The 56,182-nt window shown below is 62.0% G+C and carries 53 protein-coding genes (1 of these 53 cut by a window edge); 23 read left to right on the top strand and 30 right to left on the bottom strand.

Features of this window, described 5'->3' with window-relative positions:
* The 6 genes from M5B42_RS26695 to rplU all read right to left on the bottom strand — a co-directional run.
* A protein-coding gene (locus M5B42_RS26695) for a CreA family protein (protein WP_177096025.1) crosses the window boundary here: on the bottom strand, positions 1–339 show its 5' portion. 123 nt of this gene lie to the left of the window's left edge; only the first 339 of its 462 coding nucleotides appear in the window; the start codon lies at positions 337–339; its stop codon lies beyond the left edge, outside the window.
* Positions 340–358: 19 nt separating this feature from the next.
* A complete protein-coding gene (gene proB, locus M5B42_RS26690) occupies positions 359–1,477 on the bottom strand; it encodes a glutamate 5-kinase (RefSeq protein ID WP_103498812.1) in 1,119 nt (372 codons plus the stop codon).
* A gap of 6 nt (positions 1,478–1,483) precedes the next feature.
* Positions 1,484–1,723, bottom strand: a complete 240-nt coding sequence (locus M5B42_RS26685) for a hypothetical protein (RefSeq protein ID WP_248747487.1) — start codon at positions 1,721–1,723, stop codon at positions 1,484–1,486.
* A complete protein-coding gene (cgtA, locus tag M5B42_RS26680; protein WP_248747486.1) occupies positions 1,683–2,906 on the bottom strand; it encodes an Obg family GTPase CgtA in 1,224 nt (407 codons plus the stop codon). Before cgtA ends, M5B42_RS26685 begins: the two co-directional genes overlap by 41 nt.
* A 341-nt stretch (positions 2,907–3,247) precedes the next feature.
* Positions 3,248–3,505 carry a 50S ribosomal protein L27 gene (rpmA, locus tag M5B42_RS26675; protein ID WP_100941438.1) on the bottom strand — a complete coding sequence of 86 codons (258 nt, stop codon included), beginning with the start codon at positions 3,503–3,505 and terminating at the stop codon, positions 3,248–3,250.
* Positions 3,506–3,540: 35 nt separating this feature from the next.
* Complete coding sequence (gene rplU, locus M5B42_RS26670; RefSeq protein ID WP_003176051.1) at positions 3,541–3,855, bottom strand: 50S ribosomal protein L21; 315 nt, start codon at positions 3,853–3,855, stop codon at positions 3,541–3,543.
* Positions 3,856–4,096: 241 nt separating this feature from the next.
* Between rplU and M5B42_RS26665 the strand changes: the two genes are divergently transcribed.
* The 3 genes from M5B42_RS26665 (at position 4,097) to M5B42_RS26655 (ending at position 6,114) form a co-directional block, all read left to right on the top strand.
* The gene (locus M5B42_RS26665; RefSeq protein WP_100941439.1) at positions 4,097–5,065 is read left to right on the top strand and encodes a polyprenyl synthetase family protein; all 969 of its coding nucleotides are present in this window, start codon (positions 4,097–4,099) and stop codon (positions 5,063–5,065) included.
* 182 nt (positions 5,066–5,247) lie between these two features.
* Positions 5,248–5,589, top strand: a complete 342-nt coding sequence (locus M5B42_RS26660; protein WP_103497047.1) for a zinc ribbon domain-containing protein YjdM — start codon at positions 5,248–5,250, stop codon at positions 5,587–5,589.
* A gap of 267 nt (positions 5,590–5,856) precedes the next feature.
* Positions 5,857–6,114 carry a hypothetical protein gene (locus tag M5B42_RS26655; RefSeq protein ID WP_103497048.1) on the top strand — a complete coding sequence of 86 codons (258 nt, stop codon included), beginning with the start codon at positions 5,857–5,859 and terminating at the stop codon, positions 6,112–6,114.
* A 129-nt stretch (positions 6,115–6,243) separates the two neighbouring features.
* On the opposite strand, the gene M5B42_RS26650 is transcribed toward M5B42_RS26655, so the two are convergent.
* Both M5B42_RS26650 and M5B42_RS26645 read right to left on the bottom strand, forming a co-directional pair.
* Positions 6,244–6,861, bottom strand: a complete 618-nt coding sequence (locus M5B42_RS26650) for an FKBP-type peptidyl-prolyl cis-trans isomerase (RefSeq protein WP_103497049.1) — start codon at positions 6,859–6,861, stop codon at positions 6,244–6,246.
* A 109-nt stretch (positions 6,862–6,970) separates the two neighbouring features.
* A complete protein-coding gene (locus M5B42_RS26645; RefSeq protein WP_103497050.1) occupies positions 6,971–7,459 on the bottom strand; it encodes a TIGR00645 family protein in 489 nt (162 codons plus the stop codon).
* 169 nt (positions 7,460–7,628) lie between these two features.
* Between M5B42_RS26645 and M5B42_RS26640 the strand changes: the two genes are divergently transcribed.
* Entirely contained in the window at positions 7,629–9,455 is a 1,827-nt protein-coding gene (locus M5B42_RS26640; RefSeq protein WP_248747485.1) for a hypothetical protein, read from the top strand.
* 14 nt (positions 9,456–9,469) lie between these two features.
* Here M5B42_RS26640 and M5B42_RS26635 read toward each other — a convergent pair whose 3' ends face one another.
* Positions 9,470–9,790, bottom strand: a complete 321-nt coding sequence (locus tag M5B42_RS26635; protein ID WP_103497052.1) for a hypothetical protein — start codon at positions 9,788–9,790, stop codon at positions 9,470–9,472.
* 303 nt (positions 9,791–10,093) lie between these two features.
* A complete protein-coding gene (locus tag M5B42_RS26630; protein WP_248747484.1) occupies positions 10,094–12,532 on the bottom strand; it encodes an ATP-binding protein in 2,439 nt (812 codons plus the stop codon).
* A gap of 274 nt (positions 12,533–12,806) precedes the next feature.
* On the opposite strand from M5B42_RS26630, the gene M5B42_RS26625 reads away from it, so the two are divergent.
* Together M5B42_RS26625 and M5B42_RS26620 are read left to right on the top strand one after the other, a co-directional pair.
* Positions 12,807–13,295: a DUF3015 domain-containing protein gene (locus tag M5B42_RS26625; protein WP_100941447.1), complete on the top strand. Its 489-nt coding sequence runs from the start codon at positions 12,807–12,809 to the stop codon at positions 13,293–13,295.
* A gap of 75 nt (positions 13,296–13,370) precedes the next feature.
* Entirely contained in the window at positions 13,371–15,224 is a 1,854-nt protein-coding gene (locus tag M5B42_RS26620) for a DUF4105 domain-containing protein (RefSeq protein WP_248747483.1), read from the top strand.
* Positions 15,225–15,237: 13 nt separating this feature from the next.
* Here the strand turns inward: M5B42_RS26620 and M5B42_RS26615 are convergent, their stop codons facing one another.
* The gene (locus M5B42_RS26615) at positions 15,238–15,609 is read right to left on the bottom strand and encodes a hypothetical protein (protein ID WP_248747482.1); all 372 of its coding nucleotides are present in this window, start codon (positions 15,607–15,609) and stop codon (positions 15,238–15,240) included.
* Between the two features lie 303 nt (positions 15,610–15,912).
* On the opposite strand from M5B42_RS26615, the gene M5B42_RS26610 reads away from it, so the two are divergent.
* Positions 15,913–16,407, top strand: coding sequence for a GreA/GreB family elongation factor (locus M5B42_RS26610; RefSeq protein ID WP_248747481.1), 495 nt, complete (start codon positions 15,913–15,915; stop codon positions 16,405–16,407).
* Between the two features lie 60 nt (positions 16,408–16,467).
* Here M5B42_RS26610 and ettA read toward each other — a convergent pair whose 3' ends face one another.
* Entirely contained in the window at positions 16,468–18,132 is a 1,665-nt protein-coding gene (gene ettA, locus M5B42_RS26605; RefSeq protein WP_100941451.1) for an energy-dependent translational throttle protein EttA, read from the bottom strand.
* 294 nt (positions 18,133–18,426) lie between these two features.
* Here ettA and M5B42_RS26600 point away from each other — a divergent pair, with 294 nt between their 5' ends.
* From M5B42_RS26600 to M5B42_RS26575, 6 genes are all read left to right on the top strand, one after another.
* Positions 18,427–22,278, top strand: a complete 3,852-nt coding sequence (locus M5B42_RS26600; RefSeq protein WP_248747480.1) for a bifunctional diguanylate cyclase/phosphodiesterase — start codon at positions 18,427–18,429, stop codon at positions 22,276–22,278.
* A 97-nt stretch (positions 22,279–22,375) separates the two neighbouring features.
* A complete protein-coding gene (gene glyA / locus M5B42_RS26595) occupies positions 22,376–23,629 on the top strand; it encodes a serine hydroxymethyltransferase (RefSeq protein ID WP_103497057.1) in 1,254 nt (417 codons plus the stop codon).
* A gap of 232 nt (positions 23,630–23,861) precedes the next feature.
* A complete protein-coding gene (locus tag M5B42_RS26590) occupies positions 23,862–24,101 on the top strand; it encodes a hypothetical protein (RefSeq protein WP_178130025.1) in 240 nt (79 codons plus the stop codon).
* A gap of 405 nt (positions 24,102–24,506) precedes the next feature.
* A complete protein-coding gene (locus M5B42_RS26585) occupies positions 24,507–25,820 on the top strand; it encodes a C4-dicarboxylate transporter DctA (RefSeq protein WP_248747479.1) in 1,314 nt (437 codons plus the stop codon).
* 98 nt (positions 25,821–25,918) lie between these two features.
* Complete coding sequence (locus M5B42_RS26580) at positions 25,919–26,629, top strand: FCD domain-containing protein (protein ID WP_248747478.1); 711 nt, start codon at positions 25,919–25,921, stop codon at positions 26,627–26,629.
* 25 nt (positions 26,630–26,654) lie between these two features.
* A complete protein-coding gene (locus M5B42_RS26575; protein ID WP_248747477.1) occupies positions 26,655–27,323 on the top strand; it encodes a GntR family transcriptional regulator in 669 nt (222 codons plus the stop codon).
* A 260-nt stretch (positions 27,324–27,583) separates the two neighbouring features.
* On the opposite strand, the gene yjiA is transcribed toward M5B42_RS26575, so the two are convergent.
* From yjiA to M5B42_RS26560, 3 genes are all read right to left on the bottom strand, one after another.
* Positions 27,584–28,570, bottom strand: a complete 987-nt coding sequence (yjiA, locus tag M5B42_RS26570; RefSeq protein WP_248747476.1) for a GTPase — start codon at positions 28,568–28,570, stop codon at positions 27,584–27,586.
* A 137-nt stretch (positions 28,571–28,707) separates the two neighbouring features.
* Positions 28,708–28,905, bottom strand: coding sequence for a YbdD/YjiX family protein (locus M5B42_RS26565; protein WP_017123431.1), 198 nt, complete (start codon positions 28,903–28,905; stop codon positions 28,708–28,710).
* Between the two features lie 15 nt (positions 28,906–28,920).
* Positions 28,921–30,987 (bottom strand): carbon starvation CstA family protein, encoded by a 2,067-nt coding sequence (locus M5B42_RS26560; RefSeq protein WP_177099320.1) that lies wholly within the window; start codon positions 30,985–30,987, stop codon positions 28,921–28,923.
* A 233-nt stretch (positions 30,988–31,220) separates the two neighbouring features.
* On the opposite strand from M5B42_RS26560, the gene M5B42_RS26555 reads away from it, so the two are divergent.
* Positions 31,221–31,589: a PilZ domain-containing protein gene (locus M5B42_RS26555; RefSeq protein ID WP_152741773.1), complete on the top strand. Its 369-nt coding sequence runs from the start codon at positions 31,221–31,223 to the stop codon at positions 31,587–31,589.
* A gap of 92 nt (positions 31,590–31,681) precedes the next feature.
* On the opposite strand, the gene M5B42_RS26550 is transcribed toward M5B42_RS26555, so the two are convergent.
* The 4 genes from M5B42_RS26550 to katB form a co-directional block, all read right to left on the bottom strand.
* On the bottom strand, positions 31,682–32,407 hold the full coding sequence (locus M5B42_RS26550) for a hypothetical protein (RefSeq protein WP_177099318.1): 726 nt from the start codon (positions 32,405–32,407) through the stop codon (positions 31,682–31,684).
* A gap of 46 nt (positions 32,408–32,453) precedes the next feature.
* On the bottom strand, positions 32,454–33,821 hold the full coding sequence (gene radA, locus M5B42_RS26545) for a DNA repair protein RadA (RefSeq protein ID WP_100941462.1): 1,368 nt from the start codon (positions 33,819–33,821) through the stop codon (positions 32,454–32,456).
* Between the two features lie 45 nt (positions 33,822–33,866).
* Positions 33,867–34,418, bottom strand: a complete 552-nt coding sequence (locus M5B42_RS26540; RefSeq protein WP_248747475.1) for an ankyrin repeat domain-containing protein — start codon at positions 34,416–34,418, stop codon at positions 33,867–33,869.
* A gap of 215 nt (positions 34,419–34,633) precedes the next feature.
* A complete protein-coding gene (gene katB / locus M5B42_RS26535; protein ID WP_248747474.1) occupies positions 34,634–36,175 on the bottom strand; it encodes a catalase KatB in 1,542 nt (513 codons plus the stop codon).
* Between the two features lie 285 nt (positions 36,176–36,460).
* Between katB and mscL the strand changes: the two genes are divergently transcribed.
* Complete coding sequence (gene mscL, locus M5B42_RS26530; RefSeq protein WP_177099314.1) at positions 36,461–36,874, top strand: large-conductance mechanosensitive channel protein MscL; 414 nt, start codon at positions 36,461–36,463, stop codon at positions 36,872–36,874.
* A gap of 21 nt (positions 36,875–36,895) precedes the next feature.
* Here mscL and M5B42_RS26525 read toward each other — a convergent pair whose 3' ends face one another.
* Complete coding sequence (locus M5B42_RS26525) at positions 36,896–37,672, bottom strand: ferredoxin--NADP reductase (protein ID WP_152741768.1); 777 nt, start codon at positions 37,670–37,672, stop codon at positions 36,896–36,898.
* Between the two features lie 418 nt (positions 37,673–38,090).
* Here M5B42_RS26525 and M5B42_RS26520 point away from each other — a divergent pair, with 418 nt between their 5' ends.
* Together M5B42_RS26520 and M5B42_RS26515 are read left to right on the top strand one after the other, a co-directional pair.
* Positions 38,091–38,804 carry a LuxR family transcriptional regulator gene (locus M5B42_RS26520; protein ID WP_103498102.1) on the top strand — a complete coding sequence of 238 codons (714 nt, stop codon included), beginning with the start codon at positions 38,091–38,093 and terminating at the stop codon, positions 38,802–38,804.
* 147 nt (positions 38,805–38,951) lie between these two features.
* Positions 38,952–40,076: a methyltransferase gene (locus tag M5B42_RS26515; RefSeq protein ID WP_248747473.1), complete on the top strand. Its 1,125-nt coding sequence runs from the start codon at positions 38,952–38,954 to the stop codon at positions 40,074–40,076.
* A 133-nt stretch (positions 40,077–40,209) separates the two neighbouring features.
* On the opposite strand, the gene M5B42_RS26510 is transcribed toward M5B42_RS26515, so the two are convergent.
* The 3 genes from M5B42_RS26510 to M5B42_RS26500 form a co-directional block, all read right to left on the bottom strand.
* Positions 40,210–40,377: a DUF2474 domain-containing protein gene (locus tag M5B42_RS26510; RefSeq protein WP_103498104.1), complete on the bottom strand. Its 168-nt coding sequence runs from the start codon at positions 40,375–40,377 to the stop codon at positions 40,210–40,212.
* 89 nt (positions 40,378–40,466) lie between these two features.
* Complete coding sequence (gene cydB / locus M5B42_RS26505) at positions 40,467–41,474, bottom strand: cytochrome d ubiquinol oxidase subunit II (RefSeq protein ID WP_100941470.1); 1,008 nt, start codon at positions 41,472–41,474, stop codon at positions 40,467–40,469.
* A 3-nt stretch (positions 41,475–41,477) separates the two neighbouring features.
* Complete coding sequence (locus M5B42_RS26500; protein WP_247263170.1) at positions 41,478–42,911, bottom strand: cytochrome ubiquinol oxidase subunit I; 1,434 nt, start codon at positions 42,909–42,911, stop codon at positions 41,478–41,480.
* Between the two features lie 210 nt (positions 42,912–43,121).
* Between M5B42_RS26500 and M5B42_RS26495 the strand changes: the two genes are divergently transcribed.
* Positions 43,122–44,384, top strand: coding sequence for an MFS transporter (locus M5B42_RS26495; RefSeq protein WP_152741764.1), 1,263 nt, complete (start codon positions 43,122–43,124; stop codon positions 44,382–44,384).
* Here M5B42_RS26495 and M5B42_RS26490 read toward each other — a convergent pair.
* Positions 44,381–44,833, bottom strand: coding sequence for a DUF4879 domain-containing protein (locus M5B42_RS26490; protein ID WP_103495862.1), 453 nt, complete (start codon positions 44,831–44,833; stop codon positions 44,381–44,383). The two genes, M5B42_RS26495 and M5B42_RS26490, sit on opposite strands and share 4 nt — an antisense overlap.
* Before the next feature lie 249 nt (positions 44,834–45,082).
* Between M5B42_RS26490 and M5B42_RS26485 the strand changes: the two genes are divergently transcribed.
* Entirely contained in the window at positions 45,083–46,378 is a 1,296-nt protein-coding gene (locus M5B42_RS26485; RefSeq protein ID WP_248747472.1) for an NCS2 family permease, read from the top strand.
* On the top strand, positions 46,375–47,454 hold the full coding sequence (trmA, locus tag M5B42_RS26480) for a tRNA (uridine(54)-C5)-methyltransferase TrmA (protein WP_248747471.1): 1,080 nt from the start codon (positions 46,375–46,377) through the stop codon (positions 47,452–47,454). The genes M5B42_RS26485 and trmA overlap by 4 nt, the downstream gene beginning before the upstream one ends.
* A gap of 73 nt (positions 47,455–47,527) precedes the next feature.
* On the opposite strand, the gene M5B42_RS26475 is transcribed toward trmA, so the two are convergent.
* The 3 genes from M5B42_RS26475 to M5B42_RS26465 all read right to left on the bottom strand — a co-directional run bounded on the left by M5B42_RS26475 (position 47,528) and on the right by M5B42_RS26465 (position 50,582).
* On the bottom strand, positions 47,528–48,367 hold the full coding sequence (locus M5B42_RS26475) for an amidohydrolase family protein (RefSeq protein ID WP_248747470.1): 840 nt from the start codon (positions 48,365–48,367) through the stop codon (positions 47,528–47,530).
* Between the two features lie 158 nt (positions 48,368–48,525).
* Positions 48,526–49,809 (bottom strand): MFS transporter, encoded by a 1,284-nt coding sequence (locus tag M5B42_RS26470; RefSeq protein ID WP_177099298.1) that lies wholly within the window; start codon positions 49,807–49,809, stop codon positions 48,526–48,528.
* A 41-nt stretch (positions 49,810–49,850) separates the two neighbouring features.
* Positions 49,851–50,582, bottom strand: coding sequence for a GntR family transcriptional regulator (locus tag M5B42_RS26465; RefSeq protein WP_103495857.1), 732 nt, complete (start codon positions 50,580–50,582; stop codon positions 49,851–49,853).
* A gap of 156 nt (positions 50,583–50,738) precedes the next feature.
* Here M5B42_RS26465 and M5B42_RS26460 point away from each other — a divergent pair, with 156 nt between their 5' ends.
* On the top strand, positions 50,739–51,632 hold the full coding sequence (locus tag M5B42_RS26460) for a neutral zinc metallopeptidase (RefSeq protein WP_248747469.1): 894 nt from the start codon (positions 50,739–50,741) through the stop codon (positions 51,630–51,632).
* Entirely contained in the window at positions 51,633–52,619 is a 987-nt protein-coding gene (locus M5B42_RS26455; RefSeq protein ID WP_248747468.1) for an alpha/beta hydrolase, read from the top strand.
* Positions 52,620–52,777: 158 nt separating this feature from the next.
* Here M5B42_RS26455 and M5B42_RS26450 read toward each other — a convergent pair whose 3' ends face one another.
* The 3 genes from M5B42_RS26450 to M5B42_RS26440 form a co-directional block, all read right to left on the bottom strand.
* Complete coding sequence (locus M5B42_RS26450) at positions 52,778–53,371, bottom strand: HAD family hydrolase (RefSeq protein ID WP_248747467.1); 594 nt, start codon at positions 53,369–53,371, stop codon at positions 52,778–52,780.
* Positions 53,368–54,237, bottom strand: coding sequence for an acyl-CoA thioesterase II (tesB, locus tag M5B42_RS26445; RefSeq protein WP_103495853.1), 870 nt, complete (start codon positions 54,235–54,237; stop codon positions 53,368–53,370). The genes M5B42_RS26450 and tesB overlap by 4 nt, the downstream gene beginning before the upstream one ends.
* Positions 54,238–54,384: 147 nt before the next feature.
* Positions 54,385–54,954 (bottom strand): GNAT family N-acetyltransferase, encoded by a 570-nt coding sequence (locus tag M5B42_RS26440; protein WP_103495852.1) that lies wholly within the window; start codon positions 54,952–54,954, stop codon positions 54,385–54,387.
* A 93-nt stretch (positions 54,955–55,047) separates the two neighbouring features.
* On the opposite strand from M5B42_RS26440, the gene M5B42_RS26435 reads away from it, so the two are divergent.
* Positions 55,048–55,968, top strand: a complete 921-nt coding sequence (locus tag M5B42_RS26435) for a histone deacetylase (protein WP_248747466.1) — start codon at positions 55,048–55,050, stop codon at positions 55,966–55,968.
* Positions 55,969–56,182: the final 214 nt, after the last annotated feature.

Raw genomic sequence — 56,182 nt, 5'->3', positions numbered from 1 at the left:
CACCTGCATGGTCTTGAACACCAGCGAGGTGCGCTCCTTGAACACCTCCTCGCCATCCTTCAACTCACCACTGAAACGAATCGGCCCGACCTGACGACAGGCCAACGATGCCTCGGCACGATCCTCGGCCAACCCCAAACCACCTTTCAAGCCGCCGGTCTTGGCCCGGGACAGGTAGCAGGTCACGCCCTCGACCTTGGGATCATCAAACGCCTCGACCACGATACGATCGTTCGGCCCGACAAACTTGAAGACCGTCGACACCTGACCAATCTCTTCCGCCGACGCCAGCAATGGCATCGCCAGCAGCAATCCCAACAATCCCTTTGCGATACCCATAGCCCTCTCCCTCAATCCATCACACCAGAATCAGGTTATCGCGGTGAACCAGTTCAGGCTCCGCCATATACCCCAGCACACCGACAATCGCATCCGACGGCTGGCCGATAATTTTCTGCGCCTCAAGCGCACTGTAGTTCGCCAGCCCACGAGCGATCTCACGACCGTCCGACGCCACGCACACCACCATCTCACCACGCCGGAAGCTGCCCTGGACCAGCTTCACGCCCACCGGCAGCAAACTCTTGTGATCCCGCGCCAACGCATTCACCGCGCCGTCATCGAGCACCAGCGTGCCACGGGTCTGCAGATGCCCGGCCAACCACTGCTTGCGCGCCGCCAGCATGCCACGCTCAGGCGACAGCAAGGTGCCGATGCGCTCGCCCGCCTTCAGGCGATCCAGCACCCGCTCCAGGCGCCCGCCGACAATGATCGTGTGCGCCCCGGAACGCGCCGCCAACCGCGCCGCGCGCAGCTTGGTCTGCATACCGCCACGCCCCAGCGCACCGCCAGTACCACCCGCCACCGCATCCAAGGCCGGATCATCGGCTCGGGCTTCATAAATCAACTGGGCATCGGGATTGTTGCGCGGATCAGCGTCGAACATGCCATCGCGATCCGTGAGAATCACCAGCAGGTCCGCCTCCACCAGGTTGGCCACCAGCGCCGCCAGGGTGTCGTTGTCGCCAAAACGGATTTCATCGGTGACCACGGTGTCGTTCTCATTGATCACCGGGATGACCTTGAGCTCCACCAGCGCCCGCAAGGTGCTGCGCGCATTGAGGTAGCGCTTGCGGTCGGACAGATCGTCATGGGTCAGCAGGATCTGCGCGGTATGCCGGCCATGCTCGGCAAAGCTCGATTCCCAGGCCTGCACCAGGCCCATCTGACCAATGGCGGCGGCGGCCTGCAACTCGTGCATGGCCGTCGGTCGCACCGTCCAACCCAGACGACTCATACCCGCCGCCACCGCACCGGAAGACACCAGCACCAGCTCGACGCCCGCCTCATGCAACGCCACCATCTGCTCGACCCAGACCCCCATTGCGGCGCGATCCAGACCCTTGCCGTCCGCCGTCAGCAGTGCGCTGCCGATCTTCACGACCCAACGCTGCGCACCTGTCACCTTGCTCCGCATCATCTTTCAACCTTGGCTTGCGGGCAGCACGACCGAGCACTGCCCATGCGATTGTTCAGGGTAGCCGGTTCCCAGAAACCAGAACGCCGCTCGAATGAGCGGCGCCAGGTGGAACAGGCTGATGACGATGATAACACCGCCACCCGTCAGATAGACCGCCCGCTCACCCTCGAGCAGCGGCCAATCCGCACAACATGCGGCAACATCAGTCGCGCACGTAGATGATTTCCGGGCCATCTTCGTCATCGACATCTTCTTCGTCCCAGTCATCGTCGCCGATGTCGTGGACGCTCTTGACGCCGCTGCGGCGCAGGGCACGCTGGTCATCCAGGGCCTGCAACTGGGCACGCGCCTCATCTTCGATGCGCTGATCGAGATCACGCAGCTCGTCGGCATAGGCCGGGTCATTGGCCAGACGATCGAGACGATCTTCCAGGTAGCGCATGATGTCGCGGGTCAGGCGCTCGGTCCCTTCCTTGGCAATCGCCGAGATCACATAGACCGGACCGGTCCATTGCAGACGCTCGACCACTTCCTTGACCCGCTCCTCATGCTCTTCCTCGAGGATCTGGTCGCACTTGTTCAGCACCAGCCAGCGATCACGCTCAGCCAGGGACGGGCTGAACTTGGTCAGCTCGTTGACGATCACTTCCGCGGCATCCGGCGCACTGCTGTCATCCAGCGGCGCCATGTCGACGAGGTGCAGCAGCAAACGCGTGCGCGCCAAGTGCTTGAGGAAGCGAATCCCCAGGCCGGCACCGGCCGAAGCACCTTCGATCAACCCCGGAATGTCAGCAATGACAAAGCTCTTCCAGCGGTCGACGCTGACCACGCCCAGGTTCGGCACCAGGGTGGTGAACGGATAATCCGCCACCTTCGGCTTGGCGGCCGAGACCGAACGGATAAAGGTACTTTTACCGGCGTTCGGCAAGCCCAGCAGGCCGACATCCGCCAACACCTTCATTTCCAGCTTGAGGTCGCGCTGCTCGCCCGGCTTGCCCGGCGTAGTCTGGCGCGGCGCACGGTTGGTGCTGGATTTGAAACGACTGTTGCCCAGGCCGTGCCAGCCGCCATGAACCACCAGCAGACGCTGACCAGCCTTGACCAGGTCACCGATGACTTCCTGGGTGGCGGAATCGATCACCGTGGTGCCGACCGGCACGCGCAACTCCAGATCCTCGCCCTTCTTGCCGGTGCAGTCGGTGCTGCCGCCATTGGAACCGCGCTCGGCATCGAAGTGCCGGGTATAGCGATAATCCACCAGGGTATTGAGGTTTTCGTCGGCAACCATATAGATCGAGCCGCCGTCACCACCGTCACCGCCGTTGGGACCGCCGTTTTCGATGAATTTTTCCCGACGGAAACTCATGCAACCGTTGCCGCCGTCGCCAGCTTTTACGCGAATCGATACTTCATCAACGAACTTCATAACACACGCCTCTCGCCACCAGGACGAGCCGAAAAAATCACAAATACAAGTATAAGACCCTTGCAAAGATGAGCGCGGCGACTCAGGTTTTGCCCGAAACCTGCCTGCGCAACGATCATGCTGCGTTAAAAATAGCCTCGGAATGCTCATTTAGCGGACTAAAATGCGCTTCCTCGGCTGTTTTTACCTTGCCTGATCGCCGCTCGGCGAGCTTTCGAACAAACCCGCTCAACGACTGAAAAATCCAGCGCCGACAGCCCATACAAACAGCTTTGCAAGAGACTCACCCCACAAACGAAAAAGCCCCGTCGCAAGACGGGGCTTCTCCAGCATTCTCGCGATTAAGCCGCGATGATGCTCACGTAACGGCGGTTGAACGCGCCTTTTACTTCAAACTTGATCACGCCTTCGACTTTAGCGAAGAGAGTGTGATCTTTACCCATGCCAACGCCGTAACCGGCGTGGAATTGGGTGCCGCGCTGACGCACGATGATGTTGCCCGCTTTGATAGCCTGGCCGCCATACATCTTCACGCCAAGGCGTTTGGCTTCTGAGTCGCGACCGTTACGGGTACTACCACCAGCTTTTTTGTGTGCCATGAGTTCAATTCTCCAAAAAGGGGATTAGGCTGAAATTAAGCCTGAATACCGGTGATTTTGATCTCGGTGTACCACTGACGGTGGCCCATACGCTTCATGTGGTGCTTACGACGACGGAACTTGATGATGCGGACTTTATCGTGACGACCTTGGGAGATCACTTCAGCCACAACGGTAGCGCCCGCAACAACTGGAGCGCCGATGTTCACGTCATCGCCATTGGCGACCAACAGAACGCGATCAAAGGTAACGGATTCGCCGGTGGCGATTTCCAGTTTCTCGATCTTCAGGTATTCACCTGGAGCGACTTTGTACTGCTTGCCGCCGGTAACGATTACTGCGTAAGACATGGTATTTCTCCGATAATCCTGCTCACCCAGCGCTTTATAGGTAAAGGTATTGGCTGGCATGGCTGCATGGGGCTGGAACGGCCCAGATGCAATTGCGTAAGGCAGGTGCTGCCCAGGAAGTTCAGGGTGCGCGATTGTACGCAAGCCATCTGGCCATTGCAAGCCCGTAGACCGCGTACCTTGACAGCACAGACCCCCCGCCCTAGCATGCCGCGCAACCCTTCTGGAGCGACTCCCGCTGATGCAACCCCAAGCTTTCTACCGCGCGGTGGCGGACGATTTTAGCGCCGTCGACGGCATCATCAAGAAGCAGTTGACTTCCCGGGTGCCGCTGGTCTCGAAAATCGGCGATTACATCACCTCGGCCGGGGGCAAACGCCTGCGTCCTTTATTGGTGTTGCTGTGTGGCAAGGCCCTGGGCCGCGAAGGCGACGACCTGCGCCTGCTCGCCGCCACCATCGAGTTCCTGCATACCGCCACCCTGCTGCACGACGACGTGGTCGACATGTCCGGCATGCGCCGTGGCCGCTCCACCGCCAATGCCATGTGGGGCAACGCCCCGAGTGTGCTGGTGGGCGACTTCCTGTACTCGCGCTCCTTCGAAATGATGGTCGAGCTGGGCTCGATGCCGGTGATGAAGATTCTTTCACAGGCCACCCGCATCATCGCCGAAGGCGAAGTGTTGCAGCTGTCCAAGGTCCGCGACGCCAGCACCACTGAAGAAACCTATATGGAAGTCATCCGCGGCAAGACCGCGATGCTCTTCGAAGCCTCGACCCACAGCGCCGCGGCCCTGTGCCAGGCCACGCCGGAGCAGACCGAAGCGCTGCGCACCTTTGGCGACCACCTGGGTGTTGCGTTCCAGTTGGTGGACGACCTGCTGGACTACAAAGGCGATGCCGAGACCCTGGGCAAGAACGTCGGCGACGACCTGGCCGAAGGCAAGCCGACCCTGCCGTTGATCTACACCATGCGCGAAGGCACGCCGGAACAGGCGGCCCTGGTGCGCCAGGCAATCCAGAAAGGCGGCATCGAAGACCTGGAAAGCATTCGCGAAGCCGTACAGGCCTCCGGCTCCCTGGACTACACCGCGCAACTGGCCCGCGACTACGTGGCACGGGCGATTGCCTGCCTGGAAGCGCTGCCGGCGAGCGAATACCGCGATGCCCTGGTGGAACTGAGCGAGTTTGCGGTCGCCCGTACTCACTGATCCCCCCCCCTGCAAGCACCGCCTGTGGGAGCGGAGCTTGCCCGCGAAGACGCCAGTAAGGCCACCAAAAGCTTCGCGGGCAAGCTCCGCTCCCACAGTTTCCAGTCACCGCTGCTACACCTCCACCGATAAAAACCCTATATAATGTGCGCTTTTCGCCTTCCCGAAACCGAGGAACCTTAGTGAGCACGTTGCCACCCTGCCCGAAATGCAATTCCGAATTCACCTACGAAGACGGCACCCAACTGGTCTGCCCCGAATGCGCCCATGAGTGGTCTGCCGGCGGCGAAGCCGAAGCCACCAGCGACGACACCGTGAAAAAGGACTCCGTGGGCAACGTCCTGCAAGACGGCGACACCATCACCGTGATCAAGGACCTGAAGGTCAAGGGCACCTCCCTGGTGGTCAAGGTCGGCACCAAGGTCAAGAACATCCGCCTGTGCGATGGCGACCACGACATCGACTGCAAGATCGACGGCATCGGCCCGATGAAACTCAAGTCCGAGTTCGTCCGGAAGGTCTGAAGCCCCCCTCCTCTGTAGGAGCCGGCTTGCCGGCGATAGCGGCCGACCAGGCGATGCAAGGCTTGCGGCCCCATCGCCGGCAAGCCGGCTCCTACAAAGGTCCGCGCCAACCCTGGCTGCCGGGACCAGGATTACGCCAGCCGCCATCCCCGCCTTCGTTGACCTCAGACAAATCCCCCTACAGAAAATCCAACTATCGGCCAATAGGCACTTGCTATTCCTTGAATAAGAATTATTCTCATTGAAACCCATCAAGGAGATGAGACCATGACTTATTTGATCGATGCCTGGCTGGACCGCCCACACCCTTACCTGCGCATCCTGCATCGGGAAACGGGGGAAGTCTGTGCGGTACTGGAAGAAGAAGCCTTGAACGAGCTGCAGGACCAGGGCGACCTGGACGTCAGCGGCTTGAGTTCCAGCGAGCCGCTGGTGCTCAAGGAACTGGTGCGTAACCTGTTTCTGTTCTGCTATGCGCGGGCGTTGCGCCCGAGTGGGGAGCCGGATGCCAAGATCCAGTTATGACGCGCCTATCCCTGCCGACACCGTACTGTAGGAGCGTGGCTTGCCCGCGAAGCTTTTGGCAATATTGACGGCCTCTTCGCGGGCAAGCCCTGCTCCTACAGTACAGCGGTGACAGCAGTCGCGCGGTACTTACAGAACGTCGAGCAGCTCGACATCGAACACCAGTACGCTGTGCGGCGGAATGCCACCGACGCCCTGGGCGCCATAAGCCAGCTCGCTCGGCACGTACAGACGCCATTTGCTACCGGCATTCATCAGTTGCAGTGCCTCGGTCCAGCCGGCGATCACGCCACCGACCGGGAATTCGGCTGGCTGGCCGCGCTCGTAGGAGCTGTCGAACACGGTGCCGTCGATCAGGGTGCCGTGGTAGTGAGTACGCACGGTGTCCTCACGGGATGGCTTGGCGCCCTCGCCCTGGGTCAGCACTTCGAACTGCAGGCCGGAAGCCAGGGTGGTGATGCCTTCGCGCTTGGCGTTTTCCGCCAGGAATTCCAGACCGGCACCCGCCGCGGCTTCAGCCTTGGCAGCGGCTTCGGCCTGCATGACTTCGCGGATCACTTTGAAGCTGGCGGACAGCTCTTCCTGGCCCACGCGGCTTGGCTGGCCGTGGAAAGCGTCGGTCAGGCCGGTCAGGATCGCATCGAGACTTACGCCCGGCGGCGGGTTATCACGCAGTTGGTCACCCAACTGACGGCCGATACCGTAGCTGACGCGGGTTTCGTCGGTGGACAGATTTACTTCGGACATAACACTGCTCCGCTGTGGGCTGCGACGGGAAACACCTGTCGAACAAGGTATTGCCCCACGCACCCGGAACCAAAAAGGGCCAGCAGACTAGCACACAAGCACAGCGGGGTCAGTGCTTGGTCAGCTTGTCCAGGTAGCCCATGGCAAAGGCCGACACGACAAAGGTCATGTGGATGATCACATACCATTGCAGGTGCACCGGGTCGACGTTCTTGGCATCCATGAACACCCGCAGCAGGTGAATCGAGGAAATCGCCACGATCGACGCCGCCACCTTCATCTTCAACGACGTGGAGTCCATCTTGCCCAACCAACTGAGCTTTTCCTTGCCCTCATCGATGTCCATCTGCGACACGAAGTTCTCGTAGCCGGAAATCATCACCATCACCAGCAGGCCACCCACCAGCGCCATGTCGATCAGCGACAGCAGCACCAGGATCAGGTCGGCCTCGGCCATGGCAAAGACGTTGGGGATGACGTGAAACACTTCCTGGAAGAACTTCAGCGCCAGGGCCAGCAGGCCCAGGGACAGTCCGAGGTAAATCGGTGCCAGCAGCCAGCGCGAGGCATACATCGTATTTTCGATAAAACGTTCCATGGATCTCATACCAACTGAAAATGGCCGCGAGTATACCAGCGCCAAAACCCGAGGGAAAAAGCCCTCCACAGGCGCTCGTTCAACATCGGGACAGCTGCGCCAGGGCGATTTTCTGCTAGTGTCGGCATCAATGACATCGCGTGTGCACTGTGTACAGGAAAACTGAACAATGGATTTGCGACTTCCCCTGGCTTGCCTCGGGCTATCGGTGGCTCTGCTGATGAGCGGCTGCTCCCCCAAAGACAAGCCACACCAAGCCAGCCTCGAGGAAAGGACCGCACAGTTCGAAAAAACCCTCGACACCCTGCAAGACCCCAAGCTCAAGGATGCCGTGGCCGACCTCGGCGGCTCCCTGCTGTTGCTCGAACGGGCCCGCCTGCGCCTGCGGGACAAGCCCATCGAAACCGAATACAGCGACGATGCCCTGGCGTTGCTCAAGCACTACCCCAGCCCCCAGGCCCTGGCCGACACCTATATCAACGGCCTCTTCGTGTTGCGCAAAACCGCCAGTTCCGACTACCTGACCGACCTGCAGCCGATCTTTCCGTTCAGCTTCAACTACCCCACCGAATTCCCGTTTCCCCATGCACTGGAATGGCAGTCGGTGACCCTGAGCAACAAACAGGTGATCCCCTTCCAGCCTGAATGGTCGGAAACCGATCCCGGGATACAGCTGAGCCCCTCCAGCTCGAACATGACCAACCCCGACGACCTGACGATCACCTATCCGTATGTCGAAGGCCAGGAAGTCGATCCGAAAAAACAGCCGCAACCCCTGACCCTGCACGGCAAGGTCGAAGTGATCGCCCCAAGCAAGGTAGTGACCTTCAACCTGACCCGCCAGGACGTCGGCAAACTGCAAAGCCGCGACAACGTCAGCCTCACCCTGGTATCGCTGGACAAGAACAATGCCGAAATCGAACTGAGCGGTAACGCCGTGCAGGCGCCCCAGGTCGGCGACACCCCGCTCAACCCACTGATCGTCCAGGCCATGGACAACACCGGGCAATTTCTCTCCCGTGCCGGCGCCATCAACGAAAACACCGCGCAGATTGCCTTCTACCAGCAGCAACTGGACGAAATGCTCAAACAGAAGAGCTGGAGCGACACCTTCGAGAAAAAACTCGACAGCGAGCAAAAGGCCTTCGAGGCGAAGCAGACCAGCCACTACACCCGGGTCTACTTCAACGGCATGATCGACAAGCTGGAAATCAGCGTGATGGACTTTTCCGGGGCGACGGTCGACCGCAAGGAGCTGGACCTGCCGGTACGCCAGTTCGACAACACCACCAGCAAGGATATCCAGCCGTTGCCCATGCCGGTGGTGGTCTACGACGACAAGGCGTCGAGCTATCTCAAGGACGCCAACCTGGACGCCGAGAAGCTGAAAAAAAGCGTGATCATCAGTCAGTCGGTGGACGATGCCAGCGCGGCGAACATCGAGTTCGACCACCCCAAGACCTTCAACGACGAGTTGCTTGGCACGCCCACCGCCCCCGGCGGCAGTCCGGTGACCTTCTTCACCGAAGACGAACAAGGCAAGCGCGGCGAGCCCCTGGAGTTGCCTAACGAGGCCTTCGAGGTCAATCCGCTGGACGGTACCATCACCTACGACCTGAACCTGTTCCCGGAAACGCCGGCCTATGCCGTCGGCTCGATGCCGTTGTTCCTGGCCGATATCCAGAAAAACACCCTCGACGCCCACCAGTTGCCAGCCGGCCTGGAGCTCAAGGGCAACGCCCTGATCGTCGACCAGAAGCGCTTCCCTGCCGAGTCCTGGCGCTTCTACGCCAAGGACGACAGCGGCAACTACCTCAAGGAAATCCTCGCCACCAGCCATAGCGACAAGGCTGATTCGCCGCCGGTCTATGACGTCCACTACTTCTACGGGCAGCCGACCCAGCTGGAAAGCTACCAGCGCACGGCCTTGAACACCGTCGAGTACGGTTTCGAGGTCAAGCTCGACAAGGCCCAGGTTTCAGGCCCCGCCGAATGATCGTGGGCTGGCGCCTAGTGTTCCAGGCCCCGGCCTCGCGTGCCGTTGATCTCCCGTAGCTGGGCCTGCAAATGCAGGCTCCAGATCTGCGGATCCTCGGCCAGCTGATAGCCATGCAAGGTCAGGCTTTCGACAATCGACTCAAGGATGGATTCGGCCACGACCGGGCCATGGAACGGACCCTGGGCCTTGATGGCCGAGGGTTGTTCGCCGGCCATTCCGGCGGCGAACAGGAGGGTCCACATTCCGTTATCGCCGGCAATCGGGCGAATACTGCATTCGATACGGGTCACGAGACCCAGGCATTGGCGGGTGAGACAAAGGTTGCGCGGCATGGCGGCGACCCTCGGTAGATCCTGTCTTCAGCCTCCGGGGGGAGGTTGCATCGGTCCAGTGACTACAGTGGAGGTCCTTGCCCAGAGAATAGAATAAAACTACAGGCAGCAAGGATTTGCAGGACCAACGGGCGTCAGGTTGGCATGCGCCAAAGCCTTGACTCCTTTCCCGCACACACTTAATTGCACGCTGCTTAATTCTTGAGAACACAACGGAACCTGTGGGAGCAGAGCTTGCTCGCGAAGCTTTTGGCGGCCTCAAGGACGCCTTCGCCGGCAAGCCCTGCTCCTGCAGGGCCGTAATCAGGACGCCTTGACCTCAGCCAATGCCTGCTCGGCGGCTTCCTTCTCGGCCTCCTTGAGGTCCTCTTCGCTGATCATCTCGGCGATCACCCGCAGACGCTCCACCACCCGCGCATTGATGCTGCCTTCCGGGAACTGGCCATCGGCATCCGGCTCACCGGCCGGCTCGCCCACCAGCAGGCTCAGGGCCTCATCGGCCTGGCGCACGGCATACACGTGGAACTGCCCGGCCCGCACCGCCTGCAGTACGCGCTCATCGAGCATCAAGGTGGCAACGTTCGCATGGGGAATGATTGCCCCCTGCTCACCGGTCAGGCCACGGGCCTCGCAGAGCCGGAAGAAGCCTTCGATCTTCTCGTTGACCCCGCCCACCGCCTGCACTTCACCGAACTGGTTGATCGACCCGGTGATGGCAAAACACTGTTTGAGTGGGGTTTTCGACAAGGCCGAAATCAACGTGCAGGCTTCGCCCAAGGACGCGCTGTCGCCATCGACATAACCGTAGGACTGCTCCAGGGCAATGCTCGCGGAAATCGCCAGCGGGAATTCCTGGGCATAACGGCTGCCCAGGTAACCGGTGAGGATCATCACGCCCTTGGAGTGGATCGGCTGGCCGAGGTTGACCTCACGCTCGATGTCGACGATTCCGCTACCACCCGGATACACCGTGGCGGAAATCCGCGCCGGCACGCCGAAGGCCGAGTCACCGACTTCCAGCACCGTCAGCCCGTTGCACTTGCCCACGGCCGCGCCCGCGGTGTCGATCAGGATGATCCCCGCCAGCATATCGTCGAGGATCCGCGCCGAGACCCGCCCGGTGCGGGTGGCCTTGGCCTTGAGCGCCCGCTCGATGTGGCCGGCGTCGGTCATCTCGTCATTGGCCAGGTGGCGAATGAAATCCGCCTCGCTGACCAGTTGGAACAGATCGCCGATCCGCGCCGACAAACGCCCCTGGTGCTCGGCCAGACGCGCGCTGTAGGTCGCCAGGCGCGCCACCGCGTCAGCGGTCAGCGGGGCCATGCCCTCTTCCGAAGTGCGGGTCTTGAGCAACTGGGCGAACTGCTCCAGGCTCTCGTCGACCATGGGAATGTCTTCGTCGAAGTCCACCAGCACGCGGAACATCTCCTGGAAATCCGGATCCAGGTCCTGCAGCGTGTAGTACAACTGGCGGGCACCGATGATGATGACCTTGACCTGCAACGGAATCACCTGTGGCGTCAGCGTCACGGTGGCCAGGCGCCCCAGTTCACCGAGCGGCGACTCCATCTTCAACTTGCGCGACTGCAGGGCGCGCTTGAGCGCGTCCCAGACAAAGGGCTCGCTGAGCATCTTCTCGGCTTCGAGAATCAGGAAGCCGCCGTTGGCCCGATGCAAGGCACCCGGACGCAACTGCCGATAGGTGGTGTAGAGCGCGCCCTGATCGGTGCTGTATTCGATACGACCGAACAGGTTGTCGTAGGTCGGGTGCGGTTCGAACACCACCGGCGCACCGCCATTGAAGGGTTGCCCCACCACCAGGCTCGGCGCGTACTGTTCCTCAAGCAGCTTGCGGGCCACGGCATCGGTCTTGCTGTCGTCGACCAACTGCTCGACCACGGTTTTCAACAGGTAAACCTGCATGGCTTGCAGGTAACCGCAAACCGCCGCGTTCTCCGCGTATTTTTCCGACAACGGCGCCAGCAAAGGCTGCAGGGCCAGGGTGATGGTTTCTTCGTTCAACTGGCGCAGCTGATTGCTCGATTCGCGCTTCCATTGCGGCAGGCTGGCGAGCTCCTCGTTGAGGCGCTCCTCAAGATCCGCGATATCAGTATGGAAACGTTCACGCTCGGCTTCCGGCAACTGGGCGAATTCCGCCTCGTCCAGGGCCTTGCCTTCGCTCATGGGGGTAAAGGCGATATTGGTGCTGTCGCGATACAGCGCAACTTCCTTCTCCAGCGCCAGGCGCTCGATCACATCCAGGGCGCGGTCGTAACGCTGGTTGAAGGCGCGGTCGATGGCGCTCTTCTTCTGCTGGTAGGACGGGTGCTCGAACACCGCAGGAAAGGTCGCCAGCAGGTTGTCGATCAGGCCGTTGATATCGGCGATGAACGCGCCCGCCTCGCCCGCTGGCAGCTCCAGCGCCCGTGGCTCGCGAGGTTCGTCGAAATTATTGACATAGACCCAGTCGGACGGGGTCTGTAGGCGTTTTCCTTCAGCTTTCAGATAGCGTTTGACGAACGAAAAACGCCCGGTACCGGGTTCGCCCATGACAAACACGTTGTAACCGGGGCGTGGCATCGCCACGCCGAACTGCAAGGCTTCAACGGCACGTTCCTGGCCAAGCACACCGCGAAAAGGCTCCAGATCATTGGTGGTAGAGAAGCTGAACTGTTCAGCGGAAAAAGGACGGGTCAGCGCTTCAGGCGCTAGTCGCAAGCTGGCAGCAACAGAATCAGGCATCGGGCTTCCTTACATCAGGCGGGGCAGATGAAAGCATTCTGGCGCTCGCCATGCCTGACTGGCAAGGCGAGCGATGACTGAATCGCTACGGCGTGGCAAAAGTCCTCAGACAGGGACTACAAACTCTTTCCCGCATTCACATCAGGAAAAAACAATGGAACCCTTGGAACCTGCCTAAACTCCAACGTGCGAGGCTGGATTGATAACCAGCCTACTGGCCCTGAACCAGGCCAGATCCCCTCGTCATTGGCACGCACATAAAGAGAACAAAGCTATGAAACGGATTCTTCTGGGTACTCTCTTCACGGTTGTCTCCCTCAATGCCATGGCCCAGGCGCCAGGTGGGCCGGATTGCGGCTGGGGTAACATGCTATTCAAGGGCCAGCGCGGCACTCCCGCCCACATTCTGGCGTCCACCACCAACGGCACCTCCGGCAACGCCACCTTCGGCATGACCTCCGGCACCAATGGCTGCTCCACCCGTGACTCACTGACCTATGGCGGCCGCTCCTGGATCGCCATGAACGGCATGATGAACGAACTTTCCGAAGACATGGCCAAGGGCCAGGGCGAAGCCCTGACCACCTACGCCGTGGTCCTTGGCGTGGCCCCGGAAGACCGTGAGCATTTCGCGGCCGTCACCCACGAGCACTTCCAGCAGATCTTCAGCAAGGCTGACGTGACCGCCGACGATGTGCACACCAACACCCTCGCGGTCCTCAAAGGCGATCCGCGCCTGGCCAAGTACGCGACCCAGGCTTAAGCTCGACCCGCCCGCTCCTTTCGGAGCGGGTTTTTGTGTGCGTTGCCTCTTTTCGTCTGACAACAGTTGCCCACCATGCTCAAACGCCTTGCCTACCTGGCGCTCTGTGCCTGCGCCCCGCTGTACGCCGCACCGCACCTCGACACCCAGCGTTTGCAGCAGTTGGCCCATGACCCGTTCTGGATTTCCCTCGGCCATTACGAGACGGCCAAGCTCGGCGGCTGGCGCAGTTATGTCAGCGACAAAAAATATTTCCTCGCGGCCGACGGTGCCCATCACCCGGACGCGGAACTGCAAGCTACCCTCGACGCCCTCTATGCCCCGGCCAGCCTCGGCAACCAGCATCCCCAGTGTGTCTATCCGGCCCGCACGCGCTGGCTCAAGGCGCAACTGCAGCTGACCGACCTGCCCGCCCCCGATTGCACGGAATTCAACCAGTGGTTCAAGGATGTCGCGCCCCACAGCATGGTGATGATCTTCCCGGCGGCCTACCTGAACAGCCCGTCGTCGATGTTCGGCCACACTTTGCTGCGCATCGACCCGGCCGGTGTGCAGCGCGACCAGACCGCCCTGCTCAGCTACGCGATCAACTTCGGCGCCTATATCGAAGGTTCCGACAACAGCATCCTCTATGCCTGGAAAGGCCTGGCGGGGGGTTATCCGGGCCTGTTCGCCATGGTGCCCTACCAGGAAAAGCTCTCCGAATACCGCAGCCTGGAGAACCGCGACCTGTGGGAATACCGGCTGAACCTGACGCCCGAAGAGACCCAGCGCATGGTCGAGCATGTCTGGGAGTTGAAGCAGATCCAGTTCGACTACTTCTTCTTCGATGAAAACTGCTCCTACCGCCTGCTGGAACTGTTGCAGGTGGCGCGTCCGAGCCTGCACCTGACCGCACAGTTTCCGCTGACCGCGATTCCCACCGACACCGTCAAGGCGGTCAAGGACGCGGGACTGGTGGACAGGATCGACTACCGGCCATCCCGCGAGCGCGAACTGCTGGAGCGGGCCAAACCGCTGGATCCCGAGGAACAGCAGTGGGTGCTGAAAGTCAGTGCCGACGCGCAGCAACTGCAATCGGCCGGCTTCAAGCAATTGGCCAAGGCTCGCCAGGCGCTGATCATCGACGCCGCCTATAGACTCGAACGCTACCGGGCCAATGGCCAGGAACGTGATCCGGTACAAGCCCAGCGCAGCTTCGAGCTGCTGCGGGCGATCAACCAGAACCCGCCGCCGGAGCTGCAGATCGAGCGTCCGGGCCTGCCGGAAAACGGCCATGAGTCCCGCACCTGGCAGGCTGGGGTCGGCACCCGGGGCAGCCGGACATTCGGCGAATATGGCTTGCGCATGGCCTATCACGACCTCAACGACAATGCCGAGAGTTTTCCCCTCGGCGCACAGATAGAAATCCTGCAGATGAAACTGCGCCAGTACGAAGGCAATCACTGGCAGTTGCAGCAACTGGACCTGGCGACCATTCGCTCGCTGACGCCGCGCAATGCGCTGTTGCAGCCGTGGTCGTGGCAAGTCACCGGCGGCCTGGAACGGGTGCCGGGGCGGCATGACGACCAGACCCTGGTCAGCCATGTGAACGGCGGCGCGGGCGGCACCTGGCAGTTGGGCGACGATGTGCTGGGGTTTGCCCTGGGCACTGTGAGGGTCGAACACAACGCGGACTTCGCGGCGGTTGTTTCGCCGGCGGCGGGGTTCGACACCGGCCTGTTGTGGAAAAACCCGCTGGGCAACCTGAGCCTGGAGGCCAAGGGCGACTACTTCATCAATGGCGAAGTGCGTCGCAGCCTGAGCCTCAACCAACAATGGGCGCTGTCGCGCAACCTGGGCCTGCGCTTAAGCGCCCAGCGCGAGTTCAGCAAGCTGGCCACGCCGGAGAACGAGGTGATGCTGGAGGTGAAGTGGTATCACTATTGAGCGGCGGCGGGAGCTATTCGCATTGAACGTTCGGTCGCCCGGACTGCACCGCCGGCAGGTCGGACTTGCGCTCCAGCAACTCGGCGTGCAAACGCAGGCAACGCTCATAATCGCGCCTGGCCATATTGTCGATGGTGATATTACCCACCTCCTCCGGCGCCATCCGCTCGCCGAAGCGGATATCCACCACCGGTGTCTCGGGCTTCAACTGAAACAGGCTGGGTGACTTCCCGTCAGACATCTCCACCTGAGTGGCCGCCGGCAACTGGTCCGGCGTCACACCGTAGCGGCCCAACAGGGAGCTCTCGGGCAATGGCTCACCCACGGCGAAACAGGCGGACAAGGTCAGGCCGACACCCACGCCATGGGTTTTGAAACAACTCATACACAACACTCGCTTTCTTTGACTGCACTCGCCCCACGCCTCCACGCGGGGCCGAAACACCTGACGCAGAGCGCCCGGCGTCGTATTACCCTACAATCCAAAAGAACGACCGGCGTCGTAAAAATTTACCACCCAGCCTCACAAACCGCTCATTGCGCCTGTTTCAGGCCTGAATCTGCGAACGTCGAGCTCTGCTCGGAAAGCCGACACGGTGCAGATCCAACCACCACAGGTCGCTTACGGATATACCGGCAAACCCAAACCCTGCGAGCATGGTCGGATACCCATGAACGGGAGATTGCCATGAGCCGCGCCTTCGTCAACGAAGACAGCGCCGCCGCCCAGGCCGAGCAGCCGGTGGAGCGCCAGGTCAGTACCCAGCCCAATTACGTCACCCCACAGGGCCTGGCGCAATTGCACGCCCGCGTGGCGGCGCTGCAAGCCGAATACAGCCAGCAAAGCGCCCTGGACGAGGCCGCCGACAAACAGCGCCAGGCCGATATCGAGCGCGACCTGCGTTACTTCAACCAACGCCTCTCCAGTGCCCAGCTCGCCACGCCGGCGACCTCCACCGAGGTGGTGCAGATCGGCAGTCGCGTGACCTTCGCCAATGAACAGGACGAAGAGCAGCAGGTGCAACTGGTCGGCGAGGACGAGGCGGATGCCGCTCGCGGTTTGATCAATTGGGGCTCGCCCCTGGGTCGGGCGTTGCTGGGTGCGCGCCTGGGGGATGAAGTGCTATGGAAACGACCGGCGGGGGATCAGTCGATCGAGATCGTGAGGATCGAACCGGCTTAGCGGCGCGCAATAAAAAAAAACGGAGCCCCGAGGGGCTCCGCTTTTCAACCACCGACCCGATCAGGCCAGTTTCTTGTGCCGTACACGGTGCGGCTGGGCCGCCGCATCGCCGAGGCGCTTCTTGCGATCGGCTTCGTACTCGGTGTAGTTGCCTTCGAAGAACACCGCCTGCGAATCGTCTTCATAGGCCAGGATGTGCGTCGCCACCCGGTCCAGGAACCACCGATCGTGGGAGATCACAATTGCCGCGCCCGGGAAGTCCAGCAGGGCTTCTTCCAGGGAACGCAGGGTTTCCACGTCGAGGTCGTTGGACGGTTCGTCGAGCAGCAGGACGTTGCCGCCCTCTTTCAAGGTCAGCGCCAGGTGCAGGCGACCCCGCTCACCACCGGACAGGTCCTTGACGAACTTCTGCTGGTCGCCACCCTTGAAGTTGAAGCGCCCCACATAAGTGCGCGATGGAATCTCGTAGTTGCCGATACGGATCTGGTCGGAACCGTCGGAAATCTGCTGGAACACCGTCTTGCTGCCGTCGAGGTCGTCGCGGCTCTGGTCCACACAAGCAAGCTGCACGGTTTCACCGATCTCGATGCTGCCCGAGTCCGGGGTCTCCTTGCCCATCAACATGCGGAACAGGGTCGACTTACCGGCACCGTTACCACCGATCACGCCGACAATCGCGCCCTTGGGCATGCTGAACGACAGGTTGTCGATCAGTACGCGGTCGCCATAACCCTTGCTGACGTTCTTGAATTCGATGACCTTGTCGCCCAGGCGCGGACCGGCCGGGATATAGATCTCGTTGGTCTCGCTGCGCTTCTGGAATTCCTGCGACTGCATTTCTTCGAAACGCTGCAGGCGGGCCTTGGATTTCGACTGGCGAGCCTTGGCGCCTTTGCGCACCCACTCCAGCTCTTCCTTCATGGCCTTTTCATGGGCCGACTGCTGCTTGGACTCAGCGGCCAGACGATCGGACTTGGCTTCCAGCCAGCCCGAGTAGTTGCCTTCGTACGGGATACCGGCGCCGCGGTCGAGTTCGAGAATCCAGCCGGCGACGTTGTCCAGGAAGTAACGGTCGTGGGTGATCGCAACCACGGTGCCCGGGAAGTCGTGCAGGAAGTGCTCCAGCCAGGCCACGGAATCGGCATCCAGGTGGTTGGTCGGTTCGTCGAGCAGCAGCATGTCCGGGGCCGAGAGCAGCAGGCGGCACAAGGCCACACGGCGCTTTTCACCGCCGGACAGGTGTTCGACCTTGGCGTCCCAGGCCGGCAGGCGCAGCGCATCGGCGGCGACTTCCAACTGGCGTTCCAAGTTGTGGCCGTCGCTGGCCTGCAGGATCGCCTCGAGCTTGGCCTGTTCGGCGGCCAGCTTGTCGAAATCGGCATCAGGATCGGCGTAGGCGGCGTAGACTTCATCCAGGCGGGCCTGGGCGTCCTTGATCACGCTGACCGCTTCCTCGACCACCTCACGGACCGTCTTGCTCGGATCGAGTTGCGGCTCCTGGGGCAGGTAGCCGATATTCAGCTCGGGCATCGGCCGGGCTTCACCGTCGAATTCGGTGTCGACACCCGCCATGATTTTCAGCAGAGTGGATTTACCCGAACCGTTCAAGCCGAGCACGCCGATCTTGGCGCCCGGGAAAAACGACAGGGAGATGTTTTTCAGGATTTCCCGCTTCGGCGGAACAACTTTGCTCAGCCGATGCATGGTGAAGACGTATTGAGCCATGGAGAACCTAGCGTCAGTGACAGATGAATAAGGGCGCGAGCGGTACCCGCAGTGAACAGGCCCCGTGTGCCAGCCAAGAGTTCAATCCATGGCCGCACCGGTCGATACCCTTGCATGGGGAGCGTGAATTGCTGGCGCGTAACCGGTAAAACTACCTGAATGCGGCAGACAGGGCAAACCGCTCGGTCGAACAGGACTGGCACTTTGCCACAACTCAAGGCATGCTAGCCGCCCTTCGGGCGTCCGGCTTATAGTGCATGTCGCGCCAATCCAGCCCAACCGCAGGATCACAGTTTGACCAACGCCAATCCGCCATCGTCCGCGCGCGCAGCCAACCCGGCCTCGACTCCACCGCTGCGCGGGACACTCAAAGGCATACTGGCCACGCTGGTGCTGTTCCTGCTCGTCCTGCTGTTTTGGCAACTGATCGATCAATTCCAGCAAACCCGCCAACTGCAACGCCAGAACAGCATCGACTCGAGCGCCGACCTGGCCCAGCGCGTCAGCCTGAACATGGCGCTCAATGCGCAGATCGCCCTCAATCTACTACCGATCGTCGACAAACCCAACAACCGCGAAGAACTCCTGGCCTTGCTCGACCGGGTACGGGTGTCGATGCCGGACCTGCAAAGCATCGCCCTGCTCGACGCCAAGGGCGCCCTGATCAGCGACAGCGCCACCGACAGCCATGACGCCGCCTTCCTCGTCGAACAGGTCAAGCACAGCAACCGCAAGCAGACCTACTACTTCACCAATGACGATCACGGCTCGGCCGTTCACCTGTTGTTGCAGCAGGCCAGCGGCGAGAGCAACGGCTATTGGGTCCTGCGCCTGTCACCCCGGCTGTTCCAGGACCTCACCCGCCCGGGCAATCAGGAATCGGGGGCCAGTTGGCTGATCGAAAACCGCAACAATCACCTGGTGATCAGCCGGGACGACGACATCGCCCCCACGCCGGTGCCGCTGAGCACCGACGAAGAGGCCAACAGCGTGCTGATCACGCCGCTGTCCAACAGCGACTGGCAACTGCGCGGCCTGTTCGACCCGCGCAAGGTGATCGAGGACCTGCTGCCGGCCCTGATCGGCAAATGCCTGCTGGGGCTGGGGTTGTCGCTGCTGCCGGTGCTGGCGTTGCTCAACATGCGGCGGCGCCAGTTGCAGGTCACTGAAGGACGCCGGCGCTACCAGGATATTTTCGAGGGTACCGGCGTTGCCTTGTGCGTCCTCGACCTTTCCGGGCTGCCGGTTTTCCTCGAACAGCATCGCCTGCTGGACAGCGAGTCGCTCAAGCACTGGATCGCCCACGACCCCGAGCACCGCCGGCTGTTGATGCAGGAGTTGCGGATCACCGAGGTCAACCTGGTGGCCCTGCGCCTGCTCAATGTCGATTCCCGTGAAAGCGCCTGGCAATGCCTGATCGACGGCTGCCCGAGCAATGCCGCCGGTATCGGCTACTCGCTGGTCGAAGCGCTGCTCAACCGCCAGAACCAGCTGGAACTGGAGATCAAGCTGAGCGCCGGCCAAGGCCAGGACCAGCACCTGTGGCTGGTCATGCGCCTGCCGGAGGACGCCAGCGACTATTCCTCGGTGATCCTCAGCATCACCGATATCACCAGCCGCAAGCTGATCGAACTGTCGTTGCTGGAACGCGAGGGTTTCTGGTCGGATGTGGTGCGTACCGTGCCGGATCACCTGTATGTGCAGGATGTGATCAGCCAGCGGATGATCTTCAGCAACCATCACCTGGGCCAGACCCTCGGCTACAACAAGACCGAGCTGCACCAGATGGGCGAATACTTCTGGGAAATCCTCCTGCACCCCGAAGACGCCGAGCACTATCATCGCCTGCGCCAGCAGCAGCGCCATGCCGGTTACAGCCAGTTGCTCCAGTGCCAGCTGCGTTTCCGCCATCGCAACGAGCATTGGCGGCACTTCGAGGTCCGCGAGCAGGCCCTGGCCCGGGACAAGTACGACCAGGTCACGCGCATCATCGGCGTGGCCAAGGACGTCACCGACCAGATCGAGGCCAGCGAGTCCCTGCGCGACAGCGAGAAGCGCTACCGGATGCTCGCCGAAAGCATCAGCGACGTGATTTTCTCCACCGACAGCCGACTGAGCCTGAACTACGTCAGCCCGTCGGTCCAGGCGGTGCTCGGCTATGAAGTCGACTGGGTGTTCCAGCATGGCTGGCAGTCGACCATTGCCAACCCGCAGCAACTCAATGGCATCTACCTGTTGATGGAGCGGGTCAGCAAGGCCCTGGACAAACCCGAGGAACTGACCGAACTGCGCGAACAAGTGCAGACCCAGTTGTTCCTGTTCGACTGCCTGAAAGCCGACGGCCGCAAGATTCCCATCGAATTGCGCCTGGTGCTGGTGTGGGACGAACACGGCGCCTTCGAGGGCATCCTCGGCGTCGGCCGCGACATCAGCCAGCAACGCCGGGCGGAAAAAGACCTGCGCATGGCCGCGACGGTTTTCGAGCACTCGACCTCGGCGATCCTGATCACCGACCCGGCCGGCTACATTGTCCAGGCCAACGAAGCGTTCAGCCGGGTCAGCGGTTACGCCGTGGCCGACGTGCTGGACCAGTTGCCCAGCCTGCTCACCGTCGACGACCAGCAGGAAGCCCACCTGCGTTATGTACTCAAGCAACTGGAGCAGCACAACACCTGGGAAGGCGAAGTCTGGCTCAAACGCCGTAACGGCGAGCACTACCCGGCCTGGGTCGGCATCACCGCGGTACTCGACGATGAAGGCGACCTGGCCAGCTACGTGTGTTTCTTCACCGATATCAGCGAGCGCAAGGCCAGCGAACAACGGATTCACCGCCTGGCCTACTACGACGCCCTGACCCACCTGCCCAACCGCACGCTGTTCCAGGACCGCCTGCACACCGCGCTGCAGCAGGCCGAGCGGCAGAAGTCCTGGGTAGTGCTGATGTTCCTCGACCTGGACCGTTTCAAGCCGATCAACGACTCCCTGGGCCACGCCGCCGGCGACCGCATGCTCAAGGAAATGGCCACCCGCCTGCTGGCCTGCGTGGCCGACGACGACACCGTGGCGCGCATGGGCGGCGACGAGTTCACCCTCCTGCTGCAACCGCGGGCCACTCGGGAAATGGCCTTGAACCGGGCCATCAATGTCGCCGAGCAGATTCTCACCAGCCTGGTGACGCCGTTCGTGCTCGAAGGCCGTGAGTTCTTCGTCACCGCCAGTATCGGTATCGCCCTGAGCCCGCAGGATGGCAGCGAGCTCAGCCAGTTGATGAAAAACGCCGACACCGCGATGTACCACGCCAAGGAACGCGGCAAGAACAACTTCCAGTTCTACCAGGCCGATATGAACGCCAGCGCCCTGGAACGCCTGGAGCTGGAAAGCGACCTGCGCCACGCCCTGGAGCAGAACGAATTCGTGCTGTATTACCAGCCGCAGTTCAGCGGCGACGGCAAGCGCCTGACCGGTGCCGAAGCCCTGCTGCGCTGGCGCCACCCACGGCGTGGCCTGGTGCCACCAGGGGATTTCATTCCGGTACTGGAAGAGCTGGGGCTGGTGGTGGATGTCGGTGACTGGGTCCTGACCGAAGCCTGCCGCCAGCTCAAGGCCTGGCACCTGGCCAAGGTGCGGGTGCCCAAGGTCTCGGTGAACATCTCGGCGCGGCAGTTCTCCGACGGCCAGTTGGGCAAGCGGATCGCCAATATTCTCAAGGAGACCGGTGTCTCGCCGGCCTGTCTGGAGCTGGAACTGACGGAAAGTATCCTGATGCGCGAAGTCAGCGAGGCCATGCTGATTCTCGCAGGGCTCAAGAACCTCGGGCTGAGCATCGCGGTGGACGACTTCGGCACCGGTTACTCGTCGCTGAACTACCTCAAGCAGTTCCCCATCGACGTGCTGAAGATCGACCGCACCTTCGTCGACGGCCTGCCGTCGGGCGAACAGGATGCGCAGATCGCCCGGGCGATCATCGCCATGGCCCACAGCCTGAACCTGGCGGTGATCGCCGAAGGCGTGGAAACCCACGAGCAGCTCGACTTCCTGCGCGAGCACGGCTGCGACGAAGTGCAGGGCTACCTGTTCGGCCGACCGATGGCGCCCAATCGCTTTGAAGCGCAGTTCAGCAATGATGCGCTGTTCATGTTCGATTGAGCGCCGCTTATCTGCGACATGATGCCCTTTCATATGCCAGATAAAAGCCATTGGGTTAGAATGCCTTCTTTTCTGCCCCCGATCCTTGAGGACCGCCATGTTCAGCCGTGATTTGACTATTGCCAAGTACGACGCCGATCTCTTTGCCGCCATGGAGCAAGAAGCTCAGCGCCAGGAAGAGCACATCGAGCTGATCGCCTCGGAAAACTACACCAGCCCCGCGGTGATGGAAGCCCAGGGCTCGGTCCTGACCAACAAGTACGCCGAAGGCTATCCGGGCAAGCGTTACTACGGCGGCTGCGAATACGTCGACGTGGTTGAGCAGTTGGCCATCGACCGTGCCAAGGAACTGTTCGGCGCCGATTACGCCAACGTCCAGCCACACGCCGGCTCCCAGGCCAACTCGGCCGTTTACCTGGCCCTGCTGCAAGGCGGCGACACCATCCTGGGCATGAGCCTGGCCCACGGCGGTCACCTGACCCACGGCGCCAGCGTTTCCTCCTCCGGCAAGCTGTACAACGCCGTTCAATACGGTATCGATGCCAATGGCCTGATCGACTACGACGAAGTCGAGCGCCTGGCGGTCGAGCACAAGCCGAAAATGATCGTGGCCGGTTTCTCCGCCTACTCGCAGATCCTCGACTTCCCACGTTTCCGCGCCATCGCCGACAAGGTCGGTGCCTACCTGTTCGTCGACATGGCCCACGTGGCCGGTCTGGTCGCCGCTGGCGTCTACCCGAACCCGGTGCCGTTCGCCGACGTGGTCACCACCACCACCCACAAGACCCTGCGCGGTCCACGTGGCGGCCTGATCCTCGCTCGCGCCAACGCCGAGATCGAGAAGAAGCTGAACTCCGCCGTATTCCCGGGCGCCCAGGGCGGCCCGCTGGAGCACGTGATCGCGGCCAAGGCGATCTGCTTCAAGGAAGCGCTGCAGCCTGAGTTCAAGGCCTATCAGCAACAAGTGGTGAAAAACGCCCAGGCCATGGCCGAAGTGTTTATCGAACGCGGTTTCGACGTGGTTTCCGGCGGTACCAAGAACCACCTGTTCCTGCTCTCGCTGATCAAGCAGGACATCTCCGGTAAGGACGCCGACGCCGCACTGGGCAAAGCCTTCATCACCGTGAACAAGAACTCGGTGCCGAACGACCCACGCTCCCCGTTCGTCACTTCCGGCCTGCGTTTCGGTACCCCGGCTGTCACCACCCGTGGCTTCAAGGAAACCGACTGCCGCGAACTGGCCGGCTGGATCTGCGACATCCTGGCTGACCTGAACAACGAAGCGGTGATCGACGCCGTTCGCGAGAAGGTCAAGGCGATCTGCAAGAAGCTGCCGGTTTACGGCGCTTGATAGCGGTTCGCTGAAAGCCCATCTGGCCGACAGGCCGGTAGACTGAAACCAATGCCCCGACTTGTCGGGGCATTGGTGTTTTTGTCCCCTGTAAAAGCAAAGCCTTTACACCTTGCCATCAGCTTTCAGACACAAAGCCGGAAACACCTGTCGGTCACTGACGACTTTTGCCAATACGTCTGGCGATGCGTAAAGGACATGCTGATACCTCATTCAAAACGAGGTTTCAGCCATGATAAAACCCATTATCCGAGGCGCCACACTGGCCGTGTTCAGCATCGCGTTCACCACGGCTGTACACGCAGACACCACCACGGATAACGAGTACAACTGCTTTGCACTCACACCTTCACCCCAAGCCCCCCAAGGCGTCGAAGTCGCCCACGAAAGAATGCTCGCGGCCACCGCGCAAGGCGCGGAAGTCAAAATGGCCCGCAAGTATCTCCAGGCTGAGACGGTTCGCTGCTTCTAGAACCGAAGACGTGCCGTCAACCCGCGGCCACTCGGTCCCCCTCCAAGAGCCCGGCCAGCCATGGCCGGGCTTTTTTTCGCCTGGAGGAAACTCGCCGTCCGTCGCCCCTTCGCAGTAAAGCAGCACCTTGCGGCGGAGCACCATTTTGTGGGAGACGGCTTGCTGGCGATGGCGGTCTGAAGGCTTGCATCGCACTTGCGGGCCTCATCGCCGGCAAGCCAGCTCCTACAGGACCAGCATTACTGGTCAGACCGGTCCAACCAATTTCGCGAAAATACCTTGTTATCCGGGAAAAACCGGGCGTAGACTGACCCCGCACTGGACATACCGGTAAGACCACAACAATTAAGTTCCGAAGCTGCGGCCACCGGCACAGATCACGGAACGCCGACCAGGATCCTCCCCATGCTCAGATGGTGCTCGCGTTCGATTTTCCTTCAGGTTGTCCTTGGACTGGTGCTCGGCATCATCTGCGGACTCGCCCTTCCCGAATTCTCCGTCCAACTCAAACCCCTCGGCGACGGCTTTATCAAGCTGATCAAGATGCTGATCGGACTGATCGTCTTCTGCGTGGTGGTCAGCGGCATTTCCGGTGCCGGCGACCTGAAGAAAGTCGGGCGGATCGGCCTCAAATCGGTGATCTACTTCGAAGTCCTGACCACTATCGCCCTGTTGATCGGGCTGATCCTGGCCTTCTCCACCGGCATCGGCAGTGGCGCCAATATTCACCTGGAGCAACTGTCCAAGGTGGCCCTGGGCGACCTCGCCGACCGTGGCCAGCATATGCGCGGGACCACGCAGTTCCTGATGGACCTGATCCCCAACTCGGTGATCGGCGCCTTTGCCGACAACAATATTCTCCAGGTGCTGCTGTTCTCCGTACTGTTCGGTAGCGCCCTGAACCTGGTGGGCGAGTCGGCGTCAGGCATCTCGCGCTTGATCAATGAACTCAGCCACGTGATCTTCCGCATCATGGGCATGATCGTGCGCCTGGCGCCGATTGGCGTCTTCGGCGCCATCGCTTTCACCACCAGCACCTACGGCCTGGACTCGCTGCGCCAGCTCGGCAGCCTGGTGGCGTTGTTCTACGTGACCTGCCTGTGCTTCGTGCTGGTGATCCTCGGCCTGGTGATGCGCCTGTCCGGCCTGCGGATCCTGCCCTTCCTCAAGTACCTGCGCGAAGACCTGCTGATCGTGATGGGTACTGCGTCCTCGGATGCCGTGCTGCCGCAGGTCATGCGCAAACTCGAGCACCTGGGGATAGGCAGTTCGACGGTGGGCCTGGTGATCCCGACCGGGTATTCGTTCAACCTGGACGGTTTCTCGATCTACCTGACCCTGGCCATCGTCTTTATCGCCAATGCCACCGGCACCCCGCTGGCGCTGAGCGACCTGCTGACCATCCTGCTGGTGTCGCTGATCACCTCCAAGGGCGCCCACGGTATTCCCGGCTCGGCCCTGGTGATCCTCGCCGCCACCCTGACGGCCATTCCGGCGATCCCGGTGGTCGGGCTGGTGTTGGTGCTGGCGGTCGACTGGTTCATGGGCATCGGCCGGGCCATGACCAACCTGGTCGGCAACTGCGTGGCGACCGTGGCCATCGCCCGCTGGGAAAAGGACATCGATGTGCAGCGGGCCCACAAGGTCCTCGATGGCCAGCAAGGTTATGCCTTTACGCCGAGAAAGCCGGCAACACCGGCTCATCAGCAGGAGTTTTGATGCCGGGCGCCCGGGGACGGGCGCCGGTACTGGCCCCTGGCCCGCGAAACAAGCGCCGGCCTCGGGTCGTGGCCTCACCGTTTTATCTGGAGTACACCGTGATTACCTCAACCGTTGTCAATTCAGTCGTAGAAAAACTCCGGGCGGCCCTGGCCCGGGGCCAGTGGCGCCGTGGTGAGATGCTGCCGGGCCAGCGTGAACTGGCCGAACAGCTGGGCATCAGCCGCCCGAGCCTGCGCGAAGCCGTGACCGTGCTGGAAACCCTTGGCCTGGTGCGCTCGATGCCGGGCAAAGGGGTGGTGGTGCTCGACGCCGCCCCCAGCGAAACCTCGGCCGCCCACAGCGGCGTGGCCGACGCCAGCCTCGAAGATGTGCTGCAACTGCGCTACACCCTGGAGCCGTTTATCGTCGGGCTGGTGGCGCAGTCCATCAGCAGCAAGGAAGTCGGCCAGTTGCGCCTGACCCTGATGGACATGCGCGAAGCCCTGGAGGCCGATGACAGCGAAGCCGGGATGAACGCCTACATCGCCTTCCATGAAGAGCTGTTCGCCCTGACCGCCAACCCGATCTTCCAGAACGTGGTGCAACAGACCAGCAACGCCCTCAAGCAGAGCGCCGAGGTCCTGCGCAATTCGCCGGAACACCTGGCCGAACGCCTGCTGGAAAACGAGGCCGTAGTGCGCGCCATCCGCAACAAGAACAGCGCCCTGGCCAGCGCGGAAATGCGTCGCCATATCCTCCAGGAAGGCCGACGCATGGGCATCGAACTCACCATCCCGGACGACCATCTGGGCAGTACCGAGCAATAACCCACCCGCCAAGGGGAGACCGGATATGAACAGCGTTGCGACATCCCTGCCCTTCACCACCCGGCGTACCCTGGTGCCGCCACAGGGCCCGGCTTTCTGCGCCGAGACGCTCTACGCCCAGGTGTTCGAAGACATCCTCGACCGCCAGTTTGCCGAGGGGTTGAGTGAAGAGGCCCTGATACGCGTCTACGGCGCGGGTCGCAGCCAGGTGCGCCGGGTCATGAGCCGTCTGGCGCGGCAACAGATCATTCTTACCCGCCCCAACCAACGCGCCCGGGTCGCCGAGCCGGACGCCGAACAGATCCGCCAGACCCTGCAAGCGCGGCGGCTGGCCGAGATCAGCGTTATCGAGCTGGTTTGCGCCAAGTCCGCTGGACTGACGTTTGCAGCGCTTCGCACGCTGGTCGCCCGTGAACGCCAGAATGCCGAAGCTGGCCGGCAGAACACGGCGACAAGGCTGGGGGGCGAGTTTCATCTGGAATTGGCGAGGATGGCCGGCAACGCCCCCCTGGCGCACTTTCTCAGCGGGCTGGTGCCGCTGACCGGGTTGGCCCTGGCGCAACATTCGGCGCGCAACGAGGACTGGCGAGTACGTGAGGCCATCGTCAATGCCGTGGAGAACGGCAATGCCGGAGTCGGCGTCGAATGGCTGACGGAGTACCTGGATCAGCTTGGCGTCCTGCAGTGGTCCTGAGTCCGCCAAAATCTTCCCAGGAAGCCAGCCGTCCCAGTTAAACGCGGACTCAACCGTGGCGAGCGGGCTTGCCTTAATGCCGTTCATGTCGAGGGGAATGGAATATTGAAAACGCCACTTAACCTGTAGGAGCAGGGCTTGCCCGCGAAGCTTTTAGCGATCTTGAGGCCCCCTTCGCTGGCAAGCCATGCTCCTACAAGGACGGTGTTCGGCCTTAACTGAACGGCATCAGGGTTTGCCCAGTCACCACAGTGCTCACATCAAGCCGTCGCGACCTTCGCAAAGCCTTCGCGAATCTTCTCTTCCGGCAGGTCATCGGCAATAAACACGATCACGCTCTCCCGCGCCGCGCCCTCTTCCCACTCGGTGTCCCAGTCGAAACCGTACAGCCTGAGCACCCCCTGGAACACCATGCGCCGGGGCTCACCGGCGATATTCAACACGCCCTTGTAGCGCAGCAACTGTTTGCCGTGATCTTCCAGCAGTTCGTTCATGAACTCGCTGAGCTTGTCGATATCCAGCGGCTGGTCGGTACGCAGCACCAGGCTGGAAATACGGTCGATGGATGCGGCCTTGCTGACCGGACGCAAACTCAAGCCGCCACCCAGGTCGGCATTGAGATTGAAGCCGCGCACATCGAGCAGTTCGGCCAGATCAATGTTGCCGTGCTCGACGATACGGATCGGTGCCCGGCGATTGATCCGCGTCAGCCGTTCGCTCAAGGCCGTAAACGTCGCTTCATCCACCAGGTCACGCTTGCTCACCAGCAGCCGGTCGGCAAAACCGATCTGCGCCTGGGCGATGGCCTGGGTCAGGTGGTGCTCGGCATGGGCCGCGTCCACCAGGGTGATGATGCCGTCGAGCAGATAACGCTCGCGCAATTCCTCGTCGATAAAAAAGGTCTGCGCCACCGGGGCCGGGTCGGCCAGACCGGTGCACTCGATCACCAGTCGGTCGAAGGCGATTTCGCCGCTGTCCAGGCGCTCCAGCAGCAGATACAGGGCCTTGGTCAGGTCAGTGTGAATGGTGCAGCAGACGCAGCCGTTGGACAGCGTCATCACTTGCACCGGCTCGGCACCCAGCAGTTGGGTGTCGATGCCGGCGTCGCTGAATTCGTTCTCGATCACGGCGATTTTCAGGCCGTGCTCGGCTTTGAGCAGATGGCGCAGCAAGGTGGTCTTGCCGGCGCCGAGGAAACCGCTCAGGACGGTCACAGGAATAGGAACTGACAAACAGAAATCTCCCATACGCTAAAAAAACGATGGGAGCCCGGCTTGCCGGCGATGGCGTCCGCAAGATCGCCATCGCCGGCAAGCCGGGCTCCCACAGTGACAGTGTTCAGCCTTGAATAACCCGGTACGCCCTCAAGAGAGCGCCACCCGGGTCAACAGCACTTCGGCCCGCCCTTGCCCCCATAACGGGCTTCCTGGCGTTCCCGGAAGAACGCCTCGTAGGTCATGACCGGCTTGTCCGGGTGCTTGTTCTGCATATGCTCGACGTAGGTGTCGTAGTCGGGCATGCCGACCATCAGGCGCGCGGCCTGACCGAGGTATTTACCGAGGCGACTCAGGTCGTTGAACATGGCGGTATTCCTCTTTTACGCTTCAGGCACGGCCTGGAACGGGGTTTCTTTGTCCGTGCGTTCCTTGTTGCCCCAGGCCGAGACACCGACCTTGATGGCATAGAACAGCACACTGAATACCACAAACAGGAAGAGTGCCGTCAACGCCGCGTTGGTATAGGCGTTGAAGATCACGTGCTGCATCTGGTTGATGTCCTTGGCCGGGGCGATCACCTGCCCTGCCTCCAACGCTACGCTGTATTTCTTCGCCAGGGAAAGGAAACCGATGGCCGGATTGGCATCGAACAGCTTGATAAAGCCAGCGGTGGTGGTACAGATCAACAGCCAGGCGGCAGGCAGCAAGGTCACCCAGATATAGCGCTGGCGTTTCATCTTGATCAGCACCACGGTGCCGAGCATCAGCGCGATACCGGCCAGCATCTGGTTGGAGATGCCGAACAGCGGCCACAAGGTGTTGATGCCGCCCAACGGGTCGATCACGCCTTGATACAGCAGGTAACCCCACATGGCCACGCAGCCGGCGGTGGCGATCAGGTTGGCGGTCCACGACTCGGTGCGCTTGAGCGCCGGGACGAAGGAGCCGAGCAGATCCTGCAACATGAAACGTCCGGCACGGGTACCGGCATCCACCGCCGTCAGGATAAACAGTGCTTCGAACAGGATCGCGAAGTGGTACCAGAACGCCATGCTGTTCTCACCGGGGAGGACATGGTGGAGGATCTGCGCGATACCGACCGCCAGGGTCGGCGCACCGCCGGCACGTGACAGCACGGTGGTTTCACCGATGTCCTTGGCCACGGCCAGCAGGGCGTCAGGGGTGATCGCAAAGCCCCAACTGGTGACGGTCTGTGCCACCGTCACCACATCACTGCCGACCGCCGCCGCCGGGCTGTTCATGGCGAAGTACACGCCTGGCTCGATCACCGAAGCGGCGACCATCGCCATAATGGCCACAAAGGACTCCATCAGCATGCCGCCGTAACCGATGTAGCGGGCGTTGGTTTCCTTGTCCAGCAGCTTGGGCGTGGTCCCCGAGGCAATCAGCGCGTGGAAGCCCGAGACAGCACCACAGGCGATGGTGATGAACAGGAACGGGAACAGGCCGCCTTTCCAGACCGGACCTGTGCCGTCGACGAACTGGGTCAGCGCCGGCATTTTCAGCACGGGCATGGTGATCAGGATGCCGATCGCCAGGGCGATGATGGTGCCGATCTTGAGAAAGGTCGACAGGTAGTCGCGCGGCGCCAGGATCAGCCAGACCGGCAACACTGCTGCCACAAAACCGTAACCGACCAGCATCCAGGTGATCTGTACGCCAGTGAAGCTGAAGGCCTTGGCCCACACAGGGTCGGCGGCAATCTGCCCGCCCAGCCAGATCGAGCCGAGCAACAGGAGCACGCCGACAATGGAGATTTCACCGATGCGGCCCGGGCGGATATAGCGCATGTAGATGCCCATGAACATCGCGATCGGGATGGTCGCCATCACCGTGAAGATGCCCCATGGGCTCTCGGCCAGGGCCTTGACCACGATCAGCGCCAGCACCGCGAGGATGATGATCATGATCAGGAAGCAGCCGAACAGGGCGATGGTCCCCGGCACGCGGCCCATTTCCTCACGGACCATATCGCCCAGGGAACGGCCGTTGCGGCGGGTGGAGAGGAACAGGACGATAAAGTCCTGCACCGCACCGGCCAGGACTACACCGGCGATCAGCCAGAGCGTGCCAGGCAGATACCCCATCTGCGCCGCCAGCACCGGCCCGACCAACGGTCCCGCGCCGGCGATGGCCGCGAAGTGGTGACCGAAAAGAATGTGTTTGTTGGTCGGCACATAGTCCAGACCGTCATTGTTGAGCACCGCCGGCGTGGCCCGATTGGCATCGAGCTGCATGACATTGTTGGCGATGAACAAACTGTAGTAACGATAGGCAACCAGATAGATCGCCACAGCGGCGACCACGATCCACAAGGCGTTGATCGCCTCGCCGCGGCGCAAGGCCACTACGCCCAGGGCGCATGCTCCAACGATTGCCAGCAGCAGCCAGGGTAGGTGGCGTAGCGGGCTATTATTATTTTTCATTTTTATATTCCAGCCAGAGAGGACAAGAAAGACAGCTACCTTGAGTTTAGCGCCAACAGGGCCAAAGGCCATACCCGACATTGCTCGAGAACGGCTTTTTTGCCCCGGCGCGATGGCTTGCAATAGCCACCCACCCTGGCCCACGGCAGCACAAATCGTGTGGTATCCGGCTATACATTCGCTCCTGCTGGCTGTGGAGGCTATAGTCAGTGAATACGCCAAGGAGCCACGTCATGAGCGACCCGCATTCCAATCGACGCCAATTCAAACGTATTGATTTCGACGCCGACACCACCCTCAGCCAGGGCTCCACCGTCTGGTCGGCGCATCTGATCGACCTGTCGCTCAAGGGGCTGCTACTTCAGCGACCCGGCACTTGGGATGACAGCAACGAGGGCATCTTCCGCGTCGACATTCGCCTGGCGGCAAACGCCCATGTCGAAATGGACGCCGAACTGGTGCACCGGGAAAAAGACCACCTGGGCTTCAAGTGCCTGCATATCGGCCTGGAATCGATCCAGCACCTGCGGCGCCTGATCGAGTTGAATCTGGCCGACGCGGCGGAACTCGAACGGGAACTGGGCGCCCTGATCGAGCTGTAAACAAAGCCATACAAAAATTGTGGGAGCCGGCTTGCCGGCGATGCGGCGGTGAGTACACCCTCGCAATCACTGGCAAACCCGCACCGGCACCATCAGGGAAACGCCGAGCGCTGCGGAAAATCGCTCTCGGTGTCCCAATACCCCGCCTCTTGTCGCGACGACAATTGCCAGGCGCCGTTCTTGAACCGATAAGTCCGGTAGGTGGTGACGAACTCTTCATCCTCGCTCGCCGGCGACGAGGACACCTGCTGGATCTGTGCCACGCCGTCCGCCGTCGGCGCGCCGACCTGCCAGGCCGCCTTGCCGGTCTGGGCCAGGAACAGCGCCTCGCTCTTGCCCTCCGCCGTCCGATAGACCGTGGCGTTGAGCTTGCCCGTCGACGGCATCAGTACCTGGGTGGCCGGACCGCTGTAGGTGCCCATCGGTGCCGTTTCATCGATGGTCAGGAAATAGGCCGGGGCCGGCAGACCCACCAGGGGGGCTTTCTCAACCGTGGCCAGCGGATAACCCAGGCTTTTGTTTTCCAGCGCCTCACCGGAGGCCGCCAGCAAGCGCACCTGGGCGTCGACGAACGGCTTGTTCTCGACATCCGCGGCGAGCACCTGGTCATCAATACTTTCCGGTTCCGTACCGTTGCCCCACAGGGCGCGATGCAGGTCAGGAGTCATCCGCACGTCCTCCAGTATCTCCAACACCTGCCCGTTATCGATCGGCAGTTGCTGGGCCACGCGATAACCGGCGGGCACCTCTGTCGCCCCTGCCAAGCCGCACCACACGGCCAATCCCAACCCCAGCACGGCCGAGTTGAAACCTTTCATCCTTTGACTCCCTTCCCAATAGGTCGATTGATAGATGAAGCGATCATTATTCAAACAACGCATCCAAAGCCTGCTCCAACCGCGTCACCGCGATGATCACCAGCCCCGGCGGCGCTTCTTTCGGCGCATTGCCCTTGGGCACGATGGCCCGCTTGAAACCATGCTTGGCCGCCTCTTTAAGACGCTCCTGGCCGCTGGGCACCGGCCGCACTTCGCCGGACAAGCCTACCTCGCCGAACACCAGCAGGTCGTGGGGCAATGGCCGGTTGCGCAGGCTGGACATGATCGCCGCCAGCAGCGCCAGGTCCGAGGCGGTCTCCAGGACCTTGACCCCGCCGACGACGTTGAGGAACACATCCTGGTCGTGGGTCGGAATCCCGCCATGGCGGTGCAGGACCGCCAGCAGCATCGCCAGGCGATTCGGGTCCAACCCGAGGGTGACCCGGCGCGGGTTGGCCAGGTGACTGTCGTCCACCAGGGCCTGCACCTCCACCAGCATCGGTCGGGTGCCTTCCCAGGTGGCCATGACCACACTGCCCGGCACTTCTTCCTGGGCCCGTGTCAGGAAAATCGCCGAGGGGTTGGAGACTTCCTTCAGGCCACGGTCGGTCATGCCGAACACGCCCAGTTCATTGACCGCCCCGAAACGGTTCTTCACCGCGCGCAACAGGCGCAGACGGCCATCGGACTCGCCTTCGAAATACAACACGGTGTCGACCATGTGCTCGAGCACCCGCGGCCCGGCCAGGGCGCCTTCCTTGGTCACGTGACCGACCAGGAAAATCGCCGTGCCGCTCTGCTTCGCATAACGCACCAGCAGCGCCGCGCTCTCGCGGACCTGGGACACGCCGCCCGGCGCCGATTGCAGTTGCTCGGTGAAAATGGTCTGGATCGAGTCGATCACCATGACCTTGGGTTTTTCCACCCGGGCGGTGGCAATGATGGTTTCGATGCAGGTCTCGGTCATCACCCGCAGTTGGTCCTGGGGCAGGCCCAGGCGCCGGGCGCGCATGGCGACCTGTTGTTGCGACTCTTCGCCGGTGACATACAGCGCCGGCATGCGCGTGGCGAGATTACACAGGGTCTGCAGCAGAATGGTCGACTTGCCGATGCCCGGGTCGCCACCGATCAGCACCACCGAGCCGTCCACCAGGCCGCCGCCGAGCACTCGGTCGAGTTCCCCGGACGCCGTGGAAAAACGCGGGATTTCCTCGACGCTGACTTCGGCCAGGGTCTTGATCTGCGCCTGTTGCCCGGCCCAGCCGGTGCGACCGCTGGGCGGCGCGGCACCACCGCTTTCCACCATCGTCTCGGTCAGGGTGTTCCAGGCCCCGCATTCACCGCACTGGCCGGCCCACTTGGGAAAGGTCGCGCCGCACTCGGTGCAGCCGTACATGCGCTTGGCCTTGGCCATCTGAACCCCCACGCAAAACCGCGATGATAGCTCAGCTGGCGGCGATCAGCGCGGCGCCGGTGTGCGGATTTCGCCGTCCGCCAGACGCGCCGCGCTATTGCCCAGGGGATCTTCGGCGTCGAGGTTGGCACCTTTGGCCGCCAGGGCGTCGAGCAACCCGGTACGTTTGAACAACCCGGCGTACATGGCCGCCGTCTGGCCGGCGCCGTTGCGTTGGTCCGGGTTGCAGTCGGTGGCGAGCAGGCGCCGGGCGATGCTCACCTCGCCCTTGAAGATCGCGCCCATCAACGCGGTGTTGCCGCGTTTGTCCTGGGTGCAGGCATTGGCTCCGGCGGCCAGCAGGCGTTCGACCGCCGGGCCCTGGCCATGATAGGCCGCCAGGATCAGCGCGGTGTAGCCCTGGTCGTCCTGGGTATCGAGGCTGTAACCGGCGTCGATAAAGGTGTTGAGCATCTCGACGTCGCCACGGCGGGCGGCATCGAAATAGTAATCCTTGAGCTGCGCCTGGAGGGCCGCAGGGTCAGTGGGAACAGTGGATTCCTGGGCTGAAGCCGCGAAGGCACAGGTCAGTAAAAGCAGGAAAGCATAAATACGCATAGTGATGCTCCTACGACGGGCGCGCCGCCGCAATGACGGCTCCAGGGATCCTGGCAACACGGGACTTTGCGGTGATACACCGACCTGTGGGAGCCGGCTTGCTGGCGATGAGGCCCTTGAGACTTGCATCGCCTGATCGGCCGCTATCGCCAGCAAGCCGGCTCCTACAGGATTTGTGGTGTTTTCAGGATCGGGTCAGGCTTGAGTGACAGACCTCAATCCGCCAGCTTCGCCGCCAACGCCTTGACCCGTGCCAGGTCACCCTTGGCCACCTTGGTCACCCCCGCGCCATACTCCGGGTCGGCCTTGTAGAGAAACGACAGCATGATGTGCTTGCTCTCATCGTCGGTGTCCGCCAGGGAACCGCCGAAGCTCTCGATCAGGTCCTGCTTTTCCTTCTTGCTGTAGGAACGGTACAGGTCACCGGCCTGCTTGAAGTTCTGCTCGCGCTGGATCTTCGCCTGCTGGGTGCTGCCGGCCAGGGCCAACTGGCTGTAGCGGGCCGCCTGCGGCTCCTCGCGAGGCAACAGGCGGCTGGGCTGGTAATTCACCCCGGTGCTGCTGTGGCCGCTGTTCATCGCCCCATCCTGATTGCCGTTGTTGACCGCGACTTTCGGCGCGTTGATCGGCAACTGCAGCGCGTTCGGCCCCAGGCGATACATCTGGGTATCGGCATAGGAAAAGACCCGGCCCTGCAACAGCCGGTCCTCGGACGGCTCGATACCCGGCACCAGGTTGGCCGGGGCCATGGCCACCTGCTCGGTTTCCTGGAAGACATTCGCCGGGTTACGATCCAGCACCATCTGCCCGACCCTGCGCTCAGGCACCCCCGGCCAGATCTTGGTGGCGTCCAGCGGATCGAAGTCGAACTTGCCCAGGTCCTCTGGCTTCAGGACCTGGACATAAAGATCCCACTTAGGAAACTCGCCCTTGTTGATATGCGCCACCAGATCGTGGGTCATATGGCTGTAATCCTTGCCCTGCACTTCGACCACCGATTTTGGATCCAGGTTTCGAATCCCTTGCAGACTCTTCCAATGGAACTTGACGTAATGCACGTCGCCCTTGGCATTGATCAACTTGTAGGCGTGCACACCGTTGCCATCCATCTCCCGGTAACTGGCCGGCGTGCCGGAGTCCGAGTACAGCTCGGTCAGCGTGCGAGTGGCTTCAGGGACATGGGAGAAAAAGTCGAAGCGCCGCGAGTCGTCATCGAGATTGGTCCGCGGATCGGGCTTGAAGGCATGCACCATGTCCGGGAACTTGATGGCATCGCGAATGAAGAAGGTCGGGAAGTTGTTGCCCACTAGGTCCCAGTTGCCTTCGCTGGTATAGAACTTGGTGGCAAAGCCGCGCGGGTCGCGCAGGGTTTCCGGCGAATGATTACCGTGCACCACTGCGGAGAAACGCACGAATACCGGCGTGGCACTGCCGGCGGCAAAGACCTTGGCCTTGCTCAGGTCGCTCAGGTCATCGGTGACGGTAAAGGTGCCATGGGCACCGGTGCCGCGCGCATGCACCACACGCTCCGGAATACGCTCACGGTCGAAGCGCTGGAGTTTCTGGATCAGTTGCACGTCCTGCAGCAGCACCGGCCCGGCGGCGCCGGCGGTCTGCGAGTTCTGGTTATCGCCGACCGCGGCACCGTTATCACGGGTCAGGGTCGCGGCGTGGACGGACAGGGATAGTAGGCTGGCGCTCAAGACGCACAGCACGCGCCTTGAAGAAACGCTTCCAAGGGCAGGAATGATGTTCATGTCGGACTCCTCTGGTTTTTGTAGAGCGCATTCCAATGCGCTGACCAGAGGCTAGTGACTGAAGCCCGGTTCTCTAAATAGAAAAGCCTGAAGAGGTCGATTGAAAAAATAGACGGGCCATCCGTCGCCAAGGCGCGTATTTCGCGCGATTGCTGGCACTTTGCAAACTTTTCCCCGGGCAACCGGTCGATTAGAGCAAGCGCAGCCGGCTCCGCACATCCTGCAAGATCCGCGCGGCTCCATTACACTGCGATCACTCCACTCATCTGTAACAAGGAATAACCTATGAGCGTGCTCAGTGAGTTCAAGGCCTTCGCGGTCAAGGGCAATGTGGTCGACATGGCCGTTGGTATCATCATCGGCGCGGCCTTCGGCAAGATCGTTTCGTCGTTTGTCGGCGACGTGGTGATGCCTCCGATCGGGCTGCTCATCGGCGGGGTCGACTTCAGTGCCCTGGCCATTACCTTGAAAGCCGCCGACGGCAATGTGCCAGCCGTGGTCCTGGCCTATGGCAAATTCATTCAGAGCTGCATCGACTTCATCATCGTCGCCTTCGCCATTTTCATGGGGGTCAAGGCCATCAACCGGCTCAAGCGCGAAGAGGCGGTAGCCCCGACCGTGCCGCCGATCCCGACCAAGGAAGAGGAACTGCTGGGCGAGATCCGCGACCTGCTCAAGGCCCAGGCCAACAAGCCCTGACTGCCACAACGCAGTGTCGCCCTACCAATAGTTCTCCACCGCCACCTGCCCGGGGCGCCGGCTCAGACTGAGCTGCAAGCCCCGTTGCTTGAGCAGCGCCCGGGTGTCATCGATCATCTGTGGATTGCCGCACAGCATCACCCGGGAATGCTCGGGTGACAGCGCCACCCCCGCCACCCGTTCAAGCTCGCCGCTCTCGATCAAGTGAGTGATGCGTCCGTTCAACAGACCCGGACACTGCTCGCGGGTCACCGTGGCAATGAACTGCAATTTGTGGCCGTGCTCGGCCAGGTAATCGCGCCCGGCCAGACCAGCGATCAGTTCCCCATAGGCCAGCTCCGCCGCCTCGCGGGCACTGTAGACCAGGATGATCCGCTCGAAGCGCTCCCAGACCTCGAAATCCTGCAGGATCGACAGGAACGGCGCGATACCGGTGCCGGTGGCCAGCAACCAGAGGTCGCGCCCGTCGACGAAACGGTCCAGGGTCAGGTAGCCAAATGCCTGTTTGTCCACCAGCAAGGTGTCGCCCTCGCGCAGACGACTCAGCTCGCTGGTGAATTCGCCCCCGGGCACGACGATGGAAAAGAATTCGAGGAACTCGTCATGGGGTGAGGACACCATCGAATAAGCCCGCCACACGACACTACCGTCGGCCTTGCTCACCCCAAGGCGGGCGAACTGGCCGGCTCGAAAACGAAAGCCGGCATCACGGCTGGCGCGCAAGGTGAACAGACTGGGGGTCAAGGGCTGGACATCGTGCAGCACCTGGCGGGTGAACTTCTCGGCGCTGGCAGTCATGACGTTCTCCGTAAGGCAGTGAAGGTCAGTGTCGCGCAAAGTCCATGGGAGAAACACCGGTACTTTGTGTTGGTATAGGATTTCCGGAAAACTTATACACATTAATTACAAAAATACACATACAACTGAAAACAACAGCTTATGTAAAACATTTCGACCAGCATTTAGTAAACACTCACAAATAGAAGCTCTTGCAGAGTCCGCAAAGGCCCTACTTACACCCACACCCTCCGCAAGGGTACAATCCAAAATGATAGCAAACCGCCCTCAATTACCGCACGACGCGCGATAACTGCTTTTTTTTAAAGTCGATAAAAATATCATCGGAGAGCAAAAAACATCGGCCCGCAATACGGATCTTTCCTACACTATTCCCGTCACCTTCGACCGTTACACGCAATCACGGAAGGGCACCTCAATGGAGAACTGGCAGGACAATCAACTGCATCAGCTCATGAGTGAAAAAGAAGAACAAGCAATCTTCAACGCAGTTTTCAATCTGGCCATGCAAATAGGTTTCACCTACGTATCATTCAGAATGACCACCTTACTCGGAAGCCATCAAACAAACAGCACAAGCTTCAACAACTACCCAAGTGAATGGAACAGATGCTATCAGCGCAACAACTACCAAACGATCGATCCGTTGGTTTTCCACTGTCATCGTTCGGTGTTCCCGATCCTCTGGTCCCCGGAGGTCTTTCAATCCACCCCAACACTCTGGAGAGACATGCAAGAGCATGGGTTGAGACAAGGATGCTCACAGTCCGTCCATGACGTTCGCGGCATCGTCAGTACCTTGAGTCTGGCGCGCAATTCGGTCCCGATTACCACCGATGAGTTCTACAGCAAGGCAGGGCAAGTGCTCTGGCTGTGCAACTGGCTGCATTCAGCGCTGGCAGACAAGCTGCTGCCGACCCCACGGTCGGACAACAGCTACCCGTTGTCGCCGCGCGAAGCCGAGATCATGAAGTGGACCGCGGAAGGCAAGACCGCCTCCGAGATTGCCGACATTCTCCACCTGACCACGCGCACCGTGGGTTTTCACATGAGCACGATCATGAGGAAGTTCGGGGTCAACAACAAAGCTTCCGCCGTCTTGTGTGCCGCCAAATCAGGGCTGCTTTTCTGAACGAGCACGGAGCGACCTGGCAGAAGGACCTGCCCTCAGAAGAAACAGGCAATCCGCGCCAAACCCACGTAAAATCCTTCGAACTTCTCTTCCCGCTTGTCCTGTCCTGACCTGTGACGAGGCAACATCGACGCTCCAGAGCCCTCCATGCCCCTGCTAGAAAGCCCGTTTGCCCGACTCGACCTGATCCGCCAGCCCGAACAACAGAACGAGCCCCTGCAAGCCTTCGATGCCGCGGATGAGTACCTGCTCGCGCATCTGGCCGAGCAGGGCGTGTCGGCCGAGACCCGGGTGCTGGTGCTCAACGACAGCTTCGGCGCCCTGGCCAGCAGCCTGGCCGGACAGGTGCGGGTGACCAGCAGCGGCGACTCGTTCCTCGGTGCCCTGGCGCTGGAAAAGAACCTGGTGCGTAACGGCCAGGCCTTCGACGCGGTGCCGCATATCCCCGCCAGCGAGACCTGGGCCGGGCCCTTCGACCGGGTGTTGGTCCGGGTGCCGAAGACCCTCGCGCTGCTGGAAGAACAGCTGATTCGCCTGCAAGGCCAGCTGGCCCCGGGCGCCCAGGTGATCGCCGGCGCCATGATCAAGCACCTGCCCAGGGCCGCCGGCGATCTGCTGGAGCGTTATATCGGCCCGGTGCAGGCGTCCCTGGCGGTGAAGAAGGCCCGCTTGCTGATCGCCACGCCCGAGGCCCGGGAGCCGGCCGTATCGCCCTACCCGACGCGCTACCGGCTCGACGAACCGGCCATCGAGCTGCTCAACCACGCCAATGTGTTCTGCCGCGAAGGCCTGGACATCGGCACCCGGGCCTTCCTGCCCCATCTGCCGGGCAACCTGGGTAGCGCGCAGGTCGCGGACCTGGGCTGCGGCAACGGGGTATTGGCGATCGCCAGCGCCCTGCAAAACCCCCAGGCCCAGTACACCCTGGTGGATGAGTCGTTCATGGCCGTGCAGTCGGCGCGGGAAAACTGGCGGGCAACGTTGGGCGAGCGCGAGGCAGTGATACGGGCTGGCGACGGCCTGGCGGGACAAGCGCCGCAATCGCTGGACGTGGTGTTGTGCAACCCGCCCTTCCACCAGCAGCAGGTGGTCGGTGACTTCCTCGCCTGGCGAATGTTCCAGCAGGCCCGTGAAGCCCTGGTGGTGGGCGGTGCGCTGTATATCGTCGGCAACCGCCACCTGGGTTATCACAGCAAGCTGGCGCGATTGTTCCGGGGCGTCGAACAAGTGGCGGCGACACCCAAGTTCGTGATTCTCAAGGCGCGCAAGTAACCGAACGTCAAAAGCTTCGCGGGCAAGCCCTGCTCCTACAGTTTGATGTCGTACGCAGAGTCTGTGTTCGGCACCGTACTGTAGGAGCAGGGCTTGCCCGCGAAAGGGCCCTCAATACCACCACAAAGATCGGCTAGTGCGTGGTCAACCCCGCCGCATTCATGAACAGCCGCATCAGGCTCGCGACCACGAACAATGCCAGCACGCTCCCCGTCCAGATAATCACCAGCCAGCCAATACGTTGCCAGAGCGGTTTCTTTTCCGCCGCCTCGATCTCATGCAAAGAAGGTTTGCCTGTCATAAACCCAATCCTCGTCTCTCAAATCCGCTGACGTTCCACAGGACGCCATCGCGAACGAGCCCACTCCTGCACGGAGCGGGCACACTCCCCTAGTGATAACCATCCTCGTGGGTCACCTTGCCGCGGAACACGTAGTAGCTCCAGAAGGTGTAGCCCAGGATGAACGGGATGATGAACAGCGTCCCCACCAGCATGAAGCCCTGGCTTTGCGGCGGCGCGGCGGCGTCCCAGATCGAGATCGACGGCGGCACGATATTCGGCCACAGGCTGATGCCCAAGCCGCTATACCCCAGGAAAATCAGCGCCAGGGTCAGCAGGAACGGCGTGTAGTGGGCGTTACGTGCCACCGCCCGGAGCAAGCCGTACAGCGTCACCAGCACCAGGATCGGCACCGGCAGGAACCAGAACAGGTTCGGCAAGGTAAACCAGCGCGCGGCGATCTCGGCATGGGCCAGGGGCGTCCAGAGACTGACCACCCCGATCACCGCCAACACCACATAGGCCAGGGGCCGCGCCAGGTCATGCATCTGCTCCTGCAACTTGCCCTCGGTCTTCATGATCAGCCAGGTGCAGCCGAGCAAGGCATAGGCCACCACCAGCGCCACGCCACAGAACAGCGTGAAGGGCGTCAACCAATCCAGAGAGCCGCCGGCGAACTGGCGATTGACCACCGGAATACCATCGATGAAAGCCCCCAGCGCCACGCCCTGGAAAAAGGTCGCGGTCAGTGAACCACCGATAAACGCCTTGTCCCAGATATGCCGCTTGTGCTCCTTGGCCTTGAAGCGGAACTCAAAGGCCACGCCACGAAAGATCAGCCCGATCAGCATCAGGATCAATGGCAGGTAGAGCGCCGACAGCACCACCGAATAGGCCAGCGGAAACGCGCCGAACAAGGCCGCGCCACCGAGCACCAGCCAGGTTTCGTTGCCGTCCCAGACCGGCGCGACGGTGTTCATCATCACATCGCGGTCACGGTCGTCCTTGATGAAGGGGAAGAGAATGCCGATCCCCAGGTCGAACCCATCCATGACCACGTACATCATGATGCCGAAGATGATGATCACGGCCCAGATCAGCGGAAGATCAATACCCATGACTCAGTTCCCCTTGTTCAGGTGGTGAGCATCTTCGGCGCCATCATCGGCGGCGGAGAGCGGACGGGCCGGCGTACGTTGCTGGCCGGGACCACCGTGGCTCGACTCGGCCCCTTCGTTGGTTTTCGGCCCTTTGCGCACCAGGCGCATCATGTAGCCCAGGCCGGCACCGAACAGCGAGAAATAGACCACGACGAACAGCGCCAGGGTGATGCTCATTTGCACCAAGGTGTGCCCGGACGAAGCATCCGCCGTGCGCATCAGGCCGTAGACCACCCAGGGCTGACGACCGATCTCCGTGGTGAACCAGCCGGCCAGGATCGCGATCAGGCCCGAAGGTCCCATCCACAGCGCCAGGTACAAGAAGGTACGGTTGCTGTAGAGGCGATCACGCTTGCGCAGCCACAGGCTCCAGAGCCCGGTGAAGATCATCAGGAAACCCAGGCCGACCATGACCCGGAACGACCAGAACACAATGGTCGAATTCGGCCGGTCTTGCGGCGGGAACTCCTTGAGGGCCGGCACCTGTTTGTCCAGGCTGTGGGTCAGGATCAGGCTGCCCAGGTAGGGAATCTCCACGGCGAAGCGGGTCTTCTCGGCTTTCATGTCCGGCAGGCCGAAGAGGATCAGCGGGGTCGGTTCGTTGCCGACGTTTTCCCAGTGGCCTTCGATGGCGGCAATCTTCGCCGGCTGGTGCTTGAGGGTGTTGAGGCCGTGGAAGTCACCGATCACCGCCTGGATCGGCGCGACGATCAGTGCCATCCACATGGCCATCGAGAGCATGGTGCGGATCGCCGGATTATCGCGTCCGCGCAACAGGTGCCAGGCCGCCGACGAGCCGACGAAAAACGCTGTCGCGACAAAGGCCGCCGTGGCCATGTGCATCAGCCGATAAGGGAAGGATGGGTTGAACACCACCGCAAACCAGTCCACCGGGATCACCCGGCCGTCGATGATTTCGTAGCCCTGGGGCGTCTGCATCCAGCTGTTGGACGAGAGAATCCAGAAGGTCGAGACCAGCGTACCGATGGCCACCATTACCGTGGAGAAGAAATGCAGGCCCCGTCCGACGCGGTTCCAACCGAACAGCATCACGCCGAGGAAACCGGCTTCGAGGAAGAACGCCGTGAGCACTTCATAGGTCAGCAACGGCCCGGTGACCGCACCGGCGAAGTCGGAGAAGCGACTCCAGTTGGTCCCGAACTGATAGGCCATGACCAACCCGGAGACCACGCCCATGCCGAAGTTGACGGCAAAGATCTTCGACCAGAAATGGTACAGATCGCGGTAGGTATCGTTGTGCGTCTTCAGCCACAAGCCTTCGAGTACCGCCAGGTAACTCGCCAGGCCGATGGTGATCGCCGGGAACAGGATATGGAAGGAGATGGTAAACGCGAATTGGATTCGGGCGAGATCGAGCGCCTCCAAACCGAACATAATGCTTCCTCTGTCAGGTATTGATCCGGATCAATCAACGTTGAAAGAGTAGTCCCATTCCGACGAGCTGCCTGCGTGGTCTTTTGCCGCGTGACAGGTTGTCTCAGCTCAGATGCCCTTCTGATCCGCAAAAAACCCGTGCAATCTGGCAACTTCTTGTTACACCCAAATGATAACCTCTGCTTTCCCCACGCCCCGACCGAGCCCCCGATGCCCGACACCACGCCGTTGCTGTTGCGCCACCACCGTCCGTTCCTGGCTTTCTGGCTGGCGCGGATCTTTACCGCCAGCGGCTTCCAGATGCTCACCGTGGCCATCGGCTGGAACCTCTACCAACTGACCGGCAATGTGCTGGACCTGGGCCTGGCTGGTCTGGTGCAGTTTGCCCCGCGGCTGCTGTTCATGCTGCACACCGGCCATGTCGCCGACCGCTACGACCGGCGCTACGTCTCGGCGCTGTGCCAGTCGTTGCAGGCGCTGATCGCCCTGAGCCTGGCCGTCGGCAGCGCGACCCACCACGTGACCCGGGAAATGATCTTTATCCTGGCGTTCCTGCTGGGGGCGGCGCGCTCTTTCGAAATGCCCACCACCCAGGCGCTGTTGCCGTCCATCGTCCCGGCGGCGCTGTTCCCGCGCGCCGTGGCCGCCGCGCAGTCGGCCCAGCAACTGGCGACCATCGTCGCCCCGGCCCTCGGTGGTTTGCTCTATGCCCTGGGCAGTGTCTGGGTCTATGGGCCCACTGTGGCCCTGTATGCGATCGCCTGCCTGCTGATGCTCAACCTGCCGGCGCGGCAGACCGCCCTGAACAAGGGCAAGGCCACCCTGCATTCGCTGTTGGCGGGGATTCGGTTTATCCGCAGTCGCCCGGACATCCTCGGGGCGATTTCCCTGGACCTGTTCGCCGTGCTGCTGGGCGGTGCCACGGCCCTGCTGCCGGTATTCGCCAAGGACATCCTGCTGACCGGCGCCTGGGGCCTGGGCCTGTTGCGCTCGGCCCCGGCGGTGGGCGCCCTGCTGATGTCGCTGTGGCTGGCGCGCTTCCCGGTGGAGCGCAAGGTCGGGCGGATCATGTTCACCGCCGTCGGCGTGTTCGGCGTGGCGACTATCGCCTTCGGCCTGTCGACCTCGTTCTGGTTCTCCCTGGCGGTGCTGGTGGTGCTGGGCGCGGCGGACATGATCAGCATGGTGATCCGTGCGTCCTTCGTGCAACTGGAAACCCCGGACGAGATGCGCGGTCGGGTCAGCGCCGTGAACGGGTTGTTTATCGGCGCCTCCAACCAGCTCGGCGAATTCGAGTCAGGATTGACGGCCAACTGGTTCGGCACCGTGCCCGCCGTGGTGATGGGCGGCATCGGCACCCTGGTGATCACCGGGAGCTGGATGAAACTGTTTCCGACCCTGGCCCGACGCGACCGTATGCACGAAGCCCCGGGTCAACCGGCACAAGCGGCTGAGCCTGCGAAAGTCGCTTAGTAGGCGGCGATTTGAATTTCCGCACCCAGGGTCCGCACCGGCGCCGTCAGCGAACGATCGGCGACGACGAAAGTGCCGACCTGCTGGCTGTCCAGCTCAAACACATAGGTGAATTTGTAACCCACCACCTTGCCACTGGTACAAGGTGCGAATGGCCGTTGGAATTCACAGAGTGAACTGCGCGTGGCGTATGTCAGGGGGACACCGTTGAGAAAGGCCAGCAGGCCGTGCCCATAACCCGACTCCACCACTGTCACGGTGATCGGCCCGCGATGGGCGCATTGGGTTTGCGTGCGACCGTCGGATACGTCCTCGACACAGCCCTTGGACACCACCGTATAGAGGCCGACGCCGATCAGCGCCTGGGCCGGCGCGGCAGACGCCGTCAGCACTGTACTGGCCATCACCAGGCCCATACCCAGGACCAGACTCTTCACTCGACTGCTCATAAATCCCTCCGAAAGGAGCCAGCAGTATGCCTGATGGACTCGGCGACGACACCGATGCCCCGCACCAGGGCAAATTTTTTGCCCATGTCCTGGCATCTTGCTTGCAACGCGCAGCCAACCGGCACAAACCACTGGTATGATGCGCGGCTTTTTTCCACAGACAGAAGCTCATCAGGCCGCTAGAGTCTGTGCTTGGCTGTTTGGGGATCGATTCATTCACGGCGCCGAGTGCGCCACGGGGGAGCAGAGATGCTGGAAAGGCTGTTTCAACTCAAGGCACACAACACCAATGTACGCACCGAGATACTCGCGGGCGTCACCACCTTCCTGGCCATGGCCTACATTCTGTTCGTCAACCCGAGCATCCTCGGCGAAACGGGCATGGACAAGGGCGCGGTGTTTGTCGCCACCTGTCTGGCCGCGGCCTTCGGCTCGACGGTCATGGGCCTGATCGCCAACTACCCGATCGCCCTCGCACCGGGCATGGGCCTGAACGCCTTCTTCACCTACACCGTGGTCCTGCACATGGGCCATACCTGGCAAGTCGCGCTGGGAGCGGTCTTCATCTCGGCGGTGTGCTTCTTCGTGCTGTCGATCTTCCGCATCCGCGAATGGATCATCAACAGCATCCCGCTGCCGCTGCGTTCGGCGATTGCCGCCGGTATCGGCCTGTTCCTGGCGCTGATCGCCCTGCACAACGCCGGCATCGTGGTGAGCAACCCGGCGACCATGGTCGGCCTCGGTGACCTCAAGCAGCCGGCACCGATCCTCGCGACCCTGGGCTTCGCCGCCATCGTCGCCCTGGACGCCCTGAAAGTCCGTGGCGCGGTGCTGATCGGCATCCTCGGCGTGACCATCGTCTCGATCCTGATGGGCTTCAGCCCGTTCGGCGGGATCGTCTCGGCACCGCCATCGCTGGCCCCGACCTTCCTGCAGCTGGACATCAAGGGCGCCCTGAACATCGGCCTGGTCAGCGTGATCTTCGCCTTCCTGTTCGTCGACCTGTTCGACAACTCCGGCACCCTGATCGGCGTCGCCAAGCGCGCCGGGTTGATGGGCAAGGACGGCCACATGCCGAAAATGGGTCGCGCGCTGATCGCCGACAGCACCGCCGCCATGGCCGGCTCGCTGCTGGGCACCTCGACCACCACCAGCTACATTGAATCGGCGGCGGGCGTCAGTGCCGGCGGCCGTACCGGCCTGACCGCCGTGGTGGTGGCCGTGCTGTTCCTCCTGGCGTTGTTCTTCGCCCCGCTGGCCGGCAGCGTCCCGGCGTTCGCCACCGCACCGGCGCTGCTGTTCGTCGCCGTGCTGATGACTTCGAGCCTGGCGGAAATCAACTGGGAGGACATCACCGAAGCCGCCCCCGTGGTGGTCACCGCCCTGGCCATGCCGTTCACCTATTCCATCGCCAATGGCATCGCGTTCGGCTTCATTGCCTGGACCGCGATCAAGCTGCTGTCCGGTCGCGCCCGCGAACTGAACCCGGCGCTGGTGATTCTGTCGATACTGTTCGTGATCAAGCTGGGCTGGTTCAACGCATGACTTTTGACTCCAACACCTACACCGCTCAGCTCGAAGACAAGGTCGCGCGCTTGCGCGACCTGCTGGCGCCGTTCGACGCCCCCGAGCCGCGGGTGTTCGACTCGCCCTTGCAGCACTTTCGCCTGCGGGCGGAGTTCCGCCTCTGGCGCGAAGCGGGCGAACGCCACTACGCGATGTTTTCCCAGGACGACAAGCGCACGCCGATCCTGATCGAGGAATTCCCCATCGCCAGCCTGCGCATCAATGAACTGATGCCCAAGCTCAAGGCCGCCTGGCAAGCCAGCGCGCCCCTGAGCCACAAGCTGTTCCAGGTGGAGTTCCTGACCACCCTGGCGGGCGATGCGATGATCACCCTGTGCTATCACCGTCCGCTGGACGAGCACTGGCAGACCGCCGCCGAGCAGCTGGCCGCCGACCTTGGGGTCAGCATCATCGGCCGTTCCAAGGGCAAGCGCGTGGTGATCGGCCACGACTACGTGGTGGAGAAATTCGAGATTGCCGGGCGCACCTTCAGCTACCGGCAACCGGAGGGTGCCTTTACCCAGCCCAACGGCACGGTGAACCAGAAGATGCTCAACTGGGCCTATGAAGCCCTGGGCGAGCGTTCCGACGATCTGCTGGAGTTGTATTGCGGCAACGGCAACTTCACCCTGCCGCTGGCGACCCGGGTGCGCAAGGTACTGGCCACCGAGATCAGCAAGACCTCGGTGAATGCGGCCTTGAGCAACCTCGACGAAAACGGCGTGGACAGCGTCACCCTGGTGCGCCTGTCCGCCGAGGAGTTGACCGAAGCACTGAGCGAGGTTCGCCCGTTCCGGCGCCTGCACGGCATCGACCTGAAAAGCTATGAGTTCGGCAGCGTATTCGTCGACCCACCGCGTGCCGGCATGGACCCGGACACCTGCGAGCTGACCCGGCGCTTCGACAATATCCTGTACATCTCCTGCAACCCGGAAACCCTGGCAGCGAATATCGCGCAGCTGCACGATACCCACCGCATCGAACGCTGCGCGCTGTTCGATCAATTCCCCTGGACCCATCATATGGAATCCGGGGTGTTGCTGACTCGTCGCTGACCGTCACATCACCTGTAGGAGCCGGCTTGCTGGCTCCTACAGTTCGGGTTCCAACGCAAAGATATCGTCGTGTTCAGTCCTTCACGAAGCCGAACAACTCCGCCGCCGTATTGCACAGCAGATGCTGACGTAACGGCGCGGCGCAGGCCAGACGGCGCAGACGATCAAGCTCCGAGCTGAAACCTACCTCCTGCTCATGCTGCGTATGCGGCCAATCGCTGCCCCACAACAAACGGTCCGGCCCCAGGGTTTGCAGCATCAACGACAAGGCCTTCTCGGCGAAATGCAGGTTTTCCATCGGCGTCCCGCCCAGCCGGTAAATACCCGAAACCTTGATCCACAAGCGCTGGCTTTCACCCAGTTCAAGCAGACGGGCAAAAGCCGGTTGCCCTGCCCCTAGCCGTGCATCGGGACGGCCGAAATGATCCACCACCACCTTGCAACCCAGCGCCAGCAACGGCTCGACCAAAGCCGGCAGATCCTCCAGTTGACGGTGCACTTCGACATGCCAGTCGAGGCGGCGCAAATGGCCGAAAAACACCTGCCACGGCGCTTCGGCAAAGTCCGGTAGCGGCTGCCCCATCAGATTCAAACGCACCCCCTTGACGCCGAGCTCGGCCATCCGTGACAGCTCGCTGAAACCAATATCGCGTTCGACCACCACCACCCCGCGCAGCTGTTCGGGCGCCTGCTGCAAGGCCGCCAACAGATAGCTGTTATCGGTGCCGAGAAAGCTCGGCTGCACCAACACGCCATGGCTCAAGCAGTTGTTCTGCAAGTGTTGCAGGTAAGTCTCCAGCGTAGCGTCGTAGCCCGGCGTATAACGGCGCCTGCTGGCAAGCCCCAGGCCGCGCTGGAAAACATGGGCATGGGCATCGATGCCGCGAATCGGCAGTGGGCAAGTCTCGGGCATGGAACTCATCTATGGCTGAAGCACCGCACAGGGCGGCGCGATATAAAGTTGAATCACGTCTGAACGCAGGTCTTGTGGCGATGAGGCCCTTGAGCCTGGCGTTGCCTGTCAGGACGCCTTCGCGGGCAAGCCCTGCTCCTACAAGTTACGTGGTGCTCTCAGGATAATTGGCGGGCATCTGCGCCCTTGGCCGACGCGACTTCCGGCACAGTCTCCTGCAGATTGCGGCCCTTGGTTTCCGGCAACGCCAACGCGGCCAGCACCGCCACGCCGTAGGCGATTCCCGCGTCGATACCGATGGCCGAACCCAGGGACATCGACTCGCTCATATGCCCGACCATGAACGGAAACACCGCCGACAGCACACGACCGAAGTTGTAGCAAAAACCCACCCCCGCACCGCGCACATCCGCCGGGTACAGCTCATTGAAGAACGACCCCAGGCTGGCCGGGATCCCGGCGGCGAAAAAGCCCAGGGGGAAGCCGAGGAACAGCATCTGGGTATTGCTCAACGGCAGGAACAGATAGCACTGCACCGTGATCACGCAACAGAAGGCGAAGAGGATGATGTTCTTGCGCCGGCCGATACGGTCCAGCAACAGACCGCTGACCACACAGCCGAACCAGAACGCCACGATGATCACCGCCAGGTAGCCGCCAGAACTCAACACCGAAAGGTTGCGTTCGGTCTTGAGGAAGGTCGGCAGCCAGGTCATCACCGCGTGATAACCACCGTGCGCCCCCAGACCGAGGATGCCGCCGAGCAGCGTCACCCGCAGCAACTCGGGACGGAAGATCGCCGCCATCGAAGCCAACAAACCACGGCTCTGGGCCTTGGCCTGGCGTTGCGCGCTGTCGGGTTCGACCACGCTGCGCCGCACATAAATCACCAGCAGCGCCGGCAACAGGCCCACCAGGAACATCACGCGCCAGGCCATGGCCTCGGGCACGAAGGTATAGATCAGCGTAAACACCCCGACCGCCGCGCCCCAGCCGATCGCCCAGGCGCTCTGTACCGCGCCCATGACCTTGCCGCGGAACCGGGCCTGGATGGTCTCGGCCATCAGCACCGCGCCCGCCGCCCATTCGCCGCCGATGCCAAAGCCTTGCAGCGCCTTGACGATCAGCAACTGGTTGAAACTGGTGACAAAGGCCGAAAGAAAGGTGAACAACGAGAACCAGAGGATCATCCATTGCAGCGTTCGGACCCGGCCATAGCGGTCGGACAGCGTGCCGCCGAGCCAGCCACCGATGGCCGAACTGATCAGGGTCACGCCGCTGACCAACCCGGCGTCGCCCTTGCTCAGGGCGAAGGCGGCGATCAGCGCCGGGATCGCCAGGCCGAACATTTGCACTTCCAGTGCGTCCAGGGACCAGCCGCCAAAGCAGGCCCAGAATGTCTTGCGCTCCCTCGAGGTGATATCGCGATACCAACTGAACATGATTTCTTATCCTTATAGGTGAACGGGGAGCGGACCAGGGCTCAGCGAATCTCGACGCTGTAGCGGAAGTGGCTGGCCTGGCCACGGGAGCGCCGCCACTCCAGCGGCTGGCCGGCGTAGTCGCGGGCCAGTCGCTCGATCACCACCACCGGGCTGTTGGCCTCGATCTGCAACAACCGCGCATGGACCTCGCCCACGGCTTCGGCGGTAAGGGTTTCCTCGGCACAGGCGACGACCTGGCCGCAGAGTTCCTCATAGATCGGATAGAGCAGCGGCCCCTGCTGGTCCAGGTCGGCGCTCAGCAGCGCCTGGAACGGCCCCTTGGGCAGCCAGATTTCCTCGGCCAGCACCGGCGCGCCTTCCAGCAGTCGCAGACGGACCATACGGATCACCTCGGCCTCGGGCGGCAGCCCCAGGGCCTGGCTGACCGCCGAGGGCGCGGGCAGGGAATCGATATTGAGGATTCGGCTTTCGGGGACCTGGCGTTCACCGGCCAGGGTCTGGAAGCGGAAGAAGCGGAACAGCGAAGACTGGAACTGCGGGCGACGGATAAAGGTGCCGCGGCCTTGATGGCGTTCGAGAATGCCCTCCTCCACCAGCTTGTCGATGGCCTTGCGCACGGTACCGATGGACAGCTGGTACTCGCCGGCCAGCACCGTTTCGGTGGGAATCGCCTCACCCGGGCGCCAGCGGTTGTTGGCTATTTGCCGGGCCAGTTCGTCACGCAGACGTTGATAAAGGGGCAGGCGTTCGTCGCTGGAAAGGGCATTCATTCTTGTAGTTATCCAGTCATCTATATGAATTTTTACCGAGTATTCTCCCTGGATGAAAAAGCGTCAAGTGGCGGGCCGAAACGGCCTGACGACCGGACTGGCGCTCACCCGCCCCAGCAGCAACACTCATTGCGACAGCAACAAGAGGATTCCCACATGCTCTGGAGAAAAGGACGGCGCAGCGACAACGTGGTGGATGCTCGCGATGACAGCAATGCCGGGAGTGGCGGTCTGCGTTTCGGCGGTGGCAAAGGCTTGAGCCTGGGCGCCGTCGTGTTGATCGTCGGCATCGGTCTGCTCACGGGCCAGGACCCCATGCAGATTCTCGGAGAACTCAGCAACCACCTCAGCCAGCAACCTTTAGCCCCCGCCACTCAGCCAACCCGCCAGGCACCGCCGGCCAACGATGAGCAGGCGGACTTCGTCCGGGCCATTCTCGGGGACACCGAAGACACCTGGGGCCAGATCTTCCAGCAGGCCGGTCGTCAATACAAAGACCCGACACTGGTGCTGTTCCACGGACGGGTCGCCTCCGCCTGCGGCCTGGCCTCCTCCGCCACAGGACCGTTCTATTGCCCGGCGGATCAACAGGTCTACCTGGACCTGGATTTTTTCCGCGAGATGTCCCAGCGCTTCAAGGCTGCCGGGGATTTTGCCCAGGCCTATGTGATCGCCCACGAAGTCGGCCATCACGTGCAAAACCTGCTCGGCGTGTCCGCCAGGATGCAGGCGGCCCGCCAGCAAGGGCAAAAGATGGAAGGCGCCGACGGCTTGCTGGTCCGCCAGGAACTGCAAGCCGATTGCCTGGCCGGGGTCTGGGCCAACCACGCGCAGCAACGTCTGAAATGGCTGGAACCCGGCGATATCGAAGAAGCCTTGAATGCCGCCAACGCAATCGGTGATGATCGTCTCCAGCAGCAGGGTCAGGGGCGCGTGGTGCCGGACTCCTTCACCCACGGCACCTCTGCGCAACGGGTGCGCTGGTTCAAGACCGGCTTCGCCCAAGGGCAACTCAACCAATGCGATACCTTCGCCGCCAAGAGTCTGTAAATGAAAAAAATACTGTGTGGGTCATTGTTGTTGGGCATGTGCGTGATCGGCGCCCAGGCCCAGGCCAAGGAACACGGGCTCGAAGTCAGCCCCAATCACTTGAAGTTGTCGGCCGGTGAATTGAGCGTCGGGCTCAATCGCGATTGGCAGGGGCCGATGCCGGATGTGGAACGGGTGCTGATCATCGTCCACGGTCGGCTGCGTAACGCCATGACCTATCTGCAGAGCGCGGAGACCGCCGCGGCCCAGGCGGGCCAGGACCGCAATACCCTGATCATCGCCCCGCAGTTCCTCAATGAAAGCGATGCGCGGGGCAATCACCTGCCGGGCAACCTGCTGCGCTGGCACGGCGATGACTGGATGGCCGGTTCGGAATCGACCGGGCCTTCGGCGATAAGCTCCTATGCGGCCCTGGACGAAGTGCTCCAGCGCCTGGGCAACAGGAAGAAGTTTCCGGCCCTGCGCGAAGTGGTCGTCGCCGGGCACTCCGGGGGTGGCCAGGTGGTGCAACGCTATGCGCTGGTAGGGCATGGCGATGCGCAATTGGCGGGGAGCGGCGTCAAGCTGCGCTATGTGGTCGCCAACCCGTCGTCCTATGCCTATTTCAACGCCCAGCGGCCAGTGGTGGGGTTCAGCCCGGCGAGTTGCCCGGGGTTCAACGACTGGAAGTATGGCCTGCAGAACCTGCCGGACTACGCCAAGGGGCAATCACCGGCGCAGTTGGAGCAGGGTTATGTGCAGCGCGATATCACCTACCTGCTGGGGCAACAGGACACCGACCCGAACCATCCGGCCCTGGACAAGAGCTGTGGCGCGGAGGCCCAGGGGGCGTATCGGTTGATTCGTGGGCATAACTATTTCGCCTACCTGCAACAGCGTCATCCGCAAGGGTTTACGCAGACGCTGGTCGAGGTGCCCGGGGTTGGGCATAACGGCGATGGGATGCTGACTTCGCCGCAGGGGCAGAAGGCGTTGTTTCAGCGCTAGCGGTTTACGGTACAGGCAGCGAGGGATGTGTTGCCTGGACTGACGTCTTCGCGGCGATGCGGCGTCCCGACAAGCCCTGCTCCTACAAATTTCTGTCGTGCATAGATTTTGCGGACGACAAATAACTGTAGGAGCAGGGCTTGCCCGCGAAGAGGCCCTCAAGCCGAAAGCATCTGCCGAAGCGCCACGCAATCCTCGGCATGCCAGTCGGTCAACTCCGGCCATGGGTTGTCCGGCAGGTTGACCAATATGGTCCGAGCCCCCGCCGCTCGCCCGCAATCCAGGTCGAAACGATAGTCACCGACCATCACCATCTCGCTCGGCGCCACCTCCCAGGCTTCGGCCAATTTCAGCAAACCGCCCGGATGCGGCTTGGGCGGTGCTTCATCGCGACCCAGCACATCGGCCTCGGCAAAACAGTCCGCCAAACCAATGGCCTCCAGTGTCACATGGGCCAACTCGCGGGCATTGCGCGTCAGGATACCCAGGCGATAACCGCGCCCGGCCAACTCACGCACCAGCTCCACCGCCCCCACCGCCGGCTTGGAACCCAACGCCAGATCCCGCTCATGCTCCAGCAACCAGGCATGCTTGGCCGCGGCCTCATCCGCCGGCAACGCCGCCAGATGCGTGAGGATATCGTGCTCCGGCGGAATTGACAGGGCCACACGAATCGCAGCGAAATCGTGCACGGCCACGGTCAGGGTGCCGTCCATATCGAACACCCAATGACGTACCTCGGACAGACTCATGCCCAATCCTTGCGATGACGGATCAAGCCTTCCTGGGTCACCGATGCCACCAGCACACCGGCGCGGTTGTACACGCTCCCTCTGGAAAATCCGCGGGAATTGCCGGCCCACGGGCTGTCCATGGCATAGAGCAACCAGTCGTCAGCGCGCAGATCGGCATGGAACCACAAGGCATGATCAAGACTGGCGACCTGCATATCCTTCTGCCACACCGACTTGCCATGGGGCAGCAAGGACGTGGTCAGCAGACCGAAGTCCGAAGCGTAGGCCAGCAGATACTTATGCAGTGCCGGCGAGTCGGCCAATGCCCCATCGGCACGGAACCAGACGTACTTCACCGGGTCCGACGGCTGCGGGTTGTAAGGGTCCTTCTCGGTGACCGGGCGCACTTCGATGGGCTTGGGGCACAGGAGTTTTTCACGCATATGTTCGGGAATCAGGTGCGCGCGTTGCTGGGTGAGCTCCAGCTCCGTGGCCAGGTTCTCCGGCCCGACGACCTGGGGCATGCTGCTCTGGTGCTCGAAACCTTCCTCGTCGTACTGGAACGAGGCGCTGCAGGTGAAGATCGGCTGGCCCTTCTGGATCGCCGTGACGCGCCGCGTGCTGAAGCTGCCGCCGTCGCGCACCCGGTCGACCGAGTAGACCACCGGCAAGCCGGCATCGCCCGGGCGCAGGAAATAACCGTGCATCGAATGCACATGCCGCGCTTGCTCGACCGTCTGGCTGGCCGCCGACAACGACTGGCCCAGCACCTGGCCACCGAACAACTGGCGAAAGCCCAGGTCCTGGCTGCGGCCGCGAAACAGGTTTTCTTCAATCGGTTCCAGGGTCAGCAAGTCGACCAGGTCTTCCAGCACTTGGCTCATTCAAACGCTCCTCACACAGGGCAATACTGTTCACTTAACGACGATATCAAGCCATCCGTGCTTGTGTGGCCGGCACGCTGGCCACAGGCCTCGAATGATACAGCCTTTGTCGCTCCCGGCGGTGCAGCGGATCGGCCAACCCCGGGGTTATCCTTGCAGGGTGCGCAGCCATTGCGCGTGGTTGATGCGGTAGAGCACGTGGCGGCGCAACGGATGATCGTCGGCCAGCTTCGGATGCTCGAAGTCCGATTGCGGGTCGTAATGCATGCCGATGGCCTGCATGACCTTCTGCGATGCCGTATTGCTCTCGCTGGTAAAGGCCACGACCTCGTCCAGGGACAGGCGCTCGAAACCGCAGCGCAAGGCGGTCCAGGCCGCCTCGCTGGCATAACCCAGGCCCCAGTGCTCGCTGGACAGGCGCCAAGCGATCTCCACCGCCGGGGTGAAGGTGGCCTCGAAGTTCACCTGCATCAGCCCGGTCAGGCCGATAAAGGCCCCGGTGTCCTTGCGTTCCAGCGCCCAGAGGCCAAAGCCGTATTCGGCGAAGTGCCCGCGAATCCGACCGATCAGCGCGGCACTTTCCAGACGGTTGAGGACTGTCGGAAAATAGCGCATCACCTGAGGATCGGCACACATCCGGGCAAACTCCGGCAAGTCCTCGTCGCGCCACTGGCGCAACAGCAAGCGTGCACTCTCAAGTTCCAGTATCGGCCCCATCAATTCTCTCTCCGGATTCTTTCAACACGGACTCCCTGCTCGTCAGTGTATCGCGCTGATAAGATCCTTCACTCCTTCCTACATGAATTCGCCATGCCGTTGCCTTTGATCTACCACGATGATTACAGCCCGGACTTCCCCGCGGACCATCGCTTTCCCATGGACAAATTCCGCCTGCTGCGCGACCACCTGGTGGACAGCGGCCTGACCCGGGACGCCGATCTGCTGCGCCCGGCCATCTGCCCTGTGGATATCCTCGCCCTGGCCCACGACCGTGGCTACATCGAGCGCTATATGGCCGGCGAACTGTCCCGCGAAGACCAGCGCCGCCTTGGCCTGCCCTGGAACGAGGCCCTGGCGCGGCGCACCGTGCGCGCGGTGGGCGGCTCGCTGCTGGCCGCCGAACAGGCGCTGGAGCACGGCCTGGCCTGCCACCTGGCGGGCGGCACCCACCATGCCCATTACGATCACCCGGCGGGTTTCTGCATTTTCAACGACCTGGCAGTCATCAGCCGCTACCTGCTGGAAAGCGGCCGCGTGGGCCGGGTGCTGATCTTCGACTGCGACGTGCACCAGGGCGACGGCACCGCGCGCATTCTGGAAGACACCGCGGACGCCATCACGGTGTCCCTGCACTGCGAGAAAAACTTCCCGGCGCGCAAGGCCCACAGCGATTGGGATATCCCCTTGCCGATGGGCATGGGTGACGGCGACTACCTCAAGGTGGTGGATGACGCGTTGAACTACCTGCTGCCGCTCTACCAGCCGGACCTGGTGCTGTATGACGCCGGCGTGGATGTGCACAAGGACGATGCCCTGGGTTACCTGAAACTCACCGATGAAGGGCTGGCCGCCCGGGATGAAAGTGTCCTGCGCCATTGCCTGGGCCGGGATATCCCGGTGGTCGGGGTGATCGGCGGTGGCTACAGCAAGGATCGCCAGGCCCTGGCCCGGCGCCACGGGATCCTGCACCACAGCGCGCGGAAGGTCTGGGCGTCATCAGGTTGTCACTGAAGCCTGGGCTTACCCACAATGGCTGTGGAACCGCCTGTGGATAACCTGAGTGAAATGCGCTGCAGGTCTTATGGGGAAAGGGCTGCGCGAGACTGTATGTTTTTCGTACAGCGCCGCTGAAGCCACCGCTCCCCCTACAGAGGAATGCGATCTACTGTAGGAGCCAGCTTGCTGGCGATAGCGGCCGGACAGACAACACAAGGCTCAAGGGCCT

The organism is Pseudomonas sp. MWU12-2037 (genome assembly GCF_023242345.1).
Lineage (GTDB): Bacteria > Pseudomonadota > Gammaproteobacteria > Pseudomonadales > Pseudomonadaceae > Aquipseudomonas > Aquipseudomonas gingeri_D.
Note: the sequence above shows the minus strand (reverse complement) of the source record. Positions and strands in the feature narration are given on the sequence as shown.

Excerpts from the sequence above, each read along its gene's own strand:
- M5B42_RS26495 (WP_152741764.1), top strand. The coding sequence starts at position 43,122 with ATGCCCGACACCACGCCGTTGCTGTTGCGCCACCACCGTCCGTTCCTG.
- M5B42_RS26440 (WP_103495852.1), bottom strand. The coding sequence starts at position 54,954 with ATGGGGCCGATACTGGAACTTGAGAGTGCACGCTTGCTGTTGCGCCAG.
- M5B42_RS26565 (WP_017123431.1), bottom strand. The coding sequence starts at position 28,905 with ATGTTCAACGACCTGAGTCGCCTCGGTAAATACCTCGGTCAGGCCGCG.
- M5B42_RS26650 (WP_103497049.1), bottom strand. The coding sequence starts at position 6,861 with ATGTCCGAAGTAAATCTGTCCACCGACGAAACCCGCGTCAGCTACGGT.
- M5B42_RS26470 (WP_177099298.1), bottom strand. The coding sequence starts at position 49,809 with ATGTTCAGTTGGTATCGCGATATCACCTCGAGGGAGCGCAAGACATTC.
- M5B42_RS26590 (WP_178130025.1), top strand. The coding sequence starts at position 23,862 with ATGATAAAACCCATTATCCGAGGCGCCACACTGGCCGTGTTCAGCATC.
- M5B42_RS26550 (WP_177099318.1), bottom strand. The coding sequence starts at position 32,407 with ATGAAAGGTTTCAACTCGGCCGTGCTGGGGTTGGGATTGGCCGTGTGG.
- katB (WP_248747474.1), bottom strand. The coding sequence starts at position 36,175 with ATGAACATCATTCCTGCCCTTGGAAGCGTTTCTTCAAGGCGCGTGCTG.
- M5B42_RS26460 (WP_248747469.1), top strand. The coding sequence starts at position 50,739 with ATGCTCTGGAGAAAAGGACGGCGCAGCGACAACGTGGTGGATGCTCGC.
- rplU (WP_003176051.1), bottom strand. The coding sequence starts at position 3,855 with ATGTCTTACGCAGTAATCGTTACCGGCGGCAAGCAGTACAAAGTCGCT.
- M5B42_RS26640 (WP_248747485.1), top strand. The coding sequence starts at position 7,629 with ATGGATTTGCGACTTCCCCTGGCTTGCCTCGGGCTATCGGTGGCTCTG.
- M5B42_RS26585 (WP_248747479.1), top strand. The coding sequence starts at position 24,507 with ATGCTCAGATGGTGCTCGCGTTCGATTTTCCTTCAGGTTGTCCTTGGA.
- M5B42_RS26645 (WP_103497050.1), bottom strand. The coding sequence starts at position 7,459 with ATGGAACGTTTTATCGAAAATACGATGTATGCCTCGCGCTGGCTGCTG.
- M5B42_RS26510 (WP_103498104.1), bottom strand. The coding sequence starts at position 40,377 with ATGACAGGCAAACCTTCTTTGCATGAGATCGAGGCGGCGGAAAAGAAA.
- M5B42_RS26475 (WP_248747470.1), bottom strand. The coding sequence starts at position 48,367 with ATGCCCGAGACTTGCCCACTGCCGATTCGCGGCATCGATGCCCATGCC.
- cgtA (WP_248747486.1), bottom strand. The coding sequence starts at position 2,906 with ATGAAGTTCGTTGATGAAGTATCGATTCGCGTAAAAGCTGGCGACGGC.
- M5B42_RS26625 (WP_100941447.1), top strand. The coding sequence starts at position 12,807 with ATGAAACGGATTCTTCTGGGTACTCTCTTCACGGTTGTCTCCCTCAAT.
- M5B42_RS26520 (WP_103498102.1), top strand. The coding sequence starts at position 38,091 with ATGGAGAACTGGCAGGACAATCAACTGCATCAGCTCATGAGTGAAAAA.
- M5B42_RS26655 (WP_103497048.1), top strand. The coding sequence starts at position 5,857 with ATGACTTATTTGATCGATGCCTGGCTGGACCGCCCACACCCTTACCTG.
- M5B42_RS26575 (WP_248747477.1), top strand. The coding sequence starts at position 26,655 with ATGAACAGCGTTGCGACATCCCTGCCCTTCACCACCCGGCGTACCCTG.
- M5B42_RS26555 (WP_152741773.1), top strand. The coding sequence starts at position 31,221 with ATGAGCGACCCGCATTCCAATCGACGCCAATTCAAACGTATTGATTTC.
- tesB (WP_103495853.1), bottom strand. The coding sequence starts at position 54,237 with ATGAGCCAAGTGCTGGAAGACCTGGTCGACTTGCTGACCCTGGAACCG.
- M5B42_RS26620 (WP_248747483.1), top strand. The coding sequence starts at position 13,371 with ATGCTCAAACGCCTTGCCTACCTGGCGCTCTGTGCCTGCGCCCCGCTG.
- M5B42_RS26560 (WP_177099320.1), bottom strand. The coding sequence starts at position 30,987 with ATGAAAAATAATAATAGCCCGCTACGCCACCTACCCTGGCTGCTGCTG.
- M5B42_RS26465 (WP_103495857.1), bottom strand. The coding sequence starts at position 50,582 with ATGAATGCCCTTTCCAGCGACGAACGCCTGCCCCTTTATCAACGTCTG.
- M5B42_RS26630 (WP_248747484.1), bottom strand. The coding sequence starts at position 12,532 with ATGCCTGATTCTGTTGCTGCCAGCTTGCGACTAGCGCCTGAAGCGCTG.
- cydB (WP_100941470.1), bottom strand. The coding sequence starts at position 41,474 with ATGGGTATTGATCTTCCGCTGATCTGGGCCGTGATCATCATCTTCGGC.
- M5B42_RS26685 (WP_248747487.1), bottom strand. The coding sequence starts at position 1,723 with ATGACGAAGATGGCCCGGAAATCATCTACGTGCGCGACTGATGTTGCC.
- glyA (WP_103497057.1), top strand. The coding sequence starts at position 22,376 with ATGTTCAGCCGTGATTTGACTATTGCCAAGTACGACGCCGATCTCTTT.
- yjiA (WP_248747476.1), bottom strand. The coding sequence starts at position 28,570 with ATGGGAGATTTCTGTTTGTCAGTTCCTATTCCTGTGACCGTCCTGAGC.
- M5B42_RS26525 (WP_152741768.1), bottom strand. The coding sequence starts at position 37,672 with ATGACTGCCAGCGCCGAGAAGTTCACCCGCCAGGTGCTGCACGATGTC.
- M5B42_RS26665 (WP_100941439.1), top strand. The coding sequence starts at position 4,097 with ATGCAACCCCAAGCTTTCTACCGCGCGGTGGCGGACGATTTTAGCGCC.
- M5B42_RS26615 (WP_248747482.1), bottom strand. The coding sequence starts at position 15,609 with ATGAGTTGTTTCAAAACCCATGGCGTGGGTGTCGGCCTGACCTTGTCC.
- mscL (WP_177099314.1), top strand. The coding sequence starts at position 36,461 with ATGAGCGTGCTCAGTGAGTTCAAGGCCTTCGCGGTCAAGGGCAATGTG.
- M5B42_RS26455 (WP_248747468.1), top strand. The coding sequence starts at position 51,633 with ATGAAAAAAATACTGTGTGGGTCATTGTTGTTGGGCATGTGCGTGATC.
- proB (WP_103498812.1), bottom strand. The coding sequence starts at position 1,477 with ATGCGGAGCAAGGTGACAGGTGCGCAGCGTTGGGTCGTGAAGATCGGC.
- M5B42_RS26500 (WP_247263170.1), bottom strand. The coding sequence starts at position 42,911 with ATGTTCGGTTTGGAGGCGCTCGATCTCGCCCGAATCCAATTCGCGTTT.
- M5B42_RS26635 (WP_103497052.1), bottom strand. The coding sequence starts at position 9,790 with ATGCCGCGCAACCTTTGTCTCACCCGCCAATGCCTGGGTCTCGTGACC.
- radA (WP_100941462.1), bottom strand. The coding sequence starts at position 33,821 with ATGGCCAAGGCCAAGCGCATGTACGGCTGCACCGAGTGCGGCGCGACC.
- M5B42_RS26450 (WP_248747467.1), bottom strand. The coding sequence starts at position 53,371 with ATGAGTCTGTCCGAGGTACGTCATTGGGTGTTCGATATGGACGGCACC.
- M5B42_RS26540 (WP_248747475.1), bottom strand. The coding sequence starts at position 34,418 with ATGCGTATTTATGCTTTCCTGCTTTTACTGACCTGTGCCTTCGCGGCT.
- rpmA (WP_100941438.1), bottom strand. The coding sequence starts at position 3,505 with ATGGCACACAAAAAAGCTGGTGGTAGTACCCGTAACGGTCGCGACTCA.
- ettA (WP_100941451.1), bottom strand. The coding sequence starts at position 18,132 with ATGGCTCAATACGTCTTCACCATGCATCGGCTGAGCAAAGTTGTTCCG.
- M5B42_RS26485 (WP_248747472.1), top strand. The coding sequence starts at position 45,083 with ATGCTGGAAAGGCTGTTTCAACTCAAGGCACACAACACCAATGTACGC.
- M5B42_RS26515 (WP_248747473.1), top strand. The coding sequence starts at position 38,952 with ATGCCCCTGCTAGAAAGCCCGTTTGCCCGACTCGACCTGATCCGCCAG.
- trmA (WP_248747471.1), top strand. The coding sequence starts at position 46,375 with ATGACTTTTGACTCCAACACCTACACCGCTCAGCTCGAAGACAAGGTC.
- M5B42_RS26490 (WP_103495862.1), bottom strand. The coding sequence starts at position 44,833 with ATGAGCAGTCGAGTGAAGAGTCTGGTCCTGGGTATGGGCCTGGTGATG.
- M5B42_RS26435 (WP_248747466.1), top strand. The coding sequence starts at position 55,048 with ATGCCGTTGCCTTTGATCTACCACGATGATTACAGCCCGGACTTCCCC.
- M5B42_RS26610 (WP_248747481.1), top strand. The coding sequence starts at position 15,913 with ATGAGCCGCGCCTTCGTCAACGAAGACAGCGCCGCCGCCCAGGCCGAG.